Source organism: Actinoplanes sandaracinus (assembly GCF_030009775.1).
Lineage (GTDB): Bacteria > Actinomycetota > Actinomycetes > Mycobacteriales > Micromonosporaceae > Actinoplanes > Actinoplanes sandaracinus.
The window spans coordinates 1-57,513 of sequence record NZ_JASCTH010000031.1; the positions used below are offsets into that span (position 1 = coordinate 1).

Below are 57,513 nucleotides of genomic sequence, written 5' to 3' on the forward strand. Positions count from 1 at the left end.
CATCGTCGGCTGGAAGACCTCTGATCGGTGCGACACCGATCTGATCCTGGCCGCGCTCGAGTACGGCATCTGGTCGCGTGACGTCCGCGACGGCCAGTTGATCCACCACTCGGACAGGGGTTCGAACTATACGAGTTTCCGCTTCTCACAACGGCTGCAGGACAACGGAATCCGACCGTCCATGGGCTCGGTCGGCGACTCGTTCGACAACGCGCTGATGGAGAACTTCTGGTCGACGCTGAAGATCGAACTGGTCTACCGCACGAGCTGGCGAACCCGAGACGAAGCCGAGAACGCAATCTTCGGATACATCGACGGCTGGTACAACACCCGCCGCATCCAGAAGGAACTCGGCTACCTCAGCCCCGACGAATACGAGACCGCCTGGCACGCCCAGACCGAGCCAGATAACCTCACCCCTGCCCCCGCCGGAAGCAGGTAACCACCGCTCCGTCAAAACGGGGGGAACTCAAGCCTTGACCTGTCCCTGCAGCAACTGAGCTGGCAGGCGGTCAATGGCGCGACGGGACTGGTGAATCTCACCCTTGGGGCCGACGGCCAGCATCTACAGGGGACCATTGCGAGTACCTATGCAGGAATGGCCGTGTTCGCGCTCAGCCGCTGAAGACCCTGTCGCTGATCTTGTAACGGGTGAACCATGTCCATGATCAGCACGGCGCCCTCCGGCTTGATCAAGCGTTGCTGCGGCTGCTGGTCTGCCCGGATACGGTGCTGCGCTGGCATCGCGACCTGCACGCCCGCCGCCACGCACCGCAGAGCCAAAGGCTCCCGCGGCGGACGCCCACCCAAGTTCGACAAGATCTTCTACCGGATGCGGCACGCCGTCGAGAACGGCATCGCCCGACTCAAACGCCACCGCGGGGCGTCCACTCGCTACGACAAGTTGGCCGTCAGGTTCCAGGCCGTCCTGACCATCGCCGTCATCTGCGAGTGGCTCTGACCGGCTTATGAAACACGCTTAGAAGCCGATCAGCGCGTGCGGCCGGTACGGCGCCTCCAGGGCGGCGACGTCGTCCTCGGTCAGCCGCAGTCCGACGGCCGCCACCGCGTCGTCGATGTGGGACTGCTTCGACGCGCCGATGATCGGGGCGGTCACCGCGGGCTTCGACAGCAGCCACGCCAGCGCCACCCGGGCCGGGGGCACGTCGTGCGCCGCCGCCACCCGTGCCACCGCGTCGGCGACCGCGTAGTCGTCCTCGGTGGAGAGCCGGGCGACCAGCGGATCGGTCTTCGCCCGCTGCGACTCGGCGGCACGGCCACGGGCCAGCACACCCTTGGCGAGCGGGCTCCACGGGATGACACCCACGCCGGAGTCGAGGCAGAACGGCAGCATGTCCCGCTCCTCCTCCCGGTAGGCGAGGTTGTACTGCGGCTGCATCGAGACGAATGTGGTCCAGCCGTTGCTGCGGGCGGTGAACTGCGCCTTCGCGAACTGTCAGGCATGCATGGTGGAGGCGCCCAGGTAGCGCGCCTTGCCGGCACGGACCACGTCGTGCAGCGCCTCCATCGTCTCCTCGATCGGTGTCTCCGGGTCGAACCGGTGGATCTGGTAGAGGTCGACGTGGTCGGTGCCGAGGCGGCGCAGCGACGCGTCGAGCGAGGCCATGATGTGCTTGCGGGACAGTCCGCGGTCGTTGGGCCCGTCACCCATCGGGAAGAACACCTTGGTCGCCAGCACGTAGTCGTCGCGACTGGCGAAGTGCGAGTGCAGCAGCCGCCCGGTGATCTCCTCACTGCCGCCGACCGAATACATGTCGGCGGTGTCGAAGAAGGTGATGCCCTGCTCGACGGCCCGCCGCACGATCGACGTGGCGGCCTGCTCGTCGAGCACCCAGTCCCGCCAGTCGCGCGAGCCGTAGGTCATCATGCCGAGGCAGATCCGGGACACCTTCAGGCCGGTCCGGCCGAGACGCACGTATTCCATGCCGGACAACCTAGAGACGAGGCAGGAAGGTCCACGTCCAGGGTGATCTCATGCGTGCCCGGCTCCGGCCCGGCGGGACGGAGCGGGATCGCCGGCGTCCCGCGGCTGCGGCCCGGCCGGCCAGGTGCGCACCGGGCCCCTCACGCTGACCTGGACGGCGTCGCCGGTAGCCGGTACGGGGCCGTCGTTGAGCCGGCGGGACTGCACCTCGGTGCCGTCGGCGAGGCGCACCACGGTGAGTGTGTCGTGTCCGTGGAAGTCGTGGCGCAGCACTCGTCCGGTGACCTGGCCGGCGGTGGGTGTGCCGATCGGGGTGATCCGGACCTGCTCGGGGCGCAGCAGGACGGTGACCTCCCCGTCCGCGTCCGCATGCACCGGCGCCGCCCCGATCGCGGTGTGCGCGTGCCCTGCCCGTACGACACCGGTCAGCAGCACGGCGTCGCCCACGAACCGGGCGACCCAGTGATCGGTGGGTGTCGCGTAGACCTCGGTCGGCGGCCCGTCCTGCACCACGCGTCCGGCGCGCATGACGACCACGTGATCGGCGAGCGACAGCGCTTCTGCCTGGTCGTGGGTCACCAGGACCGCGGTGGCGCCGTCGCGGCGCAGCGCCTGCCGGACGTCCTGCCGGAGGCTGGCGCGCAGGCCCGCGTCCAGTGCGCTGAACGGCTCGTCCAGCAGGACCAGCCGGGGACGCGGCGCGAGTGCCCGGGCCAGAGCCACCCGTTGCTGCTGGCCGCCGGAGAGCTGATGCGGCATCCGCCGCTGGTATCCCTCCAGCCCGACGAGGACGAGGACCTCCTCGATCCGGCCGCTGCGGCGCTGCGCCCGGTCGAGCCCGTATCCCACGTTGTCGGCGACGGACAGGTGCGGGAACAGCGCTCCCTCCTGCGGCACCAGGGCGACCCGGCGGCGGTGGGCGGGCACGTGTGTGCCGGGGCCCTCGACCACCGAGTCCGCCACCCGGATCTGCCCCGCGTCGAGGCGTTCCAGGCCGGCGACGCAGCGCAGCAGGGTGGTCTTGCCGCATCCGGACGGCCCGAGGACGGCGGTGAGCGAGCCGGCCGCGACGGACAGGCCCACGTCGGTGAGGACCGGCACGGCACCGTAGGTCTTGCAGGCCGCGGTCACGGTGAGTGCGGTCATCGATTTCCTTCCGGACCGAGTGCGCCGCTGCGGGCGGCGAGGAACCAGGCGGGGACGGCGGACAGGAGCACCAGCAGGGCGGCGTACGGCGCGGCGGCGGCGTACGCGGCCACCCCGGTGTGGCCCCACAGTTCGGTGGCGAGGGTGTCCATGCCGGTGGGGCGCAGCAGCAGCGTGGCCGGCAGCTCTTTCATGCAGGTCAGGAACACCAGTGCGGCGCCGGCGGCGATACCGGGGGTGAGCAGCGGCGCCGTGATGGTGATGAAGACCCGCAGCGGCCGGCGGCCGAGACTGCGAGCCACGTCGTCCAGGGCCGGCGGGGCCTGCGCGGCGGCGGCGCTCACGGCCGCCACGGCGAGAGGCAGGAACAGCGCCGCGTACGCCAGCGTGAGCAGCCACCGGGTCTGGTAGAGCGGATAGGCGACGTGCACGCCGAAGAACACCAGGGACAGCCCGATCACGACGCCGGGCAGGGCGTGGGTGAGATAGCTGAGTCGTTCGACCACCGCCGCGAGAGGTCCTGACGCGCGTGCCACCAGCAGTCCGATGGGCAACGCCAGCAGCATGGTTAACACCGCGCCAGCGGCGGACACCGTCAACGAGTTCCCGGCCGCGGTAGCGATCTCGGTGAGGGAGCCCGGGCGCGACACCCCGGCGGCCAACCGGCGGGACAGGTTCAGCGCGGGCACGCCGAGGGCCAGTGCCGCGGCCACCATGAGCATCAGCGCCGCCGGCCACCGCCGGCCACCGAGCGGAATCCGCACATGGGGACGGCGTGCGCCGGCACCGAGGCGGGCGTACCGGGCGCCGCGCCGACGGGTCAGCGACTCGCCGATGAGCAGAACCGTGGTGAGGGCGACCAGGACGGTCGACAACAGCAGCGCCCCGGTGAGGTCGAAACCGAGATCGAAGGCGGTGAACACGGCCCGGGTGAAGGTGTCGGTGCGCAGCAGTGCCACGGCGCCGAAGTCGGAGAGCACGTACAGCGCCACGAGCAGGGCGCCGCCGGCGATCGCCGGCCGAAGCTGCGGCAGGGTCACCCCGCGGAAGGTCCGCCACGGGTGGTGGCCCAGCGATCGGGCGACGTCCTCCTGTGCCGGGTCGGCGCGGTGCAGGGCGGCGGCCACCGGCAGGAACACGTACGGGTAGCTGCACAGCGTCAGGACGAGGGCGGACGGCCAGAACCCGGTGAAGTCGTCCACCGCCGACACCCAGGCGAAGGCGGCGATGTAGGTGGGCACCGCCAGCGGCAGCGCGGCGAGCACGGCGAACAGGCGTGCTGCCGGCAGATCGGTGCGGGTCACCAGGAAGGCACTGCCCACACCGAGGACGGTGCAGGCGAGCGTCACGACCGCGGCCAGGGCCAGGCTGGTGGCGGCGAGCCGGCCGACGCGGGCGGTGAGCAGCTCGGCGGCGGCCCGGTCGAGTCCCGCCTCGGTCACCCGTATCAGCAGATAACCCAGCGGCAGAAGGGCGACGACGACCGCGATGCCCGCCGCGGCGGTCAGTACCGGGCGAGACACCGGGCGCCGCCGGGCCCGCCACCACGCCGGGACGGCGGACGCCGCGGTGCGCGTCCGCCGGTCGGCTCGGGTCCGGACGGTCAGGGCGTCAACCCCGCAGCCTTGATCAGGGCGATGCTCGCCTCGAGGGTGTCCAGGTCGTTGAGATCGATCGCCGGCACCTTGAGATCCGCCAGCGGCGGCACGTACGCCGGTGCGGGGGCTCCGGCGACCAGCGGGTACTCGAAGGTCCGCTGGGCGAAGTCGGTCTGCGCCTCGGCGCTCAACAGGAAGTCCACCAGGGCACGTACGTCCGGGTCGGTTCCGGAGCGGCGCAGCACGCCGATGCCGGAGACGTTGACCATGGCGCCGGTGTCGCCCGGGGCGAAGAAGTGCAGCTTCGCGTTGAGCTTGTCGGGCGTGGTGCCACGCTCCTTGGCGATCTCGCCGAGGTAGTAGTGGTTGACCAGGCCGACCGGCACCTTACCGGCGTCGACCGCCTCCACGATCGCGATGTTGTTCTCGAGGATCTGTACGTCGTTGGCCTTGAGGGCGGTGAAGAACTCCTTCGCCTTGGCTTCGCCGTGCTGCAGCCGGACCCCGGTGACGAAGGCCTGGAACGAGCCATTGGTCGGGGCGATCGCCACCTTGCCCTTCCACCGGGCGTCCGTGAGATCGAAGACCGAGGAGGGCAGCTCCTCAGCCTTGACGAGGGTGGGGTTGTGGACGAGCACCCGCGAGCGAGCGGTGACGCCCACCCAGTTGCCGTCCTGGGCGCGGTAGGTCGCCGGAACCTTCGCGCCCACCTCGGGCGGCAGCGGGGCCAGCAGCCCCTTCTTGTTGACAGCACCGAGAGCGCCGGCGTCCTGCGACAGGAACGCCTCGGCCGGGGAGCGGTCGCCCTCCTCGGCCAGTTGCGCCGCCATCTGGGCGGTCGTGCCGTACCGCGCCTCGATCTCGATGCCGGTCTGCTGCGTGAACTTGTCCAGCAGCGGCTTGATCAGGGCTTCGTTCCGGCCGCTGTACAGCATGACCTTCTTGTCGCCGGGCTCGCTGGCTGGTCCGTCGCCGCACGCGGCCATGCCTGAAAGCACTGCCGCGCTCAGCGCCGTGACCAGCGCGAGTCTTGTCCGGGAGGGACCCACGTGCGTTTCTCCTTCATTGATCGATCGAGGCCTGAAGCCGGCAGTGCCTCAGTCCGGTGGGTCGGAACGGCCGGCGGTCACCGGTTGCCGCCGCGGCAGCCACCTCGTGGCCCGGTCGACCGCCGCGCCGAAGGCCACACCGACGGCCAGGGCAGCCAGCAGGGCGGCCAGCTTGGAGTGGTCGTCCAGCAGCGGATACACCTGCCAGTGGGTGAGGTACGCGTACAGCGAACTGCCCGCCAGCGCTCCGGCCACCCGATTCACCAGCGCCGTGCTGGGAAGGTGCGGCAGCCAGACCAGCGCGGTGAACCCGATGATGATCACGGACTCGCGCAGCGGGGTGTCGAAGTAGCCGAGGACCGTCAGCGGTGCCAGCACGGTGAGCAGCAGCCGCCGTCGGACGGTTGTCGCCTTGCCGGCCGCCCAGCCCAACGCGAAGAACCAGAACAGCCGGGCCGGCGTGGCGAGATGGTCCCAGGGCGAGACCGGAATCACGTCGTACCGGACGGCGAGCCCCAGCGCCAGCAGGCCGAGCGGCAGCGCGAACGGCATCCGCCGCTCGAATCGGTCGACCATCGGCAGCGCGAGCAGCGCGAGCAACGCCAGCAGCGTGTACACCAGGTTCTCGATGAACCAGAAGTCCCGCTGCGGTCCCACCCGCGGACCCAGCGCCTCGTTGAGCAGCAGCACGTTCTGCCAGCTGTACGAGCTGTCGAGCAGCACCACCGGCACCAGGTACAGCATGCACGGTACGGCGATGCGGGCGATCGAGGAGGACACGTGCCGCAGCCGCCGGCGATGCGGCACGTCGGCGAGATGGAACCGGGCGAAGCCGAAGCCCGCCACCGCCAGCAGCAGGTGTGCGCCACCGCGGACGGTGAACAGCTGGATGTGCGTGCCGACGATGAGCACGATCGCCACCGCCCTCAGCGCCACCGTGGTGTCCAGCGTGCGGCGTCGCCGCGAACCCGCCGGCACCTCGGCCGCTCCGGCGCGCAACCGGGCGATCGGCATGGTGTGCCAGCCCACCGGCAGCGGTCCGAGGATCTGTTCCAGGCGGACCGACATCTCCACGTACGACAGCGAGTCCCCGCCCAGGCCGACGAACGTGCTGTCGTCGGTGACATCGGCACGGTCCAGGAGCTCGGCGTACACGGCGCGCAGGTCCACGCCGGCGGGGTCGGCCGGCGGGGCGGGCGTGGCCGGCGTCTCGCCTCGGGCCAGGGCGGTCACGGCTTGCAGGTCGACCTTGCCCGACGTCAGCACCGGCAGCTCGGGCAGCGCGATCACGCGGACGGCGCGGACGGGGACCCCGCAGCGGGAGGCGACGAGCCGCCGGACAGTCCCGGCTCGCGCGCCTTCCTCGACGGCCACCACCACCTGCTCGTCGGTGGCCACGCAGCAGGACCGCACACCGTCGGCCTCCAGACCGGCCTCCAGGCGCTGCAGATCGAGGCGCAGACCGAAGACCTTGGCGAAACGGCTGCGCCGGCCGACGATCTGGAACAGCCCGTCGTCGCGGCGCCGGGCGAGGTCGCCGGTGAACAACTCGTGGACGGTCCGGCCCAGACTCAGATCGGCCGGGCACTCGGCGTACCCGAGCATGACGTTGGGCCCGCGGTAGACCAGCTCGCCGATCTCGGGGTCGTCGCCGGTGTCCAGCGGTTCCAGCCTCAGGTCACCGCCCGGCACCGGCACGCCGATCGCCTCGGGACTCATCAGCGCGCGATCCGGCGGCAGGTACGCCATCCGTGCGGTCGCCTCCGTCTGCCCGTACATGACGAACAGGTCCCACCCACGGCGACGCCCGAGCTCGGCATATCGGCGTACCTGCTCGGGATTCATCCGCCCGCCGGCCTGCGTCACATAGCGCAGGCCGGGCAGATCCATCTCGGCGAAGCCCACCCGGTCCAGCAGCGCGAAGGTGTACGGCACTCCCGCGAGGCACGTGCCGCGAGCCCGGCGGAACAACTCCCAGAAGCATGCGTCGGCGACGGACAGCCCGGTCAGGACGACGCCGGCACCGCGCACCAGATGACTGTGCAGCACCGACAGGCCGTAGCAGTAGGACAACGGCAGAGTGGTCACGGCCCGGTCGGTCTCCCGGATGCCGAGGTACTCGGCGATCGCCTCGGCATTCGCGCGCAGGTTGTCGTACGACAGCCGCACCAGCTTGGGGGAACCGGTCGATCCGGACGTGCTGAGCAGCAGGCCGAGATCGGGATGCAGGACGGTGGCCGAGCCGGGGCGCCGCTGCGTCGTGCGCCACCGTCCACCCACCGGCCGGCACACCACGTCAGGGTCGTACGCCGCGGTCAGTGACGCGATCACCGCGTCGTCGTCGGGAACCAGCATGGGAACATGACCACCGGCAAGGACCGCCAGATAGGTCACGACCGCGTCGACGGAGTTCGCTCCCACCATGAGCACAAACCGGCGTCCGCCACCCAGTCCTCGCGCGGTCCGCGCGACCCTCAGGGACAGCTCCCGGTAAGAGATCTCCTCATCCGCGGTGACCAGGGCCGTTCGGTCCCCGAACGACGCCAGGCTACGGCCCAGGAGAGGGTGCGGCGCTGGTGTGTCCAGGTCCTGCGGCAACATGGCGCGACCATAAGCTAAGCCTTCCCTAACCGCCAGGGTTGCCACCCACTCGGCGCACCGGCTTACGCGCAAAGAGTCCCGGCGAGGTCGCCGACATCACACGGGGGACAGAACACCCTGAAGGTATATACGCGAGGTATACCCTCAGGGTACAGTTCCTCCATGAGCGTTCCCATGACCTTCCTGGGGCTGTTAGAGCGGCATCCCAGCCACGGCTACGACCTCAAACGCGACTACGACGTCTTCTTCGGCCGCGGCAAGCCCCTGCCGTTCGGACAGGTCTATTCCACCCTCAGCCGTCTGGCTCGCGACGGGAAGGTGGTGATCAGTGAGGTCGAGCCGGGTGCCGGCCCCGACCGTAAGCGCTACGTCATCACCGACCTCGGCGCGACCGAGGTCGAGCAGTGGCTGACCCAGCCCGTCGAGCCGGAGCCGAACTTGCAGAGCGTTCTCTTCAGCAAGGTCGTGCTGTCGCTGATGCTCGACCGGTCCGCCGAGGACTACCTGGACCTCCAGCGCCGTGCCCACCTGGAGCGGATGCGCGAGCTCACCGCCGTCAAGCGGGCCGGCGGCCTCGTCGACCTGCTCCTCGCCGACCACAGCCTCTACCACTTGGAGGCGGACCTGCGATGGATCGAGATGACCGCAGCACGGCTCGACGCCCTGAAAAAGGCGGTGCGGCCGTGACCGTCGCCCTCGAAGCACGCGACGTCGAGTATTCGTTCGGCTCCACCCCGGCGCTGCGCGGCGCCAGTGTCGCGGTCGAGGCCGGCGAGATCCTCGCCATCATGGGGCCCAGCGGCTCCGGCAAGTCGACCCTGCTGCACTGCCTGGCCGGCATCCTCGTGCCCAGCGCCGGCCAGATCCACCTCGGCGAGACCAGGCTCGACACGATGACCGAGACGCAGCGCAGCGTCCTGCGGCGGCAACGGTTCGGGTTCGTGTTCCAGTTCGGGCAACTCGTTCCGGAGCTCACCGCGGCGGAGAACGTCGCCCTGCCGCTGCTGCTCAACGGGGTCCGCCGGGCGCCGGCGATGCGCGAGGCGGACGGGTGGTTCGAGCGGCTCGACCTCGGCGGCCTGCAGTCACGCCGTTCCGGGGAGCTGTCCGGAGGTCAGGCGCAGCGAGTCGCGCTCGCCCGCGCCCTGGTCGCCAAACCGGAGATGCTGTTCGCCGACGAACCCACCGGGGCGCTGGACTCGCTCACCGGCGAGCACGTCATGGACCTGCTCGTCGACGCCGCGCGGGGGCAGGGCACCACGGTCATCCTGGTCACCCACGAGGCGCGGGTGGCGGCGTACGCCGACCGCGAGGCCATCGTCCGCGACGGGCGTGTCACTGTGCTGGACAGGATCCCGTCATGATCGGATTCGGGCTGCGCCTGGCCGTGGCCGGCGGCCGCGAGGCCCTCACCCGCCTGGTCGTCATCGCCGTCGCCGTCGCCGTGGGCACCGGCCTGCTGCTGACCACGCTAGCCGGGATCAACGCCGCCAACGCGCAGCTGCTCCGGTACGCGTCGCTGTACCCCACCAGCTCCACGGAGGGGAGCGGGGATCCGCTGTGGTGGGCGACCCGGGGCGACTACTTCCACGGCGAGCCGATCTCCCGCATCGACGTCGCCGCGACCGGGCCCGCCGCGCCGGATGTCCCCGGCATTGCGGATACCCCGGGTCCCGGGGAGTACTACGCCTCCCCGGCGATGCGCGAGCTGCTGGCCGCCAACCCCGCCGACCAGCTCGCCGCCCGCTACCCCGCCCGTGACCTCGGCGCGATCGCCCCGGCCGGGCTGGCGTCACCCGACTCGCTGCTCATCGTCGTCGGCGGGACCCCCGGCGAGGTCGCCGCACTGCCGAACGCCCGCCAGGTCACCGCGGTCGCCGTCACCTCCGCGGTGCCGGCGAGCGTCGTGAACATGATCATGGCGGTGATCGCCGCCGGGTTGCTGTTCCCGGTGCTCGTCTTCATCGGCACGGCTACCCGCCTGGGCGCCGCCCGGCGGGAGCAGCGGTTCGCCGCGATGCGTCTGGTCGGGGCGACGCCGCACCAGATCACGCTGTTCGCCGCGGTCGAGGCCGGTGCCGCGGCCGTCGCCGGCACCGCCGCCGGATTCGCCCTCTTCCGCATCCTCAGGGATACACTCGCCGCGATCCCGTTCACCGGCATGCCGTTCTTCCCCGGCGACATGTCGCTGAGCCCGGTGAACATTCTGCTCGTCGCGGTCGGTGTGCCGGCCGGGGCGGCGCTGGCGGCACAGCTCTCGCTGCGCCGGGTCCAGATCTCCGCGCTCGGGGTGACCCGGCGGGTCACCCCGAAGGCGCCACGGCCGTACCGGATCATCCCGGCCGTGTTCGGCGTCGGGATTCTGATCTTCGCGATCGAGTACCGGCCGTCGACGTCCAACGGTCAGATCATGCTGTTCCTGCCCGCCATCCTGCTGATCATGACGGGTCTGATCCTCGCCGGCCCGTGGCTCACCATGACCGTCGCACGACTGATGGCGCGCCACGCCGACCGGCCGGCCGCCCTCCTGGCCGCGAGGCGGCTCGCCGACAATCCGAGAGCCGGCTTCCGGGCCGTCAGCGGGATCATGCTCGCCCTCTTCGTGACCAGCGTGGCGATCGGTGTCATCACCACGATCGCCGCGGAACGCGGGCCGGCCCCCGTCGGCTCCGCCGAAGCCGGCACGTTGTCGGCCACCTTCGCCACGGAACCGCAGGCGGATCCCGGCCCGGTCCTGGACGATCTGCGCGCGATCCCCGGCGTACGCACCACGACCGTGATCCGGGCCAACCCCGTCACCGAACCGGGTCACCACGCCGGAGTGGTCGCCTGCGCGGACATTCCGCAGCCCTACGGCCGGTGCGCCGACGGCGTGAACGCGGCCGAGACGTCGACGGACTTCACACTCTGGCGTGAATCGGCCTCCGCCTCGACGATCTGGCCCGAGGCCCCGGTCCCGGTCACGGAACTGGCCCGGCTGCCGATGGCGTCGATCGTCGTCGGCACGGACGGCTCCGCCGCCGCGATCGAACGCGCCCGCACCGTGCTCGAGAGGGCCTACTCGGCGTCCTTCTGGACCGCCCCGAACGTGCCCGGCGACTTCGCGTCCCAGTTCACCAACCAGTTGCGTGGCTGGCAGCAACTGGCCGAGGTCATCATCGTCGCCAGCCTCGCGCTCGCCGGGTGCAGTCTCGCGGTCAGCGTCGCCGGCGGCCTCACCGAACGCAAGCGCCCGTTCAGCCTGCTGCGGCTCAGCGGGACGCCCGTACAGACGCTGCGCCGGGTCGTGGCCCTCGAGGCCACCGCACCGATGTTCGCCGTGACCGTCGTAGCCGTCGCCACCGGCCTGCTCGCCGCCCAGCTGTTCCTCCGGTCACAGATGGGCTACACACTCGTGGCCCCCGGCTGGGAGTTCTACGCGATCGTCACCGCCGGGATCGCCGCCTGCCTCGGTATCACCGCCGGCACCCTGCCGCTGCTGGAACGCATCACCGGCCCGCAGACCGCGCGCACCGAATAGCCGCACCCACCACCCGACGACCTTATGGAGGAACCATGCCGTCCACCTCGGCCATCCAACGGCGGATGACGCGTCGCCGCCTGCTCGCCGCCGCACTGACGACCGGCGCCGTCCTGCCGATCGGCCTGGCCGGCCCCGCCCGATCGGCGCCGGCCACCGGGCCGGCCCGGTTGACCCTGCCGCCACCCACCGGCCCGTACCCGATCGGTACGGTGCCGCTGCACCTGGTCGACCGCGGCCGCCCGAATCCGGTGGCCGGGCCAAGCCGCTACCGCGAACTGATGGTGAGCGTCTGGTACCCGGCCTGCGCCACCGGCCGGCACCCGCTGACGTCGTGGCTGCCCGACGCCCCGATGCGTGCACTCCTCGAGTCGGCCGGTTTCGACCCCGCCGTCGTGACCGCGCCGCGCACGGCCGGTCACCTGAGCGCCCCCGTCCGCCCGGCCAACGGACGGCTCCCGGTGGTCGTGTACTCGCACGGCGCGCACGATCACCGTTCCGACACCACCATCACGGTGCAGGAACTCGCCAGCCACGGGTACGCGGTGGTCACCGTGGACCACACCCACGACGCGTTCACCGAGTTCCCCGACGGGCGGGTCGGCGTCCCGCTGGACGACCCGGCACTGACGCCGTGGGACTTCGCCGCGGACATCCGGTTCGTGCTCGACCGCATCGCGGACCTCGCCGCGGGGCGCAACCCCGACATCGAGCAGCGGCCGCTGCCCGCCGGGCTGGGCACCGCCCTCGACACCGGCCGTATCGGCGTGTTCGGGTGGTCCAAAGGCGGCACGGCCACCGCCCTCGCGATGATCGGCGACGAACGGATCCGGGCCGGGTTGAGCATCGACGGCCCCATGCAGTCACAGCCACCGGTCAGCGGCGGCCTGGACCGGCCATTCATGATGATGACCGCGGAGTTCACCCGCGACGCCGAGCCGAGCGTCGCCGAGTTCTGGTCACAACTACGCGGCTGGCGGCTCAACATCCAGGCCGACGGGGCGATCCACTCGTCCTACTGCGACCAGCAGTGGCTGTTGCCCCAACTGGCGGACGTCATCGACATGCCCGCAGAGCGGCTCACTGAGTGGATCGGCACGCTCGCGCCGGCCCGGGCGGTCCGGATCCAGCAGGCGTACCCGCTGGCCTTCTTCGACCTGCACCTACGACGGCGCGGCCACCTGCTCGACAGGCCGAGCACAGCGTTCCCCGAGGTCCGCTTCCTCGCCTGACGCCCGGCATCTCCCGGAGATTCGCCGCATCGCCTTCAGGCCCGCCTCGCTCCTTGAAGGCCGCCCCGGTGCCTGAGGTCCGCCTTCTTCCTCGGAGTGGGAACCGAGACCGAGATCGCGGACCTCTGGCCCAGGCGGGCAGACGGGCGGGAAGTGCTCCAGATCGGCGGATGAGAAACCGGTCGCCCTCGCCACTCACAGATCTGACCAGCGGCGTCAATTCGTGAATGGGTTGTTGACGTCAACCTCAGTTGAGGTTGCAGTCTGGTCCGCATGGCACTTCCGATACTCGACGAGGTTTATGAGCGGGTTCGGCACACCGGTCCGGAGCGTGACGGCTGGTTGTCGAACCATGCTCCGATGGCGGCCGAGGCTCTGGTGCGTCATGGGCACGAACATGTGGTGCATCGCTGGCTGGACGGCTATGGGGATCGTCTGGAGGAGCGGCCTCGGGGGATCCGCTCCATCGCGGCCGCCGAGTGGCGGGACCCACTCGGCGATCCGGTCCGCACCGGTGACTGGCTGAACTTCTTCGAACGCGAGGTGGCCGATGATCCCTGGCGAGTGGTCCTCGCTCGCTGGTGGCCCCGTCTCCTACCCGGAATCGCCGCCGGCGCCACTCACGGAGTGATCCGGACCGGGCACGCGGTCCGGACTCTGCTCGACGAGGAAACCGACTCCCGCGTCGAAGAACTCGGCCAAGGACTGGCGTACTGGGCGGCACGCTGGCAGCCCTTGGCGCCGCCCGGCGCTGGGCCCTATGTGCGGAGCGACCCGAGGATCGCTCTCGACACGGTGCCACGAGTACCCGATCAGAGGTTCGGGATCCGCGCCCGTCTGGCTCAACTCGCCGACCTGGGCCCGTGGGCCGGCGCCGTCGGCGCGGTGCCCGGCGAACCGGATACCGACGCCACCGCCCGGCTGGCGGCGATCGTGGACGCGGCCGTGATTCAGCACAGCACGCATGGACACGCGAGCCCGGTCATGCTCGTGCACGCCGCCACTGCTCCCAACGCCGTACTGCGGGCGCTGCCAGCACTGCCGCAAACACTGTGGGAACCCAGTGTCGCCGCGGCCTGGGCCGCGGCGGCAGCCGTCACCGCCGCGTACGCGCCCAGCGAAGGGCTCGCCGCCGACCACGGCCCGGCCACGACTGATATCGATGACTTGCTGCACCGCGCCGTCGACTCCGGCGACGCCCATGCGATCAAGTTCGCCGACACCGCTATCGACACTTACGTTCACAGCGGCGATCAAGCCTTACTCGGCGGAATCGCTCATTCCCTCGAGCTGATCATCGCCGATCGCTGATCGATCGGTGCACTGCTGCTGGATACGCCCGGACAGCCGCCCACCTCCGCGGCCGGTCAGCACCACATCACGGGGTTGCCGGTCGTCATGGCGGCCCGGCACAACCGGCGTAACGGCTCCACGATGTAGCCGAACGCGGCCGGCGACTGGTGCCGCGTCCTCAGGCACAGCCGCTCGGGCGGCGTTCCCGTGCCCCCGACCGGCGACATCGCGATCCGAACGCTCTTCTCCTCGTCGCTGAACTGCACCTGCCCGCCGGGTAGTACCCGTTGCCGGAACCGGGTCGACCGAAACAGCGTGGCCGGCGGATCGGAGTCGGGGTCGAGGATGAAGAAGCCCTCCGGGTCCACCCCGGCCCGGTAGCCGGGGCCCAGCATCAGCACACCCTGGTACGCGGCGACGTACGTCAACGCCACCGCTTCGGTCGCCTCGTCGACCAACACGACCTCATCGTCGATGACTGCCCGCTGCTCGAAGTAGTCCAGCTCGTGGAGAACGCGGGCGGCTGCCTCGGCCGGCATCCGGCCGCCGTTGGCGCTGGGCAGTTCGGCTCGCAGGGTGGGGAAGTGCGACCACCCCGCCGCCCCCAGCGCCTGCTGGAACAGGCGGTATCCCGTCCAGTTGGCCAGGTGCTCGCCGGCCTGTTCCATCAGCTCGTGCGGGCAGGCGCTTGCTATCCAGCCGTCGAAGGCGGCATCCGCCTCGGTGTACTCATGCCCAGAAACCAGCAGGCTCAGATGGCCCTCCTCGTCGAAGCCGACGGGTCCCACCGGTGCCGGCGGTGTCCGGCCGTCCTGCCAGCACCGGCAGTAAACGAATGCATCGACTCCCACAGGGACACCGTAAGGAACGCGTCAACGCTGATTCCTCCCCGCGGGTCGCCGCGGTCACCAAGGACGCGCAGTGCCGACGTCTTCGCCGAAGTGGACGGCGAAGCGTAGGACTACGCGGTCGGGGCACTGATCGTCGAGGAGGCCGGCGGGGTGATCACCGACCACGACGGACGCACAGTCACGGCCCGGACCGCCCAGGTCGTCGTGGCGGCCAACCCTGCACGGCCAACTGCGCAAGGTGATCCACTGCCGGCGATACGCCAGAATTCCTGCTGCTTCACGGAGGCGATGTGTCTATCGGAACCACGGCGGGCCCCCAGACGCTGCACCGCGCGCGATGGGCGGTCGCCGCCGCCTTCTTCACCAACGGCGCCGCGTTCGCCAGCTGGGCGCCGCGCATCCCCTCCGTGCAACAGGCCCTGGAGCTCGACGCCACCACCCTCGGCCTCGCCCTGGCCGGCGGCGGCATCGGTGGCCTGATCTTCACCCTGCTGTCCGGAATGGTGGTCGACCGTTTCGGCAGCCGCCGGGCCCTGTTCGCGGCGATCGCCGCGCTGGCGGTGTGCCTGGTGCTGCCCGGCCTCGCCCCGGTCTGGTGGGGCCTGCTGCTGGCGCTGATCCTGCTCGGCGTCGTGGACGCGCTCATGGACGTCGCGATGAACGCCGCCGGTGCGCTCGTCGAGCAGCGCTCCGGGCGTTCGTTGCTCAGCGGCTTCCACGCCGCGTGGAGCATCGGTGCGGTCACCGGTGGCGTCCTCAGCGCCGCCGCCGCGGCACTGGGCGTCGCCGTGTGGCTGCACCTGCTGGTGGTCGGGGTCGTGCTGTGCGCGACCGCGCTCGTCCTGGGCCGCGGCCTGCTGCGGCACACCCCGCCCACCGCCCCGGCCGCGCCGGGAGAGAGGACCACCCGGGTGGCCCGCCCGACGCCGGTGCTGGTCCTGCTCGGCCTGCTCGTGCTGGCCGCCGCCTTCATCGAGGACGTCCCCCAGTCCTGGAGCGCGGTGTACCTGTCCACCGGGCTGGACGCCGCGCCGGGTGTGGCCGGGCTGGCGTTCGTCGCGTTCTCGGTGTTCATGGCCGCCGGCCGGCTGGTCGGTGACCGGCTGGTCGACCGCTTCGGGCCGACCCGGGTACTGCTGGCCGGCGCGCTGCTGACCGCGGTGGCCTTCGGGCTGAGCCTGCTCGTCGCCTCACCGGTCGCGGCGATCGCAGGCTTCGCCCTGGTCGGCCTCGGCGCCAGCCCGATCTTCCCGGTGGCGTTCAGCCTCGCCGGCCGTCTGTCCGGGGCGAGCGCGGGCGGCGGCATCGCGCTGGTGTCGCTGGTGTCGCGCGTCGGCTTCCTCATCGCCCCGCTGCTGGTCGGGGTCCTCGTCGATGCGACCGGTTTTCGGGCCGCGCTGTCCGTCGTCTCGGCGGCCGGCCTCATCGTCGCCCTGCTCGCCCGGCGTCTGCGCACGGAGATGGCGCGGACGCCGGCCGTCCCCTGAGAGAGGAGCGGCATCATGCGCATCGCCTGCAGGCCGTCCCGGCCACCGAGGGCGAGGTCGCGCCCTTCTCGATCGGCCGCGAATACGCGCGCTCAGCGGGAATGGCTTTCCAGCGCGTAGTCCACACCCGTGAGCTGTTCGGAGACCGCCCAGAGGTGGGCGGCGAGTCGTGGGTCGCGGGCGTCGGCTGACGGCGGGACGAGTTTCGGACTGCCGCGCAGTTTGCCCGGGCCGGACGGGCCGTAGAACTCGCCGCCGCGGACGGACGGGTCTGTCGCGGCGTACAGAATGGGAAGCGCGCCCTGCTCCGGGCCTTGAGCGATCAGCGGGGTGCTGATGCGCAGCATCATGCGGTTGAATCCGACGGTGGCGGCCTGCTGCAGACCGGTCCGGGCGAAGCCCGGGTGGGCGAGCACGCTGCGGATCGGGCTGCCGGCCGCCGTGAGGCGGCGCTGTAGCTCGATGCCGAAGACGGCGTTGGCGAGTTTGGACTGGTTGTAGGCGGTCATCGGCTGATAATCGGTGGCGCCGGTGAGGTCTTCGAAGCGCAGTTCGCCCTTGCGGTGCAGGTGTGATGAGACGGTGACGACGCGCGGGTCACGGCCGGCGGCGAGCATGTCGAGCAGCAGGCCGGTGAGCGCGAAGTGGCCCAGGTGGTTGACGCCGAACTGCATCTCGTGGCCCTGTGCTGTGAGCGTGCGCGGCATCCCCATCACGCCGGCGTTGTTGATCAGGAGGTCCAGCCGGCGGTGGTCGCTGCGCAAGCCGGTGGTGAAGGCGCGGACCGAGTCGAGGTCGGACAGGTCGAGGTGGCGGGCTTCGACGCCTGGCAGCAGGCGGGTGGCGCGTTCCGGGTCGCGGACCGCGGCGATGACCCGGTCGCCGCGGTCGAGGAGGACGCGGGCGGTGGCCAGGCCGAGCCCGCTGGTGGTGCCGGTGATCAGCGATACCGTCATATGCCATAGCATGCCGTCGATGGCACAGGGTGTCAATTGCGGCGCGTAGTATCGTGACGCGATGGCTAGCATGGCGCAACGCAAACGGCAGCTGGTTGCCGCCGAGATCACCGAGGCGGCGTTGCAGCTGTGCGCGGTCAAGGGCTTCGACACCACGACGGTCGACGAGATCGTGGAGGCGGCCGGCATCTCACGGCGCACGTTCTTCCGGTACTTCTCCTCCAAGGAGGACGTGGCCATCCAGCTGCTGGCCTCGCTCGGCACCGACATGCGCGACGAACTGCGGGCGCGGCCGGCGGGCGAGCCGCCGGCCACCGCGCTGCGCCACGCCGTCGGCATAGCCATCGACCACTGCGTCGACGAGCCGCTCAAATCGTTGCGGGTGGTTCAACTGATCCTGCGTACGCCGGTGCTGCACGCCCGCATGCTGGAGCGGCAGGCGCAGTGGCGCGAAGGGCTGACCATCGAGTTGGCCGTCCGCCTCGGCCGGGATCCCGCCACCGATATGTTCCCGGAGATGGCGGCCAGGATGGCGCTCGCCGCGTTCGAGGCGGCGATGCTGCACTGGAGTGTCAGCGACGGGGCGGCCGACCCGCACGTGCTGACCGACCGGGCCTTCGCGATGATCGGTCCGGCGCTCGATCAGGCCGGATAGCCAGCGGTCCGGCATCGCTGTCGAATGCGGAACGGCACACCGGCGAATAATCCGCAGCGACCGATCTCGGCTTCGTCGATCATGAGCAGGTGACGCGTACCGAGGGCTACCTGCCGGCGGGGTTCGTGGCCGGCTTCCGCTGGATGCCGGGCGGACAGGACTGGACCGCGGACCTACCGCGCGCCGTTCCCACTGTCAGCGACGGCCTCGCCGATTTCCTCCCGGCCGGCCAGGATACCGAGCCGTGGCAACAGCCTCTGTTCGAGCCCTGGCACCCATCCTTCCCGCAGGCGGCCGATGCCGTCAGGCATGCGCCTCCGGACACCCGCACCGCTCATGTGCTGAGCATGAGCTTGGCGGCCACCGCAACCACCGAGCTGGCGACCATGATGGAGGAGTGGATCGGCGACCTTCCGCATCCGATCCGGATGAACCTGGCGCGACCCGCGGCCGCCCCACCCGGCACGATTCACCGGTTCGAGGTGCTCGGCTTCGACACCGGCCGCTTTCACAGCGGGCGGCCTCGTCGATGTCGTGCTCGGTGACGAGCGCGGGAACCAGAGCCCGCCGATCCGCCGAGCACAAAGGGCCGAACGGCGGCCTGAGGCCCGCGGATCCGGCGCGACGACGCCACCCCCGGCGACCCGCTCGCGCGGCCCTCGTCCGTCCGGTGCGGCCGAGTCACGGGGGACCGGGCTGTTCGCCGGCACTCCACAGTGGACGTCGTGTTCCCACTGTCCGGGCAGGAGGTGCGCGCATGCGGGACGCCTGCCGAATGTTTACCGGCCGGGCAAGATCCGCTGAGCAGGACCGTCGATAAAGGATCTCGACAAAAGCGAAATATCCTCGCTGGTGCGGATCGCACCGCGACGCTAGGGTCTGTACGCACTCCGACGGCGCCGCAACCGGGCGCTGATCGGGGCTTCATGCTGCCCAGATTGGATGAACGTTGGCGCCCGTACCGGCCGACCCCGCGAGCACGCGAACCGATCCCCGCCTGGAATCGGCGTCGACCGCGAACCGTCCACAGAAGAGCCGACAGCAGTCGATCAAGCGACGCGTCGTACGCCTCGTCCTCGTCCCCAGTGTCGTCGCCCTGCTCCTGTGGTTCACCGCCTCCGGATACCTGGTCTTCCAGGGCTTCTACAACCGGACGGTGGCCATCACGGTGCGCGAGGTGTCGATCCCCGCGGTCACCGCGCTCTCCTCGATCCAGCAGGAGCGCCGGCTCAGCATCGCCTTCCTGGCCCGCCCCACGCCCGACCTGAAACCGCTGCTCGACCAGCGTCAGCAGACCGACGACGAGCTCGTGAAGCTCCGTGCGGTCGCCGACAGCGCGCTGTCCGCCGCACCGGACTCGATCCAGCAGCGATGGCGGACCCTGGCCGGCTTCCTCGACCAGCTGCCGAGCACCCGCACCGCGATCGACGCCCGCTCCACCACCGACGAGCAGGCGTACTCGTTCTACAACGAACTGCTCGACGCGGCGACGAGCCTCTTCGACGATCAGGCCCGCATCGTCCCGGACGCCGTCGCGGCGCAGGGCGGCATCACCGCCACCGAACTGTTCCGCGCGAGCGACCTGATGTCCCGGGCCGCGTCGATGATGGACGGCGCGTTCGCCGCGAACACCTTCGGCAACGCGGAGTACCTGGAGTTCGTCCGCCTGGTCAACGCCTACCACTACCAGATCGACATCAGCCGTCCGCAGATGGAGCCGCTGGTCCGCGACCGTCTGCAGACCCTCACGGCCACCAGCGACTGGCAGGCGCTGCTCGCCGCCGAGGACGCGATCGTCGCGAACGGCTCCTGGCGCAAGGGCGTGCCGGCCGCGCTCGGCGGCGCCCGCGGCCAGTGGTCGCAGGTGACCGCCGCCACCGCCGCGCAGCTGTCCGCGCTGACCATCGATGAGGCCGACCAGATCTCCGCCCTTACCCTGCGAACCGGCAACAACCAGCTTCTCAGTGCCCTGATCGGCAGCCTGGTGGCGCTGCTGGTGGCGGTCGGCGCGATCCTCTGGGCCCTGCGCCAGTCAGCCGTCCTCGTCGACCGGGCGCTCTCGGTCCGCCTGTCGAGGCTCGGCAGTGACGCCGATGCGCTGATCGACGAGCGTCTTCCGGCCGTCATGGACCGGCTGCGCCGGCGCGAACCGGTCGATCTGGCGGTCGAGTTCGCCCAGCGCGACTACGGCAGCGACGAGATCGGCCAGGTGGCTGGCGTGCTCAACCGGTCGGTGCGGGCGGCCGCCGAGGCCGCCGTCGACGAGGCGAAGGCCCGGGCCGCGGGCACCGCGATGCTAATGGGCGTCGCCCGGCGCCCGCAGCGCCCGCTGCGGCGCGGCCTGAAGGTCATCGAGGACCTGCAGGGACAGATCGGCGACGAGAAGCTGCTGAGCCACCTCTTCGACATCCATCACCAGCTCAACCAGACCAGGCGCTTCCTGGAGAACCTGGTCATCCTCGCCGGTGGGCAGATCGGCCGGCGCTTCTCCAAACCGATGCCGCTGCGCCGGGTGCTGCTGGCCTCCTTCGCCGAGGCCCACAACTACCAGCGGATCAGCCTGCGCAGCGCGACCGACGCGGACTTGGTCGGGTACGCGGTCGCCGAGGTCATCCATCTGCTGGCCGAACTGCTGGACAACGCGCTGGCGTTCTCCGCGCCCCGCACGACCGTCTGGGTGACGGCCGTCAAGGTCAATCACGGCGTCGCGATCGAGATCGAGGACGCCGGCGTGGGAATGAGCGCCGACGCCGTGGAGCGGGCGAATGTCCTGCTCTCCGCCGCGCCCACTCCCGAGGTCACCGAACTGAAGGACGGCGCGCAGGTAGGCCTCTACGTGGTGGCGGAACTCGCCAAGCGGGAGGGCGTGCAGGTGAGCCTGCGCCGGTCCGCCTACGGTGGCCTGCTCGCCATCGTGCTGCTGCCCGAGCGGCTGCTCGTCACCGGTGACCACACCACGGACGGCGACGAGCCGCACGCCGGCGCCGCGACGGCGGCCCGCGCCGCGGTGCCACCGGTCGACGGCGGCCCTCGCCGGCCGGACCGGGCTGTCGAGGCGGCGCCCGCCGCGACACGGTCCACGGTGGTCCTGCTGGAGCCCGAGGCCGGCACCGGCCCTCCGTCCGACGACACCGCGGGCGGCCCGATGAGCCCGCCAGCGCCGAGCGGCAGCGCCCGGACGCCCGAACCGGCCGAGGCCACGAGCGCCCCGGCCGCAACCAAGCCGCCGCTGCCGCACCGGCAGCCGCAGCAACACCTCGCGCCCGGCCTGCGGGACGGGGCCTCGGCCGAGGAGAGCACGCACGAGCTGACTGCGGCGCGTTCCCCGGAAGAGGCCCGCAGCCGCTTCGCGCAGTACCAGAGAGGGCGGGCCGCCGGGCGTACGGCCGACCGCCAAGAGACAGAAACCCGAGCTGAGCAAGGCAGGAACGCGTGACCAACTCGACCTCCTCCATCGAACTGCCCTGGATGCTCGACGAACTCGTCGAGCTGCCGCACGTCATCTCCGTGGTGGTGCTGTCCACCGATGGGCTGATCGTCCAGAAGTCGACCTCGATGGTGCAGGAGCTGGCGGAGATCCTCGCCGCCGGAGCCTCCTCGATGTACAGCGTGGCCGCCGGGACCGGCCGCCGGTTCGCCAGCGGGCCGGTACAGCAGGTCGTCATCGAATTCCACGAGCACACCCTGTTCATCGCGGCGGCCGGGCAGAACGCGCGCCTGGCGGTTCTCTGCGCCCAGGACGTCGACATGGGCATGGTGGCGTACGAGGTGAGCCGGCTGGTCACCCGCATCGGCGACTATCTGGGTGCGCCGGCCCGCTCGGCGCAGCCGGGCTCCGACGCCTCAGCAAGCCATGATTGAGGACTGGGACGGCGACGACGAGTCAGAGGCCGGACGATTCCTCCCGTTGTACATCCTGGTCAACGGGCGGACCACTCCACGCAACAGCAGTCTGGACCTCGCCACCCAGGTGATCGCGCTCGCGGCTGACGCCACCCGGCTCGAGCCCGAGTACCTGCAGATCCTGAACCGGTGCGGGAACTGGATCTCGATAGCCGAGATCGGCGCGTACCTGCACATCCCGCTGACGATCGTCAAGGTGATGGTCGACGTGCTGCTGGAACAGGGATATCTCGACAGCGGCTCCCCGGCGCAGCAGAGGGTCGTCGACCCGGCCCTGCTGGGTGCGGTCCTGGCCGGCCTTGAGCGGCTTTAGTCACGAGGACTGGGGAATGAAACGTACATCAGTCAAGATAGTCGTGGCCGGCGGTTTCGGTACCGGCAAGACCACCCTGGTGGGATCGGTGAGCGAGATCGCGCCACTGACCACTGAGGAGCTTCTCACCGAGGCCGGCGTCGGGGTGGACGACGTGACCGGCGTGGAGTCCAAGACCACCACGACCGTGGCGCTGGATTTCGGGCGGATCACCATCAGCCCGGACGTGGTGCTCTACCTGTTCGGCACGCCCGGGCAGGACCGCTTCTGGTTCATGTGGGACGAGCTGGCGCAGGGCGCGATCGGGGCGATCGTGCTGGTCGACACCCGGCGGCTGGACAGCAGCTTTCCCGCCGTCGACTATTTCGAGCGACGGGGGATCCCGTTCGTGGCGGCGGTCAACCGGTTCTTCGGTGAGTGCCCGTACACCGAGGAGGAGATCCGCGGCGCGCTGGAGCTGGGGGCGGACGTCCCTCTGGTGTGGCTCGACGCGCGGGACCGCGCGTCGAGCAAGCTGGCGCTGGTCTCCCTCGTCCGGCACGCGATGGCGCGCCTGCCGGTGGCTCGGGCCCACTGACGCTTTTCGGGTGCGAGTCACCCGGGTTTCAGGGTGTGAGTCACCCGGGGAAGGGCCCGCAAGCGGGCGCTGTCCCGCCGCCTGACGGCCGGCGGCGGGACCTCACGGTCGGCCCGGGGTCTCAGGCCAGCGGTTCGAGACGAACCTTGAAGTGGCGCAGCCGTGCCGGCGCCGAGGCGATCCGGTAGCCACGGATCCGCTCCGGGTCCTTCGCGATCCCGGCCAGTACCGCGGCGACGTACGCGAAATGCTCCTCGGTGTAGACCCGGCGTGGGATCGCCAGCCGGACCAACTCGAAGGGCGCCGGGCTGACCAGCCGGTTCTCGGCGTCGAGGGTGCCCAGGTACAGCGAACCCAGTTCGGCGGAGCGGATGCCGCCGTCGAGATAGAGCTGGCAGCCGAGCGAGTGGCCGGGGAACTGTGCGGGGGACAGGTGCGGGAGCAGCCGGCCGGCGTTGAGGTAGAGGGCGTGGATGCCGGCGGGCGCGACGGTGTCGACGCCGGCGTCGTTGATCATGCGGGCGAAACGGGCGGTCTGCTCGGCGCGGGCCGCCAGATAGGCCGGGTCCACCACCTCGCGCAGGCCCTGCGCGAGGCGCTCCAGATCGTGCCCGGCGAGCCCGCCATAGGTGGAGAAGCCCTCGGTGGCGATCAGGTTGGCCTCGCAGCGCTCGAAGAGGTCGGCGTCGCGCAGCCCGATCAGGCCGCCGATCGCGGTGAGACCGTCCTTCTTCAGGCTGATCAGGCAGCCGTCGGCGAGCTGGAAGGCCCGGGTGGCGATCTGCCGTGGGGTCCAGTCCTGGTAGCCCTCCTCGCGCTGCCGGACGAGCCAGGCGTTCTCGGCGAACCGCGCGGCGTCCAGGAAGAAGGGGATCCCGTGACGGCGGCAGATGGCCGCGGCCGCTTCCAGGTTGGCCATGGAGACCGGCTGAGCGCCGAGCCCGTTGTTGGTGATCGTCATGAGCACCAGGCCGACTCGGGGGCCGTCCGGGCCCGCCAGTGTCTGTTCCAGCGTGGTCAGGTCGATGTTGCCCTTGAAAGGCTCGGCGCTGTCCAGGTCGGCGGCCTCGGCGCAGGGCAGGTCCCGCGCTTCGGCGCCGGCCATCTCGACGTTGGCGTGAGTGGTGTCGAAATGGGTGTTGCTGAGACAGATCCGCCCGGGGCCCAGCAGGTTCGAGAACAGGATGCGCTCGCCGGCCCGGCCCTGGTGCACCGGCAGCAGATGGGGATAGCCGGTCAGGTCGGCGGCCTCGTCACGGAAACGGAACCAGGACCGGGCCCCGGCGTACGACTCGTCGCCGAGCGCCGCCGCGGCCTCCTGCGCGGTCGAGGTCGCCCCGGTGCCCGAATCCGAGAGCAGGTCCACGGTGATCTGGTCGGCACGCAGATGGAACGGGTTGTACCCGGCCGCGGCGATGGCCTCGCGCCGCTCCCGCGCGGAGAGGAAGGGAATGGCCTCCACCACCTTGATCCGGTACGGCGGTGGAAGCGGGATGTGATCGGGCAGCAAGAGGGCTCCTCAGACGGCGATGGACAGTGGCCGGGGCGGCATCACCTGGTACGCCTCGGAGGACAGATAGACCGTCATCCCCGGGCGTGGTGGGCCGAGGCGCAGCGAGACGTGGGCGAGCAGCCCGACACCGTCGTCGAGTGGCCGGTCGGTGACGGCGGCGATGGCCCGGTCGAGGAACGCGGGGTCGAACCCGTAGCGGTCGAGCAGCGGCAGCATCCGGTGGTGAGCCTGCCGGTCGTCGCCGACGTAGTCACGGATCGGCACATAGATGCTGTAGCCGACCGGGCGGCCGACGCCTTCGGTGATCGTGTAGCTGTCCACCAGAGGCCGGCCGTCGAACCGGGCGGCGCGGCCGCTGTCCACGCAGAAGGCGGCCACCTCGGCCGGATCGACGCCGTCGACCGCGGCGGCGGCGCGGGCCGCGTCCTCCGGCCCGGCGTCGTGGTGCGACAGGTAGAGCTTCACCCGGGCCTGCGGCCCGTCGTGCAGGTCGAGGGCGAAGAACGTCAGACGGTCGCGGCGGCCCAGCTCACCCGGGCGGACGGCGTGGTCGAGCATGCGCGCGTACGCGTCGCCGAGACCCAGACGGCGCAGAGCCTCCGCGACGATCTCCGGTGCGCGTTCGGCGCCCGTGACCTCGGGATTGAAGTAGACCTTGAACTCCGGTCGCCGTCCGGCGCGGAACACCAGGGAGATCCAGAGCCCGAAATCGCCTGTCGTACGGTCGCCGGCGAACAGATCGCGAACCATGTCGAGCCGGCGGGTGGACAGGCCGTACCGATCGGCGTGGCGGTGCAGGAACGCGTAGGTGGCCGCCATGTTCTCGGCCACTCCGGGAGCGGGTGCGAGCACTTCGGCGAGGATGCGCAGGGCCGGCGGTTCGGTCTCGTTGTAGGCGAGCGAGAACTCGATCGGGGTGTGATCGTCGGCGACGCCGGACGGCCAGGCCGGTGGCGCGGAGAGCGACCGTGACCCGTGCTCGCCGAGGACCCCGGACAGCAGGGCCACCGGGGCCGCCGGGTCTATGCCGACGACGCCGCAGAGCCGGCTGAGTTGACCACCGAGACGATCCATTACCGACACGTCCTGCATCAAGACCCCTGTCCCTGGCAGCCGTCGACTGCCCTGTCGCGCGGCTCCCTTCGATCGACCTGTCTGGTTTGCTCCGCACTCGCGGGGGTGCAGCCGCGGATCGCCCGTGCCCACCAATAGTCATGTGGATCATGAACTCAAGTCGAGGGCGACATAGATCACAGTCGACTGATCAATGCCGCTCAGTCACCGTCCGCAGTGGCCGTCCACTTCGCACCACGGCGCGAGGGGCATATGAGCAGGCCGGCGGGGATCCGGGATGGCGTGGGGGCAGCGCCGACATCCGGACAAGATCGAACAAAAGAGGATCATGGGGTACGGATGCATAAGCGAGAAATATTCGCTATGTACGCAGCGTGCCTCTTGGGCCGAAACCGCAGCCGTGTGGTCACGATCGTCGCCTCGACCAGTGATGATCCGCGCCGGCCGCGTCCGGGCGCGACCGGGAACGGACACGCCGATGATCTCGTTGCGGCTCTGCGGTTACTTTGGGCTACTGGCGGAGCACTTGCCGAGTGTGTAGCGTCAGGCACCCCTGAGTTCGCCTCATCGGGGCCGTCCCATGCTTTCCGCGCGGGCCGCCCCATGCTCTCTGCGCCTGGAATCGGACCATCGTGGAACACGTCATTCTCCTGAACGAATCCGGCGAGGCGCGAGGGCTGGCCGACAAGCGCACCGTGCACACCGATGCCACCCCCCTTCACCTCGCGTTCTCCTGCTACATCTTCGACGCCGCCGGCCGGTTCCTGATCTCTCAGCGCGCGCTCCACAAGAAGACGTGGCCGGGCATCTGGACCAACAGCGTTTGCGGGCACCCCCAGGAGGGCGAGCCGATCGTCGACGCCGTCCACCGCCGGGCCGCCTTCGAGCTGGGAATCACGCTGAAAACCGTCCGGCTCGTGCTGCCCGCGTTCCGATACCGGGCCGAACTGCACGGCGTCGTGGAGAACGAGATGTGCCCCGTCTTCCACGCGACCGCCGACAGCGACCCGCGGCCCCATCCCGACGAGGTCGCCGCCACCCGATGGCTGCCCTGGTCCGACTTCGTCCGCGACGTCAAGGCCGCACCGGACGCCTACTCGCCGTGGTGCGGTCAGCAGATCGAGCAGCTCACCGCCCTCGGCCCCACCCCCGACGGCTGGCCCTCGGGCGATCCCGCCCTTCTTCCGCCGGCCGCGCACACCGCGGTCCGCTGAGGACGCCGACCGAGACCGTCACGGGCGGCGGAAGCGGTCGGGCCACGACCGGTGAAGCCCACGTCTCAGGCCGACTCGCGCACGACGAATTCCGTGCTCAGCAGGACGGACCGTTCGATCCGCTCGCCGCGGGCCATCCGCATCACCTGCCGTGCCATGGTGCTGCCGATCTCGTGGACCGGCAGGCGCACCGTGGTCAGCGGAGGCTCCGCGTACCGGGCCGGCTCGGTGTCGTCGAACCCGATCACCGCGACGTCGGAGGGGACCTGCCGGCCGGAGAGCCGGAGAACCTGCATGGCCGCGTGGGCCATCAGGTCGGAGGCGACGAAGACGGCGTCGAGCCGCGGGTGGTCGGTGAGGAGCCGCCGCATCGCCGAACTGGCGGAGCTGTAGGTGAAGTCACCGACCGCGACGGCCGGCGGGAGCCGGGAGTGCCGCATCTCGGCGCGATAGCCGGTCAACCGGTCGATCGCGCCGGGGACGGTCTGCGGTCCGGCGATTGTGGCGATCCGGCGGCGGCCGGAGTCCACCAGGCGGCGCACCGCCGACCGGGCGGCGTCGACGTTCGCGACATCGACGTAGGGCACGGGCGACAGGCCCAGCGGTCGTCCGTTGACCACCACCGGAACGCCCTGCGCGGCGAGTGTGCCGGCCAGTTCCTCGGCGCCGCACATCGACACCACCATGACACCGTCGACGTGGCCGCTCAGAGCGGCGTCGCGAACCCGGTCCAGGCTCTGCTGCGAACTCGCCAGGTGCAGCACCAGTTCCTTGCCGGCCGCCGCCAGTTCGTGCGCTGCCCCGCTCACGAGGGTGGAGAAGAACGGATCCTCGGAGAAGATCCGTTCCGCCGACTCGGCGAGCACCAGCGCGTACGCGTCCATGCATTGCGTCACCAGGCCACGGGCGGCCCGGTTGGGCACGTATCCGAGAGTGCGCACGGCGCGCAGCACCGTGTCCCGCAGATCGGGCGATACCGACGTCGAGCCGTTGACCACCCGGGACACGGTCGCCCGGGACACCCCGGCCAGGTCGGCGACCGTCTCCAGGGTCGGCCGCATGTGCCCGGTCACCAGCGGTTTCCCGGCGCTGATCCGCCGACGTCGGCTATCGGTCATAGCGCCGGCATTTCGATCGATTCGGCGTGTTCACCGGAATGCGCGCCGAGAAACCGTCAAAATTGTCATCACCATGAAATATTTCGGTGATCGGCATGAGCTGGTGATCCTTTTTCTGAAGTCGGGGCGCGTTGCTGACGGCGCTCGTGTCACCGTACGCAATATGCGGTTGCGTGACAATCCGAGAGACGTGCGAACGTCGCCCGGCGATAGATTTCAGATTGCGCAGATAAGCGTGCACCGTCGTGTTTACGCTTCGGTCCATCTTTAGTCTCCGCAGGCCACGGTGCTCAGGGATGCGCTGAAATCATCCGGTCCGCCCGATAGAGCGTTTGCTGGAAGGTCGGCGAACCGGCCGGTGGAGCCGTGTTCGCCTTTCTGGGGCATTCTCGCGGTTGAGCTGCGATGGCGATCGTGGCGGGTCCGGTGGTGCGGCGGGATTGATGAAGGCCATGTTTACCGGGCGCGTCGGTGACGTTTCCGGCGGCTCTGTGGCACCAGTCACATGGTTTGCGGGTGGCGGCCTGGCGGCCCTACGGTTCTCGGGGCGGCCAATGGCGACCAAGTCAGTGGCAGGCATCAATGTGTAAGTGTCGGTGCGGCGGCGTGATCACCATTCGCGCAATGCCCCGACGTCCGTGGACGTTCCAACAATGCCGTCTGCTCGGCCCGTTCGACCGGGGCGGGTAACCACACCCGCCGGCCATGCGTCTCGCGGCCCAGATCTCCTGGCCATGCAACCACTGGGAGCAAACATGCCCTCCACCAGTCCGCAAGCCCGCCTGGCGGGTCCGTCCCCCCGCCAGGCGTGGCGGCCGTTGCAGCGGTCCACCCGAGTCGCCATCATCGGAGCGCTGCTCGCGACGGTGTTCTACCAGATCTTCCTGCTGGATCCGCAGTACCGCGGGCCGACCTGGCTGTGGGCCGCGATGCTGGTGGCCGAAGGCCTCATCGCGATCCATGCCATCGGGACGTGGTGGACCATCCTCGCCCACGACGACCGGAGCGAGCCGGCCAACGTCACCGTGTGGCGCAACCAGCTCCGCGCCGGCGCCGTGGTGCCGTCCATCGACGTCTTCATCACCGCCTACGGCGAAGCGCCCGAGCTGGTCCGCGCGACGTTGCGCGCGGCCCGGGACATGACGCTGGCCCACGAGACGTGGGTCCTCGACGACGGGGACAGCGACGTCCTGCGACAGATCTGCGCCGACGAGGGCGTCGGCTATCTGCGCCGCGACGGCGGACGGCACGCGAAAGCGGGCAACGTCAACGCCGCGCTCGGCCGGACCACCGGCGAGTACGTGGTGATCTTCGACGCCGACCACGTCCCGGAGCCGAACTTCCTGCTCCAGGTGCTTGCGCACTTCGACGACCCGGAGGTGGCGTTCGTGCAGTCTCCCCAGTCGTACGCCAACCAGACGAACCTCATCTCCACCGGCTCGTCGGAGGCTCAGCGCATCTTCTACGAGCTGGTGTGCCCGGGTAAGAACCACTTCAACGCCGCGTTCTGCGTCGGCACGAATGTGATGTTCCGGCGGGCGGCGCTGGACGAGATCGGCGGGATCGCCACCGGCAGCAACTCCGAGGACATCTGGACGTCGCTGGAGCTGCACCGGCGGGGCTGGAAGTCGATCTACGTGCCGCAGGTGCTGGCGCGCGGACTGGCGCCGGTGGACGTGACGTCGTACTTCAAGCAGCAGCTCCGCTGGGCGAGCGGCGGCTTCGAGGTGGTCCTGCGCGGCAGGCTGTTCCGCCGTGGCAGTGAACTGACGCTCGACCAGCGACTGCAGTACCTGTTCGTCGGCACGCACTACGTGTTGTCGCTCGCGATGCTCGTCTTCATGCTCTTTCCCGCCCTCTACCTGCTGTTCGCGCTGAGCCCGATCCGGGCCGACGGGCTCACCTGGGCGGCGCACTACCTGCCGTTCCAGGTGATGGTCCTGGTGGTCACCTGGCTGCAGTCCGGTGGGTTCCGGATGTCGGCGATCGTGGCCAGCATCGGCGCCGCCCCGGTGCACGCCCGGGCGTTCTGGGCGACGCTGCGCGACAAGCCGGCGCGATGGAGCGTGACGAACCAGGCCGGCGCCGGCTCGCGGTCCCTGTGGGTCGTCATGCCCCAGCTGGCGCTGGCCCTGCTCAACACGACCGGCATCGTCGTCGGCCTCGTGGTCATGGCCGATCCGGCGCCGACGTGGCTGTCGGTGGCCTGGGCGACCATGATCGTCCTCATCCTGGGCCGGATCATCGTCGAATCCGTCCGGCCGAGCCCCGGGGAGCCGCTTCCGGAGCCGCCGCCCGTCGGCGCCGGCCGGACCGCCGAGCCGCCCGTCGGCGCCGGCCGGACCGCCGAGCCGGCCGTCGGCGGCGGCCGGAACGCCGCGCCGGCCGCCGTGCGCTAGGCCCGGCCCGCCCTCGGAGCCGCAACCCCATCGCATCTGACCGTTCAAAGGGATATCGCCATGACCAGTGTGGTCGAACACGACACTTCCGATCAGTTCTCTCCGGCCACGTCCCCGGCGCCGGAGGCCACCTCCGAGCCGGCCGGCCGCGACGGTGACGGGCGCGCCGCCCGGTCCCGGGTGCCGGCCCTGCGGACCTTCCTCGCCACCGCCGCGCTCGTGGCCTGCGCGGCCGCGGGTGGCACCTATGTGGTGACTCAGCGGCTCGCCGACGCCGCGTTCGTCTCGCTGGAGGACGCCGTGCTCACCGCGGACGCCCTGCCGGTCGGATCCACCGGAGCCGGGGTGGTCACCGAGGTCCTGGTGACCGAACAGGCCCGGGTCGCCGCGGGCCAGGAGCTCGCGCGGGTGAGACTGGCCGAGGACCCCGCGCAGGCCACGCGGGGCCCTCGCACGGAGACGCTGAAGGCCCCGATGCCCGGCACGGTGTCCAGGATCGACATCGCGGTCGGAGGGGTGGCGGGCGCCGGTGAACCGATCATCACGATGTACGACCACACCGAGTTGAGCTTCGAGGCGAAGGCCACCGAGGAGCAACTGCGCGATCTGCGGCTCGGCATGGCCGCCCGCGTCACCGGCCCCGGTCTCGGCCGTCCGGTGTCGGCCACGCTGGATCACGTGAAACCGCGGGTCGGCGCCGACCCCCTCCTGGACGCTCCGCTCACCGAGGAACAGAAGGTGGCGCATGAGCGGCTCACCGTCGTGCTGGTGCCGGGCACCGGCGACGTGGATGCCGTGAGCGCGCTGGTGCCGGGCCTGCGGTACACGGCCGAGGTGGACACCAGGACCGCGGTCGGCCGGATCCCCGCCGTCAACAGCGCCGGATGAGGGCCGGTCTTCGGCGGATCGTGACCGCCGCATGTCTGTTGTCCACGGTCGTGCTCACCGCGAGCTGCACAGAGGGGCCGGAACCGGACGTGCGCGACCCGGAGCGAGCCGCGCCGGCGGCCGGTGTGCTGAGCGAGGGCGACGCCACGACATCGGTGCGGCGCCCGGCCACGGAGGGCAAGGCCGGCCTGGCCGACACCCTGCCCGCCACCGCGAGCCCGAAGCAGCGTCCGGCGCGAGCCGGGCAGTCGCTGGCCGGGCAGGCGCTGCCGACGAACCAGTGGTGGACCTCCGTCCTGACCGGCGCCCCGGATCAGCCGATCTGGGCCCGGCCCCTGGCGATCAAGAGGACCGACGCGGGGCTCGCTGTCAGCTCGGCCACCGCGACCGCATCCGCGAAAGCGGTCGTCACGCCGTTCGCGCCGGCCCTCGTCGCGGCCGGGCCGATGACCGTGCCGGAAGTCGTCGGGTACGGCGCCTTCCACGTCGTCCTGCGCGCCGGACTTCGCGGCGGAGGAACCGTGGAGCTCACCGTCGTGCAGGGCAGTCCGTTGCTGTACCTCGACTTCCGCGACGCCAAGCCGGCGCTCACCGCGACCGGTCCGCTGCACCGCGGCGACGGCGGCGGTCCGCTCGCCCGGCTCACCATCGCCGGGCAGCGCTGGGACGTGCAGGCTCAGGACGGCGCCGAATGGCGTCAGGACGGCGACCGGCTCACCGTGGACCGGCCCGGCCGCACCGCGATCGTGGTGGCTCGGGTGCCCGACCAGGTGGACGACGCCGCGTGGACGGACGCCATCGCGGCCGCGGCCGGCGACCCGGTGATCCGCACGACGTCGCACATGGCCTACGACGGCGCCGCGGGCACGGTGACGCAGACCCTCACGGCGGAGCGGCGGTCGGGCCGGCCCGGCGTGTGGGCGCTGCTGCCGCACCAGCAGAAGGGGCTCGTCCGCGACGACGGCGTCCCGCAGCCGCTGGCCGGAACGTACTCCGATGCCCTCGGACCGCTCTCGGTGGTCCGCGGCCCCGCCGTCCGCGTCCGGGTGCCGATGCCCGGCCTGATCACCGAGGTGCCGGCGGTCACGCTGTCCGATCCGGCGCGTGCCGCGGTGCTGGACGACCTCCAGCGGGATCTCGCCGACGAGCCGCCCACCGCCGACGGCGGCAGCTACTTCGGGCTCAAGGAACTGGGCAGGCTGGCCACCCTGGCGGAGGTCGCCAAGGGGATCGGCGCGCGGCCCCAGCAGGACGCGGCGCTGCAACGGCTGCGTGCCGGGCTGGTGGACTGGCTGACCTACGGAGGCGCCGGCGACACCCGGTACTTCGTGTACGACCAGACGTGGGGCGGGCTCATCGCGGTGCCCGCCGAGTTCGGCAGCAACGACTACAACGACCATCACTTCCAGTACGGGTATCTGGTGCGTGCGGCGGCGGTGCTCGCCGAGGCGGACCCGGCCTTCCTCCGGGACTACGGCGCGGCCGTCAGTCTGGTGGCACGCGACTACAGCGGCACGCTGTCGGGCAGCGGGGCGGACGGCTTCCCGGCGTTCCGCGCGTTCAACGCCTATCTGGGACACTCGGCGGCGTCCGGCTTCGCCCCGTTCGCCGACGGCAACAACCAGGAGTCGTCGGGCGAGGCGGTCGCGGCGTGGGAGGCGGTCGCCCGGTGGGGCCTCGTCACCGGCGACGCGGACCTGACGGCGTACGGCGTCACCCACTACGCGCTGGAAGCGGCGACCGCGCGGATGTACTGGCTGGGGGAGGGCCTGCAGCGGCCGGCCGGATACGAGCACACCGTGGCCGGGATCGTGTGGGATGCCAAGATCGATTACGCGACCTGGTTCGACCCGAAACCGGAGTCGATCGTCGGCATCCAGCTGTTGCCCCTCACCTTCGGCTCGCTGTATCGCGGCGACGCCGGGCCGGCCGCCGCCCGTTCCACCCAGCTCGGCAAGGAGGTGGGTGGCATGCCACGGGTCTGGGGCGATCTGTTCGCCGCCGATCTCGCGATCGCCGATCCGGCGCAGGCGCGGGCCCGGCTCGGCCCGCAACTGCCCCGGGAGGAGAGCACCAGCCGTGCCATGGTGCGGTACTGGGTGGAGATGCTCGCCGCCTATGGATCGCCGCAGCCGGCCGTCGTGGCCGACGGTCCGTTCGGGATGGCGTTCGGCAGCGCCGAACACCCGCGGCTCCTCGCCGTCAACCCGACGGCCGCGCAGGTGACCGTGACGTTCCGGCGCCAGGGCGCGATCGCCGCGACGGTCGTCGTCGATCCCGGCCAGAGCGTCGTCCGCAGGCTGTGACGGCGCCGGCGGGCGGGCTCAGGGGAGCCCGGCCGCCGGTGTCCCGGTCACGACCGCGACCGCTGACCAGGACCCCGCCGTGGAACGGCGGGCCCTGGTCAGCGGGCGTTCAGTGAGATGACCTTGCCGATCAGGCCGCCGCCGGGGAAGTCGAGCATCAGCATGCCGGTGCGGGTCACCGGGGTGTGCACCTCCGGGCCCTCGTGGAGATAGGTGAGCAGGAACGGGTTGACGCCGCGCACCCCGAACGCCCCGCCGGCCACCTGCCGCGGCTGGGCGAACAGGCTGGCGCCGCTGGCGAAGTTGACGTACATCGTGGCCGGGTCGCCGGCGCTGGTGGCGTCGAGGAACCGGCGTACCTGGTCGCGTTTGGTCGCGATGGCGCCCACGTTGGGCACGTGGTACTCGTCCTGCACATAGGTGGAGGAGCCGTCGTCCCAGCCGGCGAACTGCGCGAGCCCGTAGCGCCCGATCGGGCCGCCGCGCGGTCCGTTCAGGACGGCCAGGACGACCCGGCCGCGGACGGCGCCGAGCGACGGCGTCGGCGCGCCGGCCGTGCGGGTCACCGACGGCTGCCAGAACAGGTTCGGGTAGCGGGCCGCGTACGCGTCGAAGATGTCGGCGAAGCTCCGCTGGCCCGGCACGTCGGTGCAGGAGCCGAACTCGCCGGTGCACTCCTGCTTGAGCCGCATCACCACGGTCTCGCCCGGATGCCCGGCGAGAAACGCGCCGAGCCGGGTGAGCACGTCGTCGAAGTTGGCGTTCTGGTAGATCGCCCCGTGGTGGATGGTGAAGGTGTCGCCGGTGTTCACCCGCGCCCGGATGTCGATCATCCGGATGCCCGCGGTCAGCTGGCGGGCGAGCGTGCCGCCGCTGTCGCCGAAGTCCTCCTGCGTCTGGGTGAGGATGCCACCGCGCGTCGACATGGTCTCGTGGGTGCCCGGAATGGAGAGCGCGGCGAGGCTGGTCGAGCCGGCCAGCGGCGCCATCCAGTCGGGATTGCTCGCGGTGCCGAGCGAGCGGTAGGACGCGTCGGCGGCGAGGGCGGGCTGCGGCGTGACGAGGAGGACGGCGAGAACACCGAGGACGACGGCGAGAGGACGCTTCATGCCAGCGATTGTCGTCGATGCCGGGCTTCCGTAGAAGGGCGAGCGCCGCCTGGGCCCATGAAGATCATCTACACGGTCCGTGGCCGGGCGCCCGGCTCTGGCCACCCCGGGACATTTGTCACCGCCGACCGCGTATCCGTGGCTCTGCTCGCATCCTCCTCCCGTCCCTAGCGTGGACGGCATGGAAGCTCCCGCAGTACGTCTGTCCGGAATCACCCGGCGCTTCGGCGCCGTCCGTGCCGTCGACGACCTCGACCTCACGATCGAGACAGGCGCCGTCGTCGCCCTGCTCGGCCCCAACGGGGCGGGCAAGAGCACCACCATCTCGATCATGCTGGGTCTCGTCCCGCCCGGCACGGGCACCGTGGCCCTGTTCGGTGAGCCGGCCGCCGACGCCGTCCGCGCCGGCCGAGTCGCCGCGATGCTGCAGGACGCCGGATTCGTGCCCGGCGCCACCGTCCGCGACGTCGTCGAGTTGGCCCGCGCGTTGTATCCGCGGCCGCTCGGCACCGACCGGATCCTCGCGACCGCCGGTGTCACCGACTTCGCGAACCGGCGCGTCGACCGGCTCTCCGCCGGTGAGACGCAACGCGCCCGGTTCGCGTTCGCGCTCGCCGGCGATCCCCGTCTGCTCGTGCTCGACGAGCCCACCACAGCCATGGACGTCGCCGCCCGCCAGCAGTTCTGGACCGCCATCCGCGCCTACGCGGCCGACGGCCACACCGTGCTGTTCAGCACCCACCAGCTACACGAGGCCGACGACGTCGCCGACCGCATCGTGGTGCTCGCCGCCGGCCGCATCGTCGCCGACGGCCCGCCCGCGCGGATCCGGGCCATGGCCGGCGTCGGCACGTCGGCCCGGCTGGACACCGCGTTCCTCGCCCTGACCACCGACGGGCCGGACACCGACGGGCCGGACACCAAGACCATCGAAACGGAGCACTGATGCGCGCCTATCTGCGATTCGAACTGCGCCGGCTGGTCCGCGACCCGCGTCTGATGTTCTTCTCCATCATCGGACCGGTCGCCACGTACCTGATCTTCTCGGGCTGGTCCGCCGGTGAACGCCTCGAAGGACTCGCCGCGCCGGTCGCCGTCATGATCGGCCTGGCCGGGTACGGCGCCGTGGCCGGCGTGCTCATGGTCGGATCGGCGGTCTCCCAGGAGCGCGCCGTCGGCTGGCTGCGCCAACTGCGCGTCACCCCGCTCACCTCCGGGCAGGTCGTCGCGGTGAAAACCCTGATCGGATCGATCACCGCCATCCCACCGGTGATCGCGGTAGGCATCGTCGCGTCGATCCAGCACCACGTCGAGCTCAGCGCCGGCCGATGGCTCGCGTTGTTGCTGCTGATGTGGACCGGCACCGTGCCGTTCGCCCTGCTCGGGCTCGCCATCGGCTACGGCGTGTCCCCGCACGTCGCCGTCCCGGTCAACTTCCTGGTCTTCCTGGCCCTGTCGGTGCTCGGCGGCCTGCTCGTGCCCGCCGCCTACTTCCCGGACGACCTGCGGCACCTGGCACACGCGCTGCCGACGTACCGATACGCCGAACTGGGGTGGCGCTCCGCCGCGGGGCAGCCGCCCACCGCGACCGGGCTGGCCGTCCTCGCGGCATGGACCCTGCTGTTCGCCGCGGTCGCTGCCGGGGCCTACCGGCGCTCCACCGCGCGCCGCTGACAGCGGATACGGTGGCGATCATGTCCGGTTCCATCCCCGAGCTGATCGATCGCGGCCGGCGGCGCCGTGGATTCGTGCTCGTGGCCGCCCACACCGCATGGCTGTGGCTCCTGCTGCCGGCCGCCACCACGGTCGCGGACGGCCGAGCGCGCCCGGCCCTGCCCTCCGCCGCCGGACTGATCGTCTTCGTGCTGCTCTACCTCGCGCTCGTGGCCGTACCCGTCACGAAGCTGCCCGTCCCACCGGCGCTGCACCACGCCGGGCTGGCGCTGCTCGCCCTGCTCGGCATCGGCCTCGCCGCCGTGCACGCCGCGGACTCCGACGGCTGGCTGACCCTGCTGCTGTACGTGTGCTCCGCCGGCGCGATGGGCCTCACCAGGCCGGCCTGGGCATTCGCCTGGGCCGGCGGCAGCGTCGCCGCCGTGCTGCTGATCGCCGCCGCCTACCGGCTCCCCGCCGGCGACATCACCCCGACCGCACTGATCACCGCCCTTGCCGGCGCCTCGGCCATCGCGTTCGTGCACTTCGTGAGGCTTGTCGACGAACTCCGTCACGCCCAGCGCGAACTCGCCAGAACAGTCGTGGAACGCGAACGGCTCCGCTTCGCTCAGGACCTGCACGATCTGCTCGGCCACACCCTGTCGCTGATCGTGGTGAAGGCCGAGGTCGTACGCCGGCTCACTCTGACCGATCCGCGGCGTGCCGCCGCCGAGGCCGCCGACATCGAAGGCATCGGCCGCACCGCCCTCACCGAGGTCCGCGAAGCCGTCACCGGCTACCGCGGTCACGACTTCCGCCGCGAGCTGGCCAACGCCCGGACCGTCCTGGCCGATGTCGGCATCGACGTCACGGTGACGGAGAACGGACACCCTCTCGGCGCCGGAGCCGACGACGCGTTCCGCTGGGTGCTACGCGAAGCGGTGACCAACGTCCTGCGCCACAGCCGGGCCACCCGCTGCGACATCACGGTCAGCACCGACGTCAGCGGCTCGACGCTGACCATCAGCGACAACGGCGTGGGCGGCGAGCCGACGCCGGGCACCGGCCTGCGCGGACTCACCGAACGGCTCGAACAGGCCGGCGGCACCCTGAACATCGGCGCGGCGCCCGGCGGCGGCCTGCGATTCACCGCCCGCATTCCCGCCGCCCGGCTGGAGGCGGTGACCCGATGATCCGGCTGCTGCTCGCCGAGGACCAGGGCATGATGCGCAACGCCCTGGCCCTGCTGCTCAACCTGGAACCCGACATCGACGTGGTCGCCGAGGCCGGCACCACCGCCGAGGCCCTCGACGCCGCCCTGCGCGCCCGCCCCGACGTAGCCCTGCTCGACATCGAGATGCCCGACGGCAGCGGCCTCGACACCGCGGCGACGCTGCGCGACGAGTTGCCCGGTTGCCGGGTGCTGATCCTCACCACCTTCGGCCGGCCCGGCTACCTGCGCCGGGCCATGGAAGCCGGCGCCACCGGCTTCCTGGTCAAGGACGGGCCGGTCGAGCACCTGGCCGCGGCGATCCGCCGGGTCCTGGCCGGCGAACGAGTGATCGACCCGGCGCTGGCGGCGGCAGCCCTGTCAGCCGGCCCCAACCCCCTCAGCGACCGTGAGCGCGACGTCCTGCACGGCGCGGTGGACGGCGCCACGGTCGCGGACATCGCCGCCCGCCTGCACCTGTCCGAGAGCACGGTCCGTAACTACCTCTCCGCCGCGATCGGCAAGACCAACACGCGTAACCGCATCGAGGCGGCACACCGCGCCAGATCGAACGGCTGGATCTGAGCGGCGGTGTCCGCCGGTGCGGCTGGAGGGGCGCCGCCTGAGAGGTCCGGTCGGCGTTGTCGGCGCGGTGAAGATGATTTCATGAGCATCAATGTGCTGACCTGGACTTTTAGGTAAACTTTCAGATTCGCGGACGAAAGTTAGTCTATATAAGTCTTTACTTTTATTGAGGTCGTCCATAGATTCGGGTCATCAGGTAACTGCTGAGATCACCGGGCCGATAACGCGACAACGCCTCCGAGCGTGGCGTCAGGCCATCCACGTCTTTAAATCTTGGGTGCTCTGTCGCGTCCTGCCGCCCGGGTGGAACGGAGACGCATGGACGATACCGCCGGTGGGACCGGACTCACGTTCTCCCGACGTTCGCTGATCGCCGCGGGGACGCTGGGTGCTGCCGTGCCCGCGATCGGCGGCGCCGTGGCGGCGCTACCGAGCGCTCCCGCACGCGCCTCCCTCGCCGCCACCAGACGAGTGACGATCTACGCCGAGGCGCTGCCGGGTGGCCTCGTCGGCTACGGGCTGCAGCGCGGGCAGGCCACCGTACCCGGCCCGATCCTGGAGATGTACGAGGGTGACACGCTGGAGATCACCCTGGTCAACACCACGAACCAGCGCCTGTCGATCCATCCGCACGGGGTGGACTACAGCACCGGCTCCGACGGCAGCCCGCTGAACGACTCGTACAACGACCCGGGCGAGACCCGTACCTACGTGTGGCGTTCGCGGGAGATGTTCGCGGCCGCCGGGCGGCGCTTCATGCCGGGCAGCGCCGGCTACTGGCACTACCACGACCACGCCATGGGCACCGACCACGGCACCGCGGGCGTGGCCAAAGGCCTCTACGGCGCGCTGATCGTGCGCCGGCGCGGCGACATCCTGCCGGACAAGCAGTTCACCGTGGTCTTCCACGACATGACGATCAACAACAGGATGGCGCCGAACACCCCGATGTTCGAGGCGAACCTCGGGCAGCGGGTGGAGTGGATCGCCATCGGGCACGGCAACCTGTTCCACACCTTTCACCTGCACGCGCATCGCTGGGCCGACAACCGCACCGGCATGTTGGAGAGCCTGGGCGACCCCAGCCCGGTGATCGACAACAAAGACCTCAACCCGGGCAGCTCGTTCGGGTTCCAGGTGCTGGCCGGTGAGGGCGTCGGCCCGGGAGCCTGGATGTACCACTGCCACGTGCAGAACCATTCCGACGGCGGCATGGCCGGCATCTTCCTGGTGCGCAACGCCGACGGCAGCATGCCGCCCGGCGCCGAGGAGGCCATCCACCGGTTCCAGGGACACACCCACGGCACTTCGGGAAGCCACACCGATCATCAGGGGGCCCACGGATGAGAGCAGGGGTACGACGAGGGCTGTCCGTCATCGCGGCGGCAGCCCTGGTGGTGAGCGGGACACCGGCCATCGGGAGCGCCGCGCCGGCGCCGGTGGCCGCGGTGGCGCAGACGTCGGTGATCGTCTTCCACGGCCCGGCAGCGGAGCAGGAGGACCCGGTCGTCACCGCGGCGCAGACGGTCCGGCAACTGGGACAGGCCGCCGGCATCGCGGTCGACGTCACGTCCGACCCGGCCGTGTTCACGGCCGCCGAGTTGGCCAGGCACCGGGCGGTGGTGTTCCTGTCGGCGGGCGCCGCGGCGCTCTCCCGCGATCAGGAGAGTGCTCTCACCGCGTACATGAAAGGGGGTGGAGGTTTCGTCGGCATCGCCGACGCGGCCAAGGCCCAGCTCGACTCGACCTGGTTCACCGGCCTGATCGGCACCCGCCCCGCCGGCGCCGTCCCGGCGGCCGAACCCGTCGCCACGGTGACCGCCAGCGGCGAGAACGCGCCGAACGAGACCAAGGAGAAGCTCACCGACGGCGACGCGAACACCAAGTGGCTGGTCCGCACCCCGACCGGCTGGGTGACCTATGAGCTGGCGGCGCCGAAGACGATCACCGGGTACGCGCTGACCTCGGCCAACGACTTCGCGGGCCGGGACCCGAAGGACTGGTCGTTGCAGACCTCGCCGGACGGGCAGGCCTGGACCGACGTGGACAACCGCGCCGGGCAGACGTTCACCGACCGCTTCCAGACCCGCCGTTTCGACCTGGCCGCCCCGCAGAACGCCCGGTTCTTCCGGCTGAACATCACCGCCAACGCCGGCGAGCCGCTCATCCAGCTCGCCGACCTGCGGCTGTTCACCGCCGACAGCGTTCCCCCGGCCTCGCCGGCGGTCAACCGTTCCGTGGTGGATGTCCTCGACCGGCAGCACCCGGCCACCGAAGGGCTGCCGGCCACGGTCACCCGGTCGGACCGCTGGTACAACTGGGACCCGAACCCGCTCGGCACCGTGCACACGCTCGCCCAGGTCGAGGAGCGCCACTACAACCCGGGGCCGGCTGCCAACGGGCCGTTCCATCCGGTGTCGTGGTGCCGCGACTACGACGGCGGGCGGTCCTTCTACACCGGCATGGGCCACACCGCGGAAAGCTACGGCGAAGCAGGCTTCCGCCGGCACCTCACCGGCGCGCTGAGCTGGGCGACAGGCATCCAGCGCGGCGACTGCCAGGCCACCATCGCGGCCAACTACAAGACCGAGCGGCTGACCGCGGCGAACCAGACCGGGCAGCTCGACCAGATCGGCGAGCCGCACGGGCTGACCATCGCCGGTGACGGCACCGTCTTCTACGTCGGCAAGGCGGCCTGCCCGAGCGGGCCGGTCGTCAGCTGGGACGACCCGTTGGTCGGTCTGGGCTGCGGCACCATCCACTCCTGGAACCCGCGCACCAAAAAGGTCAAACAGCTGACCACGCTGCCGGTGATGGGCAACCGGGGCAGCGGCTCCGAGCTGGTGAAGAACGAGGAGGGTCTGCTCGGCATCGTGCCGGACCCGAAGTTCGCCGAGAACGGCTGGCTCTACGTCTACTGGATGCCGCACGACTCGATCGACCGGGTCAAACGCGTCGGGCAGCGCACCGTCAGCCGGTTCACCTACGACCGTGACACGCAGAGCATCGATCAGGCCACCCGCAAGGACCTGCTGCGATTCCCGGTCCAGATTCACAGCTGCTGCCACGCCGGCGGCGGCATGGCGTTCGACAAGCAGGGCAACCTGTACGTCGGGTCCGGCGACAACAACTCGTCCGAGGGCTCGCAGGGCTATTCCGGGAACAACTGGACCCAGGAGTACGCCGGGATCTCGTTCCAGGACGCGCGGCGCACCTCCGGCAGCACCGACGACCTGGCCGGGAAGATCATCCGGATCCATCCGGAACCGGACGGCACCTACACCATCCCTGAGGGCAACCTCTTCCCGCCCGGCACCGGCAAGACCCGGCCGGAGATCTACGTGATGGGCGTACGCAACATCGCGCGCCTGCAGATCGACCCGGAGCACAACTGGCTGACCGCGGGCTGGGTCGGCCCGGACGCCGCGCAGCCGAACCCGAATCTGGGGCCGGCGAAGTACGAGACGGCCACCATCATCACCTCGGCCGGCAACCAGGGCTGGCCGTACTGCATGGGCAACCGGCAGCCGTACCGCGACCGCAGCACCACCGACGCCACCGTGCTGACCGGCTGGTACGACTGCGACAACCTGAAGAACACCTCACCGCGCAACACCGGCCTGGTCGACATCCCGCCGGCCCGGGACAACATGATCTGGTACGCCCCGGGTGGCGGCGGCCCGGTCTTCCCGCCCCGCGCCGACGGCAGCGGCATCCCCACCTACCACGCCGCCGACGCCGTCTACACCCAGCCGTACCTGCGCGGCGGCGGCCAGGCGATCATGTCCGGTCCGATCTACCACCACGATCGGGCCGCCCCGGACAGCGCGGTGAAGTGGCCGGCGTACTGGGATGACAAGTGGTTCATCGGTGACCAGTCGAACGCCGCCAACCGGGTGGCGATCACGGTCGACCCGGCCGGGGTGCCGCAGCAGAAGCCGCCACTGTTCGGTGAGACGCTGCGCGCCATCCTGCCCGGCGGCAACGCCGACAACCGCCTGATGAGCTGGATGGACGCCAAGTTCGGCCCGGACGGGGCGCTCTACCTGCTCGACTACGGCGGCGGCTTCTTCAGCCTGCACCCGGCACAGAAGCTGCTGCGGGTGGTCTACACCGGCGGGGCGCCCACTCCGGCTCCGCAGGCGGCCTCGGTCGCGGTGCAGAACAAGCCGCTGACGCACGCCTTCACCGGCTCGCGATCCGGCGGAGTCGCCCACCTGTGGGAGTTCGGCGACGGGACCAGCTCCACCCTCGCCGACCCGCGGCACGTCTACGACGATCCCGGCGCCTACACCGCCCGGCACACCGTGACCTACGCCGACGGCGAGAAGGTCGTCGTGACCGTCCACGTCGACGTGGGCTGCGCCGTACCGGACAGCCGGGCCACCGTGCGCCTGGCCGACACCGACACCGGTGTGCCGAACAAGACGGCCGGCGGCGGCTGCACGATCAACGACCTGATCGACGACGAGAGCACCTGGGCCGACCACGACGGCTTCGTGCGCCACGTCACCGCGGTGGCCCGTGAGCTGCAGGACGACCGTGTCCTCACCGCCCGGCAGGCCGGCACCCTGATCAGAGCGGCGGCGGCCGCACCGGTCGGGCGGCCCGGTCACACCGGCTACGAGCCGCTCTTCGACGGCACCGCACCGTCGCTGCGGGACTGGGTCCAGGCGCCCTCGGGGTCGTTCGGCATTCAGGCGGACGGAGCGCTGCGCCCCTCCGGTGGCCTGGGGATGCTCTGGCACACCAGGGAGGTCGCGGACTTCTCGTTGCGGCTGCAGTTCCGCGACGTCGCACCGGGCACGACACGCGGCAACAGCGGGGTGTTCGCCCGGTTCCCGGACCCGCGGATCCCGCTGGACCGGCGGCCACCGGGCAGCTGCGGCACGCAAGGTTCGGCCCGCACCTCACCGGCCTGGGTGGCCATCTACTGCGGGCATGAGGTGCAGATCTACGACGGCGAGAGCGGGGAGCCGCAGAAGACCGGCTCGATCTACAACTTCGATCCGGTGACCCTGGCCGAGGCCCGCGTCACGCCGAAGAACGTGTGGAACGACTACGAGATCCGCGTCGTCGGGCAGCACTACACGATCACCCGCAACGGCGTGGTGATCAACGAGTTCGACAACACGCCCGGCAAGACGTCGTCACGGCCGTCGGATCCGGGCACCGACCTGCGGCAGTTCCTGCGTGGGCACCTCGGGCTGCAGAACCACGGCGACAACGACCTGATCGAGTTCCGCAACATCCGCGTCCGCAACCTCTGAGCCGGGGGGGCCGGCCCGCCCCCCCGCCGGGCCCCCCCCCCCGGCCAGGCCCCACACCCGCGCCGCGGGCGCCCCCGCCGCCCCCCCCGCGGCCCCCCCCCCACCGGGAAAGGCGTCAACTCGTGCGAACGTCCCTGACCCGCCGCGCGGGTGCGGCGATGATCGGCATGCTCCTCGCGGTGCTGTCGATCTCCGTGCCGCCCGCGGTGGCCGCAGCACAGACCTTGACCTGGACCGCCGACGACGACATCACCGCATACCGCAGCGCACCGGCCACCGCGGTAGCCGGTGCGACCACCGTCGTGTTCGAGAACAGCGCGGCCACCGGCAACACCACCGGGATGCCGCACACCCTGACCTTCGACACCACCACCGCGGGCTACAACCACGACGTCACTCTCAACATCCTGGCCAGCCCGTTCGACGTGAACGACGGCCGGCACGAGGCCACCGTCACGCTCACACCGGGCAAGTACCGCTACTTCTGCACCATTCCGGGACACAGCACCATGGTGGGCGAACTGACCGTCACCGCGGGCGGCGGCGAGGACACCACCGCGCCGACGGTCACCGGCACGGTCACCGGCAACCGCAACGCCGACGGTCACTATGTCGGCTCCGCCACCGTCACCGTGGCCGCCGCCGACACCGGATCCGGCGTGAAGACGGTGGAGTACCAGGTCGACGACACGAGCTGGCAGACCTACACGACCCCGGCTGTGATCACCGCGATCGGTGACCACGCGGTGCAGTTCCGGGCCACCGACCACGCCGGCAACGTCTCCACCACCGGCTCGGTGTCCTTCCGCGTCGTGGGCGCGCCGGGTGACACCACCGCTCCGACGGTGACCGCCGCCCTGACCGGAGAGCAGGACGCCGCCGGGAACTACCTCGGCCGGGCGACCGCCACGATCACCGCGACCGACGCCGGCTCGGGCGTGGAACGGACGGAATACCAGCTCGACAGCGGCGCCTGGACCGCCTACACCACACCGATCGTGGTGAGCGCCCCCGGCATGCACATGCTGCACTCCCGGGCCACCGACAAGGCCGGCAACACCTCCGCCGTCCAGATGACGCACTTCACCGTTGTGGAGCGCCCCGTCGAGGACACCACACCGCCGGCCGTCACCGCCGTCGTGACCGGCGCACGCGACACCGGCGGTGCCTACCTCGGTACGGCGACCGTCACGATCACCGCCACCGACGCCGAGTCCGGCGTGGACACCGTGGAGTACCGGCTCGACTCCGGCGCCTGGACGGCGTACACGTCCCCGGTGGCCGTGAGCGCGGCCGGCGCGCACACCGTCGGTTACCGGGCAGCGGACAACGCGGGCAACACCGCCGCCGAGAGAGCGGTGTCCTTCACCGTGGTCGCACCGGGCACGGACGCCTGCCCGGACTCCGACACACGAGACACCGTGATCATCGACGGCATCGACACCCGGGTCCCCAACGCCGACACGGGCAACGGCTGCACCGTCAACGACCTGATCGCCGAACGGGACACGTACCCCACCCACGCCGCTTTCGTCCGGCACGTCGAGAGCGTCACCGCGAGCCTCGTCACCGCCGGCCGGCTGACCCCGCGGCAGGCCGGAACCATCGTCCGCGCGGCCGCGCGATCGGACGTCGGCTCATGACCATCGCCCGAACCCTCCCGACCAGGAGCGCCACCATGCGACGTACCGCCACCCTCGCCGCCCTCACCGCCGCCGTCGTCACCGGTTCCCTGCTCACCTCGCCGTCCGCCGCCACCGCCGGCCTGGTGACGCACTGCATCGGTACGGGCGGTCCGGTGACCGTGCCCAACGACCTGCACGTTCCCGCCGGCGAGTCCTGCGCGCTGACCGGCACCGTCGTCACCGGCAACATCACCGTCGCGGCCGGCGCGAACCTCGTGATCGACGGCGGGCGCACCGACGGCACGATACGCATCTCCGCGGACGGCTACCTCGACGCCCGCGGCACCACGATCGGCGGCACCGTGGTTCTGGCGTCCGGCGGCTACGGTGTGTTCCTCAAGAACGCGGCCAGCGGAGCGGTCACCGTGCGCCCCAAGGGCGCCGCCGGAGTCGACGGCTTCCTCTTCACCGAAGGCGCGCGCATCACCGGCACGGTCACCGCCCAGGGCGGCGAGGTGCGCCTCGGCGAGGGCACCGAGGTCACCGGCAACCTCAACAGCTCCGGCACCTACTACACCGACCTGCACGACTCCTTCGTCGACGGCACGTTGTCGGTGCTCAACAGCGGCACGGGAACCGTCGTCTGCGGGAGCGCCGTGCGCGGCAGATCGACGTTCGCCGGCAACGTCGGCGGCGTCCAGCTGGGCCCGAACGGCGCCCTGGACAGCTGCGCCTCCGGCGGCTACTTCGGCGCCGATGTCGGCATCACCAACAGCACCGGCGCGGTGACCGTCGACGACAACATCATCGACGGCGCGCTGACCGCGCACAGCAACGCCCCGGCCGCCGTGATCGCGGCGAGCAACCGCATCCGCGGCGGGGTGATCGGGGCCCAGCCCGCGCCGGCGGCGAGCACCGAGAAGCGGGCTACGGCGGCGGCCGCTCCCCGGCAGGAGGCGGTCCAGGAGCGCGCGGGCGCGCGCCGGTCCACGGCCGTGCAGGAGGCGGCCGCGGCCGGCGAGGCAGACCTGTGACGACCACCCGGCCGGCGGCGCCATCGAGGGCAGGGGCCGCCGGCCGGGTGGTGACGCCTGGTGTGGTGTCACGCCTGCGAGGCGTGCCGCGCACCCATGACGGCGGAGGTGCCGAGGTCGCTCTTGGACAGCGGCCGTCCGGCTGAAGCCGCGTCGGACCAGGTCATGGTGTCCGCGACGGCGGCGAAGTTCGAGTTGAGCAACGTCAGCAGGGTGGTGTGGAGCGTCTTCGCGTCGACGAAGCCGGCCTCGTTGGCGATGTTGATCGTGCCGGTGGCGTCGGAGAGCACCTCGGCGGTCAGGCCGTGGGTCTCCGCCTCCGCGGCGGAGGCGAGCACGCAGTTGTTGGTCATGTAACCGACGAGGGTGATGGTGTCGATCTCCCGCTCGCGCAGCCAGGCGACCAGGTCCGTGCCGGCGAACACGGTGCCGTACCGCTTGACGACGGACTTCCACCCGTCCGTGCGGCGGCTCTCGATTTCCGGGTGCAGCCGGAAGCCCGGCTGGGTGGGATCGAAGACCGGCGCGCCCTCGCCGGCCGTGTGCTGGACGGCGACGACGGGGATGCCGGCGGCGGTGGCCAGGTCGATGGCGCGCGCGATCTGCGGGAGCGACGCGGCGTGCGGCGGGTACTGGATCTCCAGCGGACCGCTGAAGTACTCCTGCTGGACGTCGATGACGATCAGTGCGCGGCGCGGGGTGGTCATGGCTGGCGTGCTCCTCGGCTCGTTGTTGCTGCCTTCAGGGGACACACCGAGTCTGCGGGCGGCGGGACCCTCAGACCATTGGCACGCGTGCAACGCTACGATGGATTCGTGCCAACCTTGGAAGCCGTGCGCATCGCCGTCTACGCCTTCGACGGCGTCACGATGTTCCATCTCTCGGTGCCGCAGATGGTCTTCGACGAGGTGGCACGGCAGGGCCTGGGCGACTGGGAGACGGTGCTGTTCTCCGATCGCGCCGAGTCGATCCGCACCGCCGAGGGCTACACACTCGGCGGCCTGCGGGGACTCGCGGCGGCCGAGGAGGCCGACATCGTGGTCGTCCCCTCCTGGTTCGACGACGGCCGTGCCGCCGGGCCGACACTTCAGCGAACCCTGACGGGGGCGCACAGCCGCGGAGCGACGGTCGCCGGGCTGTGTCTGGGGGCGGTCGCCGTCGCCGACGCGGGCCTGCTGTCCCGGCGCACGGCCGTGACGCACTGGCAGGCCGTCGACATGCTGGCCACACGCCACCCCGACATCGCGGTCGACGCCTCCGTGCTCTACATCGACCACGGCGACGTGCTGACCTCCGCCGGGACCGCGTCGGCGATCGACGCGTGCCTGCACCTCGTCCGTCGCAGGCTCGGCGCGGCGGCGGCCAACCGGGTGGCGCGCAGTCTCGTGGTGGCCCCGCACCGCGAGGGCGGGCAGGCGCAGTACATCGAACGACCGCTTCCCGCGCATGCCTCCGACGAGCCGATCGCCGCAACGCTCGAGTGGGCTCTGCGGCACCTGGCGGAGCCCCTCACCATCGAGCGGCTGGCCGCCGTCGCGCACATGAGCCGGCGTACCTTCATCCGGGCGTTCCAGGCCTCGACCGGCGTCACCCCCGCACTCTGGGTCAAGCGTCAGCGCCTCGACGAGGCCCGTCGTCTGCTCGAATCGACGGACCTGCCGATCGACCAGGTCGCCGCCGTCTGCGGGTTCGGCAGCGGTGTCACGCTCCGGCAGAGCTTCGCCGCGGCGTTCGCCACCTCGCCCTCGGAGTACCGCCGGCGTTTCGACGCCCGTACCACGGACAGCCGTACCGGACAGCGGCCGGCGACCCGCGGTTGAGGGCTCCGCCTCGCGACCGGGTCGTCGTGGCGAGCGGAGAAATCTCACATCGGCGCGCGTCGGAGTGCGAAACGCCGCCCTCGCGTCCGCAGGCGCGGGCAACATCCTCGAACATGGCTGCACAGGCGGGTGCCGGACCGGACGGCGAGCAGGCGGACCGGTCCGCCTGGGCGATCAGCATCTACGGCACGATCAGCGTGGCGGTCATCGTGGCCGAGTACGCGTCGTCGAGCCCGGGCCGGCTCGCCGTGCTCCTCATGGGCTACGGCGTCTCGCTCTGGCTCGCACACGGCTACGCGAGCGTCGTCAGCGGGGCGTACCGCACCTGGCCGTCCTCGCTGCGGCATGCCTGGCCGGTGGCGGAGGCGGCCCTGCCGGCGCTGGCCGTCGCCGGGCTCGCGTTCCTCCTGGGCTGGAGCAACCGGGTCGCCGTGCCGCTTGCTCTCGGCGCATGTCTGATCAACCTGGTCGCGGTGCAGATCGCCGTGCTCCGCCGAGCCGGTCGCCGCTCCCCGGCACGGGTGGCCGCCACCGTCGCGCTGGACCTGGTCGCCGGGGCGGTGGTGCTCCTCACCCTGACGCTGCTGCGCTGACTCGCCGTCGGCCGGGCGGGTTCGCCGTCATCGCCGACCGGGCCCTGACCCGCGGGGCGCGGCGTAGCGTCACGGGTGTGACCGTCGACGTGGCGACCGACATCGTGATCGACCGGCCGTGTGCGGTGGTCGCCGCATATGCCGGTGACCCGTCGCATGCGACGCACTGGTACGCGAACATCGACTCGGTCGAGTGGCGTTCCGAGCCGCCGCTGCGGGTGGGATCCACGCTGGACTTCGTGGCACGGTTCCTGGGGCGCCGGCTCGCCTACACGTACGAGGTGATCGAGTTCCTGCCCGGCGAGCGGCTGGTGATGCGCACCGCCCAGGGGCCGTTCCCGATGGAGACGAGTTACCTGTGGCAGCCGGCCGGCGAGGGGCGGACCAGGATGACGCTGCGCAACCGGGGGGAGCCGGCCGGGTTCGGCAGGATCGCCGCGCCCGTGATGGCGGCGGCGATGCGCCGGGAGAATCGCAAAGACCTGGCCAGGCTCAAACGCGTCCTGGAGGCGTAGCGCTCGGACGGCACACGGGCGGTTGCCCGGCCGTTGTGAGAGTTCGAGCGGGATGAGGCTACATCCCCAGGCAATAGCAACACAGGCATCCGTCACTTTCGAAACAGACGATCCTGCGGTTGGGAAGCATCCTTTGCGGCCCGCCCGAGGGCGTGGGCCGAAGTTTCCGCAGCACTTCCTCGTTCGGGGTGAACAGGCGCACCGGCGGCCCGAACCGGCTGTTCGACTTCGCCTCCGCTCCGAAGCTGATGGTCCTTATCCCGGCGACGCTCAGTCCCAGGAGCCGGTGCAGTTCGATCTGCTCCTTCACCAGTTCCTCGAGCAAATCCCGGCGAACCTCGTCCGGGAGCAGAGATTTGTCCGAGGAGCCGTGGCTGAGGTCCTCGAACACGGAGTCGTCGGCCTCTACCTCGATGGCCCGGAAGGAATCCTCCCAGCGAGCCAATATCACCGTCTTGAACATGCCGTCACCTTCTATCGGTGTTGGACAGCCCTGAGTGAGACAACGGGAAAGCGCGCTGCTGTCGCGGACTAAGGACCATCCACAGGGGAGCCGCGATGGCGGCATCAAGACACCGCACATGGCCTGATCCTCGTCGGTGCCCGTTCCGCGGCTTGCGATCCATCGCATCACCGGCGGCAGCCTCATGCCGAGTCTCTCAGATTCCGGCCCCGAAGGCCTGTCGCCGTTCGGACATCAGCAACCGCCATGCTTCGGCGCGCGGTGTTCCGCCAGGCTCATCCGGCTCCGGCTCCGGCTCCGGCCACGGTGGCGGGTGAGCGATGTCCGCCGTCGGCGCGCAGGTGGCCGTGCAGCCGCTACAGCTGACCGGCGTCACCAACATCGCCGAAGCCCTACGCCGAAACAGCGGCAACCCCCACCGACCGCCGCGACTCCTCGGAATAGCATGAAACGGTCGATCCGCTACCTTGCAGAGACCGTGGCCGGGCCCCCACCGCAGTGACGACGCCCGAAACGGCTGTGGCCCGTGCGATCCTGTTTTGCGATAACGGCGATAGGGCGCGGCGGATCGTCTGATCGCCGATCCGCCGCTTTTCAAGGAAAGGACCCAGCCGATGGCGTACGACCGTGAACTCGCAGATCGGATCCGCGAGGCCCTCTCCGGCCTCGCCGTGCGGGAAGTGAGTATGTTCGGCGGCCTCACTTTCATGGTCAACGACAAGATAACCGCCACCGCCAATACGCAGGGCGATCTCATGGTCCGCTGCGACCCGGCCCGGGTGGGCGATCTGCTGGAGCGCGACGGGGCGGAATGGCCCGTCATGCGGGGCCGAAAGATGAGCAAGGGGTGGATCGTCGTCAATGCCGGGTGTGTCGAGTCCGACGAGGTCCTCACCTCCTGGATTCGGGAGGCCCTCGACTACAACGGGAAGGTGACCGGACGTGGCAAGTAAGCAGGGAACCGCCCGGTTCACCGGGTTCCCCCGTGAACCGTTCACCCTCCTGGAGGGTCTGGAGAGCGACAACTCCAAACCCTACTGGGATGCCAACAAAGGCGAGGACTGGAAGGCACGGACGGCCGATGACGGTCAGACCGCGATCAGCTCCGTCAGGTGGCCGGGAGCAGGTCGGCGAGCAGCACCTCGATGCGGGCCTTGATCTCGTCGCGGATCGGGCGGACCGAGTCGACGCCCTTGCCGGCCGGGTCTTCGAGTTTCCAGTCCTCGTAACGTTTGCCGGGGAAGACGGGGCAGGCGTCGCCGCAGCCCATGGTGATGATGGCGTCGGACTCCTTGGCGGCGTCCCAGGTGAGTTTGGTGGGGGTCTGGTCGGTGATGTCGATGCCGACCTCCCTCATCGCCTCGACCGCGGCCGGGTTGATCGTCTCGGCGGGGGCGGAGCCGGCGGACCGGACTTCGACCTTGTCGCCGGCGAGGTGGCGCAGCCAGCCGGCGGCCATCTGCGAGCGGCCGGCGTTGTGGACGCAGACGAACAGGACGGTGGGCTTGGTGTCGCTCATGAGCGGTGGCTTCCTTGAGGGTTGGTAGTGAGCGGGCTGAACAGGGTCTGAACCCGGATGTCGATCTCGGCCGGTGTGGCGGTGGCCGTCGCGAGGATGTCGGTGCTCAGGTGCGGCGGGCCGGGTCGGCGTGGTCGTGCGGGACCACGACGGCGTCGGCGTTGTCGCCGGCGTGCGGGTACAGCGCGACCACCAGAGCCACGCCGATGAGCAGGCCGACGAGTTGTGCGACGACGAAGCCGGGCACCGAGGCCGGGGCGATGCCGGCGAAGGTGTCGGTGAAGGCGCGGCCGATGGTGACCGACGGGTTGGCGAAGCTGGTGGACGAGGTGAACCAGTAGGCGGCGCCGATGTACGCGCCGACCGCGGCCGGTGCGACCGAGGCGCGGCCGGATCTGCCGAGGGCGAAGATCAGCAGGAGCAGGCCGACGACGGCGACGATCTCACCGAGCCACAGGTTGCCGGCGGCGCGTTCCTTCGTCGACATCGTGACGGGCGCCAGGTCGAACATGAGGTTCGCCAGGATCGATCCGGCGATGGCTCCCAGGGTCTGCGCTACGGCGTACCCCCCGAGGTCCTTGATCGTCAGGCCGGTGCCGGAGCGGCGGCCGAGGAACCAGTCGGCCGCCGACACCACCGGGTTGAAGTGGGCGCCGGAGACCGGCCCGAAGGTGAGGATGAGCGCGCCGAGGGCGAACGCGGTGGCGACCGAGTTCTCCAGCAACTGCAGGCCGACGTCGTTCGGCGAGAGCTCGACCGCCATGATGCCGGAGCCGACGACGGCGGTGACCAGCAGCGCGGTGCCGAGGAACTCGGCGAGCAGCCGCCGCCACAGAGTGATCTGGTGCATGAGAGTGGTGTGACTCCGAGTCGTATCGGTGGAGGTGGGTTCAGCCGGCGAGGACGGCGAGCTGATCGAGCAGGCGCCGGGCGCGGCGTCGACGGACAGCTCGCGCGGGATCGGGATGGATCAGGTCAGCCATGGTCGGCTCCCGGATCGAGGGCGGGCGCGATCCGGTCGATGCGGCCGGCGAGGTCGGTGTAGGCGGCTTCGAACGCCTCGTCGGTGTCGACGCGGGCGGGGTCGGGCACGGACCAGTGCAGCCGGGGCCGGATCGGACCGGTGAGGTCTTCGTGGGCGTTGTCGCAGACCGCGATGATCAGGTCGCCGTCACCGACCACGTCGTCGACGTGGTTGGTGCCGGCCGGGTCCAGGGCGAGGCCGTGGGAGTGGGCGACCCGGACCGCCCGGGGGTGCACGCGCGGGGCCGGGAGTGTGCCGGCGGAGGCGACCTGGCCGCCGATGCGGTCGCGCCACAGGGCGGCGGCGAGCTGGGAGCGGGCGGAGTTGTGGGTGCAGACGAACACGACCCGCTCCGCGCTGTCCAGCCGTGGTGCGGTGAGCGACGACAGCACGCCCGGCACCAGTCGCAGGTAGGTGCGGCGGCGGTCGCCCTCGGATCGGGTGCGCACCAGCAGGCCCGCCTCCTGCAGGACCTTGACGTGGTGGGCGACCAGGTTGGTGGGCATGCCGAACTCGGCGGCGATCTCGCCGGGGGAGGCGTCGCCGAGGGTGAGCGCGTCGACGATGGCGAGGCGGGCGGGGTCGCCGAGGGCGGCGTGCACCCGGGCCCGCGCCGTCAGCGACGAAGTGTCAGCGTTCATTGAGTCAATGATTACTGAGCTTCCTCGCCGACGCAAGCGGATCGCCGTGGGCCGGGAGAAAGTGGTGTGGGTTCTCGGTGAATCCGAGCCGGGCGGTCTCGGAACCGCACCACACCCGCCCGATCCGCTACGCCGCACCCACACGGCGGGCCTTCTCGGCGAGGCGTACGGGGCGGCAGGGCTCGGCCCACCGCCAGGCCCACTGCCGGCAGCACGGGAAGACCTCCCGCGCCGGCGGGCACTCCGGGGCGAGGCCGGCAAGGGCAAGCAGCGCCGCGGCCCACCGCCGGCCGGCCAGCCGCGCGGCGGCCTCCCGGACCACCGGCGCGTACGTCTGCGGGTCGGCGGCGACCAGCGCCTCGAGCGCGGCGACGGCTCGGGCCCGGACCGGTTCGACCGGGTCGACGGTGCGTTCGGCGAGGAACCAGGCGTACGCCGGGGACGGCTCGGCGGCCATCGCGGCGACGGCCGCCTCCCGGGCATACCCATCACGGTCCACGGAGGCCAGCGCGGCCGCCAAGCCGAACTCCGGTCGGGGGCGCCGCCAGGGAAGCCGGTGGCCCCGGCCGGACGCGGCAGCGGTCACGACGTCCACGAACGGCCGCAGCTCGGCGGCGAGGCCACCGAGACGGCCGTGGTAGCTCAGCCCGTCCAGCAGGCCCGGGCAGCGTCTCAACTCGGCGAGCGCGACCGACCCGACGACCCCCGGATCGGCCAGCGCCCGCAGCAACTCGCGCAGGCCGTCGCCCTCGTAACGGCCGGCACGGGCGGCATACTTCCGGATCAGCACCCAAGACGCCCTCTCCCGGCCGGCCTGCCACCGCTGTTTCCGAGCGCGGAAATGTTCCACGCCGGCCGGAAGGCAGAAAATCCCGAACACCACGCCCGGCAAACCCAGGGAGAGGTGCTCGAAGAAGCCGAACCCGTGCCCGAAGCCGTCGACGGCCAGCACGACGCCCCCGCCGCCGACGAGGATCCCGCTGCCGAGCAGGATGAGCCCCCTGGCGACGTCCTCCGGAACCCAGGACGGCCGGAGCCCGGGCCGGTTCAACGCCGACCTGTCCTGCCGCGGACGGCGCTGCCGGCGGGCGCGGGCACCGAACCGGTACGCCAGCGACACGACGGCGACGACGGCGACGACGGCCAGGTATCCGGCGATGAATCGCGGCGCCTCGACGGCGATCTCGACGAATCGGACGGCCATCCGCACGATGCCGACCGCGACCACGACGAGTGCCACTCCTGACACCGTCCGGGTGACGACGCCGGTCACGCTCCACCGCGGCAGTTTCTGGCTCATCCGCGCACCGTACCGATGCCGATGGTGAAGTCGGTGAGCCCGCCCGCCCCGAAACCGGTGCCGGCGGCGTGCCCCACGCCGAGCCCCGGCGGCTACTCGACCGAGGCGGCCCGCTCATCCGCGCCGGGGCGTGACCTAGCTCGGCGCGTCCGCGGCGAGCAGGCCCGCCAACTGCCGCAGGATCGTCGCGCGGGCGCGGTAGTACACCCACGTGCCGCGCCGCTCGGAGTCGACCAGGCCGGCCTCGCGCAGCGTCTTCAGGTGGTGCGAGATCGTCGGCCCGGACAGTTCGAACGCCGGCGTCAGGTCGCACACGCACGCCTCGCCGCCCGGCGCGGACGCGATCATCGACATGAGCTGCAGCCGCACCGGATCGCCGAGCGCCTTGAACGCCGGCGCCAGCACGGCGGCGGTCTCCGCGGGGAGGGGTTGCTGAGCCAGGGGCGGGCAGCACGGCGTCGCGGTGTCGAGGTCGATGAGGGTGAGCGCGCCGGACTGTTTCGTCATGCGTCTAGGTTGACATCTATCAAAACAACGTGCAACTCTCTGTTTCGACAAGCGTCTACTTCAACGGATGTCGAGGCAACATGAAAGACTCACCACGTTCCGCTTCCTCGCTCGCCGCGTCCGCCGCCTGCTGCGGCGACCAGCCGCCGGCCGACCTCACCGGGCCTGACCTCACCGGGCCTGACCTCTCCGCGCCTGACCTCTCCGCGCCTGACCTCTCCGGGCTCGGCGAGGCAGCCGGGACCGCCGCCCCATGCTGCGGCACCACCGCCGAGGCCCGGCAGGCGGGCTCCTGCTGCGGTCCGGGCGCGAAGAAGGAGGCGGTCGCCTCCGGACAGGGCTGCTGCGGATGACCAGCCCGGACGTCACCACCTTCTCGCCTCGATCCGTCTCACGACAGGAGCTCCCCTCATGACCAGCAACTTCCCGGACCTGCCCGTCGTCGTCATCGGCGCCGGCCCGGTCGGTCTCGCCGCCGCCGCCCAGCTCACCGAGCGCGGCCTGCCCTTCCTCGTGGTCGAATCCGGCGACGGCCCGGCCGCCGCCGTCCGCGAGTGGGGCCACGTGCGGCTGTTCTCGCCGTGGCGGTTCAACATCGACCCGGCCGCCGCCCGCTTGCTGTCCGACGCCGGCTGGGTCCGGCCCGACGACGACAAGCTGCCGACCGGCGCCCAGCTCGCCGCCGACTACCTGCAGCCCCTGGCCGACCTGCCGGCGATCAAGCCGAACATCCGCTACGGGGCCCGGGTCGCCGCGGTCACCCGGTTCGGCCTCGACCGGGTGCGCAGCCTGGGCCGCGACGCCACGCCCTACCTGGTCCGGCTCGCCGCCGGCGAGGACATCCTCGCCCAGGCCGTCATCGACGCCTCCGGCACCTGGGGCACCCCCAGTGTGCTCGGCGCCTCCGGCATCGCCGCGCACGGCGAGACAGAGGCTGCGGCGTACGTCGACAGCGCTCTGCCGGACGTCCTGGACCGCGACCGGGACCGCTTCGCCGGAAAGCGCACCCTGGTCGTCGGCGCCGGTCATTCGGCCGCGAACACGCTGCTGGCCCTGGCCGAGCTCGCCAAGCAGGCGCCCGGCACGACGGTGACCTGGGCGATCCGCGCGAGCAGCCCGGCGCGCACCTACGGCGGTGGGGGAGCCGACGCGCTGCCGGCCCGCGGCGCTCTCGGTTCCCGGCTGCGCGAACACGTGGAGAACGGCACCATCACCCTGTTCACCGGCTTCTCCGTCGAGAGGGTCACGCCGGCCGGCGACGCGGTGCGGGTGTCCGACGGTGAACGGCTGGTCACCGTGGACCGGATCGTGTCCGCGACCGGGTTCCGCCCGAACCACGCGATCACCGGTGAGCTGCGCCTCGACCTGGACCCGATCCTCGGCTCCACCCGGGCGCTGGCTCCGCTGATCGACCCGAACGAGCACTCCTGCGGCACCGTCCCGCCGCACGGCATCGACGAGCTGACCCATCCGGAGCCGGGCTACTTCGCCATCGGCGTCAAGAGCTACGGCCGGGCGCCGACGTTCCTGCTCGCCACCGGTTACGAGCAGGCCCGCTCGGTGGTCGCGGCGCTGGCCGGCGACTGGGACGCGGCCCGTGACGTGCGGCTCGACCTGCCCGAGACCGGCGTCTGCAACAGCAACCCGGTCGAGGGCGACGACGCCGTCGCCACCGGTGACGGCTGCTGCGGGGGCTCCGCGCCGGCCGCCGTCGAGCAGCCGGCCGGGCGCGGGCTGGCCACCGGCATCGCCGGTGGGCTGCTCACCGCCCCGTCGAACCTGATCACCCTCGGCGACAAGCCCGCCGAGGGACAGCCCGGCTCCTGCTGCTGACCTCGTGAACACCGTCATCCCGCCGGCCGCTGCCGGCCGGCGGGTGTTCCACGGCTGGTGGCTGGTCGCCACCTTCGCCATCACACAGACCATCGGGTACGGCACCCTCTACTACACCTTCGCCGTGCTGTTGCACCCGATCGCCGCCGACCTGAACGCCTCGCCGGCGGCCGTGACCGGCGCCCTCACCGTCGCGATCCTGGTCCAGGCGGCCGTATCCGTACCGGTCGGCCGCCGGCTGGACCGGCACGGCGGCCGTGCCCTGATGACCGCCGGCGCGGCCCTCGGCGCCGGCATGCTCGTCGCCTGGTCGCAGGCGACGGCGGTGTGGCACCTGTACCCGGTCTTCGCCGGGCTCGGCGTGGCGATGGCGATGGCGCTGTACGAACCGGCCACCGCCGTCCTCGTCTCGTGGTTCGACGCCGCCCGGCGCCCGAAGGCGATCCTCGGCATGATCGTCGTCGCGGGATTCGCCAGCACCGTCTTCATGCCACTGGCCGGGCTGCTCACCGACCGGCACGGCTGGCGCACCACCTTGCTGATGCTCGCGGCCCTCTACGGCGCGATCGCCGTACCGCTGCATCTGCTCGTCGTGCGCCGCCCACCGGAGCCGGCCGTCGCCGCCCGGCGCGTCACCGCCGCCCACCGCCGTGACCGGAGGAGGGCCGCGCTCCGGGACCGCCGGTTCTGGTGGCTCGCCGCCGCGTTCGTCGCCCACAGCGCCGCGATGGGCACCATGACCGTCCACCTCGTCGGTTTCCTCACCAGCCGGGGCCACCCCGCCACCTTCGCCGCCACCATCGCCGGGCTCCTCGGCATCCTGTCCGTCACCGGCCGGCTCCTGCTCACCGCCGCCGGCCGGCGGCTGCGCCTGCACCGGATCGTCGCCGCCATCTTCGCCCTGCAGGCCGCCGCCGCGTTCACCCTGCCCGCCGTCGCGAGCAACCGTCTCGGCGCGATCCTCACCGTCACCGCGTTCGGGCTCGGCTTCGGCATCGCCAGTCTCGCCACCCCACAGTTGCTCGCCGACCGTTACGGCACCACCGCCTACGCCGGCATCGCCGGCGTCCTCGCGGCTCTCGTCACCCTCGCCAAAGCCGCCGCGCCACTGGCCGCCGCGGCGCTGCTCACCGCACCCGGCGGATACCGGACCGTCCTGCTCGCCATCGGCAGC

General features: G+C 71.1%; 50 protein-coding genes and 2 pseudogenes (1 of these 52 only partly in view). 33 read left to right on the forward strand and 19 right to left on the reverse strand.

Annotation, left to right across the window (positions count from 1 at the left end; translation table 11 throughout):
* The coding region (locus QLQ12_RS36790) for an IS3 family transposase (protein ID WP_282764327.1) at positions 1-442 on the forward strand (442 nt) is incomplete at its 5' end.
* Positions 443-739: 297 nt separating this feature from the next.
* Positions 740-961: pseudogene (locus tag QLQ12_RS36795) on the forward strand (IS5 family transposase); the annotation flags it as partial.
* An 18-nt stretch (positions 962-979) separates the two neighbouring features.
* Here QLQ12_RS36795 and QLQ12_RS36800 read toward each other — a convergent pair.
* The 5 genes and pseudogenes from QLQ12_RS36800 to QLQ12_RS36820 form a co-directional block, all read right to left on the reverse strand.
* Positions 980-1,945 (reverse strand): annotated as a pseudogene (locus QLQ12_RS36800) (aldo/keto reductase).
* 48 nt (positions 1,946-1,993) lie between these two features.
* Positions 1,994-3,091, reverse strand: coding sequence for an ABC transporter ATP-binding protein (locus QLQ12_RS36805; RefSeq protein ID WP_328518336.1), 1,098 nt, complete (start codon positions 3,089-3,091; stop codon positions 1,994-1,996).
* Entirely contained in the window at positions 3,088-4,614 is a 1,527-nt protein-coding gene (locus QLQ12_RS36810) for an ABC transporter permease (protein WP_282765477.1), read from the reverse strand. The genes QLQ12_RS36805 and QLQ12_RS36810 overlap by 4 nt, the downstream gene beginning before the upstream one ends.
* 80 nt (positions 4,615-4,694) lie before the next feature.
* Complete coding sequence (locus QLQ12_RS36815) at positions 4,695-5,675, reverse strand: iron ABC transporter substrate-binding protein (protein ID WP_282765623.1); 981 nt, start codon at positions 5,673-5,675, stop codon at positions 4,695-4,697.
* Between the two features lie 111 nt (positions 5,676-5,786).
* Entirely contained in the window at positions 5,787-8,339 is a 2,553-nt protein-coding gene (locus QLQ12_RS36820; protein ID WP_282765478.1) for an AMP-binding protein, read from the reverse strand.
* Positions 8,340-8,501: 162 nt separating this feature from the next.
* Between QLQ12_RS36820 and QLQ12_RS36825 the strand changes: the two genes are divergently transcribed.
* The 5 genes from QLQ12_RS36825 to QLQ12_RS36845 all read left to right on the forward strand — a co-directional run bounded on the left by QLQ12_RS36825 (position 8,502) and on the right by QLQ12_RS36845 (position 14,402).
* Positions 8,502-9,026 carry a PadR family transcriptional regulator gene (locus tag QLQ12_RS36825; RefSeq protein WP_282765479.1) on the forward strand — a complete coding sequence of 175 codons (525 nt, stop codon included), beginning with the start codon at positions 8,502-8,504 and terminating at the stop codon, positions 9,024-9,026.
* Positions 9,023-9,703, forward strand: coding sequence for an ABC transporter ATP-binding protein (locus QLQ12_RS36830; protein ID WP_282765480.1), 681 nt, complete (start codon positions 9,023-9,025; stop codon positions 9,701-9,703). The genes QLQ12_RS36825 and QLQ12_RS36830 overlap by 4 nt, the downstream gene beginning before the upstream one ends.
* The gene (locus tag QLQ12_RS36835) at positions 9,700-11,859 is read left to right on the forward strand and encodes an FtsX-like permease family protein (protein ID WP_282765481.1); all 2,160 of its coding nucleotides are present in this window, start codon (positions 9,700-9,702) and stop codon (positions 11,857-11,859) included. Before QLQ12_RS36830 ends, QLQ12_RS36835 begins: the two co-directional genes overlap by 4 nt.
* Positions 11,860-11,894: 35 nt before the next feature.
* On the forward strand, positions 11,895-13,091 hold the full coding sequence (locus tag QLQ12_RS36840) for an alpha/beta hydrolase family protein (protein ID WP_282765482.1): 1,197 nt from the start codon (positions 11,895-11,897) through the stop codon (positions 13,089-13,091).
* Positions 13,092-13,364: 273 nt separating this feature from the next.
* Positions 13,365-14,402, forward strand: coding sequence for a questin oxidase family protein (locus tag QLQ12_RS36845; protein WP_282765483.1), 1,038 nt, complete (start codon positions 13,365-13,367; stop codon positions 14,400-14,402).
* Between the two features lie 56 nt (positions 14,403-14,458).
* On the opposite strand, the gene QLQ12_RS36850 is transcribed toward QLQ12_RS36845, so the two are convergent.
* Positions 14,459-15,235, reverse strand: coding sequence for a hypothetical protein (locus QLQ12_RS36850; protein WP_282765484.1), 777 nt, complete (start codon positions 15,233-15,235; stop codon positions 14,459-14,461).
* Between the two features lie 290 nt (positions 15,236-15,525).
* Between QLQ12_RS36850 and QLQ12_RS36855 the strand changes: the two genes are divergently transcribed.
* Positions 15,526-16,722, forward strand: coding sequence for an MFS transporter (locus QLQ12_RS36855; protein ID WP_282765486.1), 1,197 nt, complete (start codon positions 15,526-15,528; stop codon positions 16,720-16,722).
* Between the two features lie 92 nt (positions 16,723-16,814).
* Here QLQ12_RS36855 and QLQ12_RS36860 read toward each other — a convergent pair whose 3' ends face one another.
* Positions 16,815-17,678, reverse strand: coding sequence for an oxidoreductase (locus tag QLQ12_RS36860; RefSeq protein WP_282765487.1), 864 nt, complete (start codon positions 17,676-17,678; stop codon positions 16,815-16,817).
* A gap of 61 nt (positions 17,679-17,739) precedes the next feature.
* On the opposite strand from QLQ12_RS36860, the gene QLQ12_RS36865 reads away from it, so the two are divergent.
* The 6 genes from QLQ12_RS36865 to QLQ12_RS36890 all read left to right on the forward strand — a co-directional run bounded on the left by QLQ12_RS36865 (position 17,740) and on the right by QLQ12_RS36890 (position 23,126).
* Positions 17,740-18,333 (forward strand): TetR family transcriptional regulator, encoded by a 594-nt coding sequence (locus QLQ12_RS36865; protein WP_282765488.1) that lies wholly within the window; start codon positions 17,740-17,742, stop codon positions 18,331-18,333.
* A 125-nt stretch (positions 18,334-18,458) separates the two neighbouring features.
* The gene (locus QLQ12_RS36870; RefSeq protein ID WP_282765489.1) at positions 18,459-18,878 is read left to right on the forward strand and encodes a hypothetical protein; all 420 of its coding nucleotides are present in this window, start codon (positions 18,459-18,461) and stop codon (positions 18,876-18,878) included.
* A 404-nt stretch (positions 18,879-19,282) separates the two neighbouring features.
* Complete coding sequence (locus QLQ12_RS36875) at positions 19,283-21,769, forward strand: nitrate- and nitrite sensing domain-containing protein (protein ID WP_282765490.1); 2,487 nt, start codon at positions 19,283-19,285, stop codon at positions 21,767-21,769.
* On the forward strand, positions 21,766-22,194 hold the full coding sequence (locus tag QLQ12_RS36880; protein WP_282765491.1) for a roadblock/LC7 domain-containing protein: 429 nt from the start codon (positions 21,766-21,768) through the stop codon (positions 22,192-22,194). The genes QLQ12_RS36875 and QLQ12_RS36880 overlap by 4 nt, the downstream gene beginning before the upstream one ends.
* Positions 22,187-22,549 (forward strand): DUF742 domain-containing protein, encoded by a 363-nt coding sequence (locus QLQ12_RS36885; protein WP_282765492.1) that lies wholly within the window; start codon positions 22,187-22,189, stop codon positions 22,547-22,549. Before QLQ12_RS36880 ends, QLQ12_RS36885 begins: the two co-directional genes overlap by 8 nt.
* A 16-nt stretch (positions 22,550-22,565) precedes the next feature.
* The gene (locus QLQ12_RS36890) at positions 22,566-23,126 is read left to right on the forward strand and encodes a GTP-binding protein (RefSeq protein WP_282765493.1); all 561 of its coding nucleotides are present in this window, start codon (positions 22,566-22,568) and stop codon (positions 23,124-23,126) included.
* A gap of 121 nt (positions 23,127-23,247) precedes the next feature.
* Here the strand turns inward: QLQ12_RS36890 and QLQ12_RS36895 are convergent, their stop codons facing one another.
* A complete protein-coding gene (locus tag QLQ12_RS36895) occupies positions 23,248-24,636 on the reverse strand; it encodes a tryptophanase (protein WP_282765494.1) in 1,389 nt (462 codons plus the stop codon).
* Between the two features lie 9 nt (positions 24,637-24,645).
* On the reverse strand, positions 24,646-25,713 hold the full coding sequence (locus QLQ12_RS36900; RefSeq protein ID WP_282765495.1) for a tryptophan dimethylallyltransferase family protein: 1,068 nt from the start codon (positions 25,711-25,713) through the stop codon (positions 24,646-24,648).
* Positions 25,714-26,345: 632 nt separating this feature from the next.
* On the opposite strand from QLQ12_RS36900, the gene idi reads away from it, so the two are divergent.
* Positions 26,346-26,927: an isopentenyl-diphosphate Delta-isomerase gene (idi, locus tag QLQ12_RS36905; RefSeq protein WP_282765496.1), complete on the forward strand. Its 582-nt coding sequence runs from the start codon at positions 26,346-26,348 to the stop codon at positions 26,925-26,927.
* 65 nt (positions 26,928-26,992) lie between these two features.
* On the opposite strand, the gene QLQ12_RS36910 is transcribed toward idi, so the two are convergent.
* Complete coding sequence (locus tag QLQ12_RS36910; protein ID WP_282765624.1) at positions 26,993-28,000, reverse strand: LacI family DNA-binding transcriptional regulator; 1,008 nt, start codon at positions 27,998-28,000, stop codon at positions 26,993-26,995.
* A gap of 34 nt (positions 28,001-28,034) precedes the next feature.
* Positions 28,035-28,310, reverse strand: coding sequence for a hypothetical protein (locus tag QLQ12_RS36915; RefSeq protein ID WP_282765497.1), 276 nt, complete (start codon positions 28,308-28,310; stop codon positions 28,035-28,037).
* A 490-nt stretch (positions 28,311-28,800) separates the two neighbouring features.
* Here QLQ12_RS36915 and QLQ12_RS36920 point away from each other — a divergent pair, with 490 nt between their 5' ends.
* The 3 genes from QLQ12_RS36920 to QLQ12_RS36930 are packed head-to-tail and all read left to right on the forward strand — an operon-like array spanning position 28,801 to position 33,638.
* Positions 28,801-30,444 (forward strand): glycosyltransferase family 2 protein, encoded by a 1,644-nt coding sequence (locus tag QLQ12_RS36920; RefSeq protein WP_282765498.1) that lies wholly within the window; start codon positions 28,801-28,803, stop codon positions 30,442-30,444.
* Between the two features lie 60 nt (positions 30,445-30,504).
* Entirely contained in the window at positions 30,505-31,332 is an 828-nt protein-coding gene (locus QLQ12_RS36925) for an HlyD family efflux transporter periplasmic adaptor subunit (protein ID WP_282765499.1), read from the forward strand.
* Positions 31,329-33,638, forward strand: a complete 2,310-nt coding sequence (locus QLQ12_RS36930; RefSeq protein ID WP_282765500.1) for a glycosyl hydrolase — start codon at positions 31,329-31,331, stop codon at positions 33,636-33,638. Before QLQ12_RS36925 ends, QLQ12_RS36930 begins: the two co-directional genes overlap by 4 nt.
* A gap of 98 nt (positions 33,639-33,736) precedes the next feature.
* On the opposite strand, the gene QLQ12_RS36935 is transcribed toward QLQ12_RS36930, so the two are convergent.
* The gene (locus QLQ12_RS36935) at positions 33,737-34,747 is read right to left on the reverse strand and encodes a phosphatidylinositol-specific phospholipase C (protein WP_282765501.1); all 1,011 of its coding nucleotides are present in this window, start codon (positions 34,745-34,747) and stop codon (positions 33,737-33,739) included.
* A 181-nt stretch (positions 34,748-34,928) separates the two neighbouring features.
* On the opposite strand from QLQ12_RS36935, the gene QLQ12_RS36940 reads away from it, so the two are divergent.
* From QLQ12_RS36940 to QLQ12_RS36975, 8 genes are all read left to right on the forward strand, one after another.
* The gene (locus QLQ12_RS36940) at positions 34,929-35,693 is read left to right on the forward strand and encodes an ABC transporter ATP-binding protein (protein ID WP_282765502.1); all 765 of its coding nucleotides are present in this window, start codon (positions 34,929-34,931) and stop codon (positions 35,691-35,693) included.
* Positions 35,693-36,421 carry an ABC transporter permease gene (locus QLQ12_RS36945; protein ID WP_282765503.1) on the forward strand — a complete coding sequence of 243 codons (729 nt, stop codon included), beginning with the start codon at positions 35,693-35,695 and terminating at the stop codon, positions 36,419-36,421. The genes QLQ12_RS36940 and QLQ12_RS36945 overlap by 1 nt, the downstream gene beginning before the upstream one ends.
* A gap of 20 nt (positions 36,422-36,441) precedes the next feature.
* Positions 36,442-37,593, forward strand: coding sequence for a sensor histidine kinase (locus tag QLQ12_RS36950; protein ID WP_282765504.1), 1,152 nt, complete (start codon positions 36,442-36,444; stop codon positions 37,591-37,593).
* Positions 37,590-38,195: a response regulator transcription factor gene (locus QLQ12_RS36955; protein WP_282765505.1), complete on the forward strand. Its 606-nt coding sequence runs from the start codon at positions 37,590-37,592 to the stop codon at positions 38,193-38,195. The genes QLQ12_RS36950 and QLQ12_RS36955 overlap by 4 nt, the downstream gene beginning before the upstream one ends.
* Before the next feature lie 318 nt (positions 38,196-38,513).
* On the forward strand, positions 38,514-39,542 hold the full coding sequence (locus QLQ12_RS36960; RefSeq protein WP_282765506.1) for a multicopper oxidase domain-containing protein: 1,029 nt from the start codon (positions 38,514-38,516) through the stop codon (positions 39,540-39,542).
* Positions 39,539-43,465, forward strand: a complete 3,927-nt coding sequence (locus QLQ12_RS36965) for a ThuA domain-containing protein (protein ID WP_282765507.1) — start codon at positions 39,539-39,541, stop codon at positions 43,463-43,465. The genes QLQ12_RS36960 and QLQ12_RS36965 overlap by 4 nt, the downstream gene beginning before the upstream one ends.
* A 122-nt stretch (positions 43,466-43,587) precedes the next feature.
* Positions 43,588-45,108, forward strand: coding sequence for a cupredoxin domain-containing protein (locus QLQ12_RS36970; protein WP_282765508.1), 1,521 nt, complete (start codon positions 43,588-43,590; stop codon positions 45,106-45,108).
* A gap of 35 nt (positions 45,109-45,143) precedes the next feature.
* Positions 45,144-46,124: a hypothetical protein gene (locus QLQ12_RS36975; protein ID WP_282765509.1), complete on the forward strand. Its 981-nt coding sequence runs from the start codon at positions 45,144-45,146 to the stop codon at positions 46,122-46,124.
* Between the two features lie 68 nt (positions 46,125-46,192).
* Here QLQ12_RS36975 and QLQ12_RS36980 read toward each other — a convergent pair whose 3' ends face one another.
* A complete protein-coding gene (locus tag QLQ12_RS36980) occupies positions 46,193-46,831 on the reverse strand; it encodes an isochorismatase family protein (protein ID WP_282765510.1) in 639 nt (212 codons plus the stop codon).
* Positions 46,832-46,939: 108 nt separating this feature from the next.
* On the opposite strand from QLQ12_RS36980, the gene QLQ12_RS36985 reads away from it, so the two are divergent.
* The 3 genes from QLQ12_RS36985 to QLQ12_RS36995 all read left to right on the forward strand — a co-directional run bounded on the left by QLQ12_RS36985 (position 46,940) and on the right by QLQ12_RS36995 (position 49,052).
* Positions 46,940-47,944: a GlxA family transcriptional regulator gene (locus QLQ12_RS36985; protein ID WP_282765511.1), complete on the forward strand. Its 1,005-nt coding sequence runs from the start codon at positions 46,940-46,942 to the stop codon at positions 47,942-47,944.
* A 113-nt stretch (positions 47,945-48,057) separates the two neighbouring features.
* Entirely contained in the window at positions 48,058-48,537 is a 480-nt protein-coding gene (locus QLQ12_RS36990; protein WP_282765512.1) for a hypothetical protein, read from the forward strand.
* 77 nt (positions 48,538-48,614) lie between these two features.
* Positions 48,615-49,052, forward strand: a complete 438-nt coding sequence (locus QLQ12_RS36995; protein WP_282765513.1) for an SRPBCC family protein — start codon at positions 48,615-48,617, stop codon at positions 49,050-49,052.
* A 58-nt stretch (positions 49,053-49,110) separates the two neighbouring features.
* Here QLQ12_RS36995 and QLQ12_RS37000 read toward each other — a convergent pair whose 3' ends face one another.
* Positions 49,111-49,515 carry a hypothetical protein gene (locus tag QLQ12_RS37000; RefSeq protein WP_282765514.1) on the reverse strand — a complete coding sequence of 135 codons (405 nt, stop codon included), beginning with the start codon at positions 49,513-49,515 and terminating at the stop codon, positions 49,111-49,113.
* Positions 49,516-50,129: 614 nt separating this feature from the next.
* On the opposite strand from QLQ12_RS37000, the gene QLQ12_RS37005 reads away from it, so the two are divergent.
* Positions 50,130-50,468, forward strand: coding sequence for a TfoX/Sxy family protein (locus QLQ12_RS37005; protein ID WP_282765515.1), 339 nt, complete (start codon positions 50,130-50,132; stop codon positions 50,466-50,468).
* A 155-nt stretch (positions 50,469-50,623) separates the two neighbouring features.
* Here QLQ12_RS37005 and QLQ12_RS37010 read toward each other — a convergent pair whose 3' ends face one another.
* The 5 genes from QLQ12_RS37010 to QLQ12_RS37030 form a co-directional block, all read right to left on the reverse strand.
* Entirely contained in the window at positions 50,624-51,034 is a 411-nt protein-coding gene (locus QLQ12_RS37010; RefSeq protein WP_282765516.1) for an arsenate reductase ArsC, read from the reverse strand.
* Positions 51,035-51,140: 106 nt separating this feature from the next.
* Positions 51,141-51,884 (reverse strand): aquaporin, encoded by a 744-nt coding sequence (locus tag QLQ12_RS37015; RefSeq protein WP_282765518.1) that lies wholly within the window; start codon positions 51,882-51,884, stop codon positions 51,141-51,143.
* 125 nt (positions 51,885-52,009) lie between these two features.
* Entirely contained in the window at positions 52,010-52,699 is a 690-nt protein-coding gene (locus tag QLQ12_RS37020) for an arsenate reductase/protein-tyrosine-phosphatase family protein (RefSeq protein WP_282765519.1), read from the reverse strand.
* 127 nt (positions 52,700-52,826) lie between these two features.
* Positions 52,827-53,999, reverse strand: coding sequence for a hypothetical protein (locus QLQ12_RS37025; protein ID WP_282765521.1), 1,173 nt, complete (start codon positions 53,997-53,999; stop codon positions 52,827-52,829).
* 135 nt (positions 54,000-54,134) lie between these two features.
* The gene (locus tag QLQ12_RS37030) at positions 54,135-54,506 is read right to left on the reverse strand and encodes an ArsR/SmtB family transcription factor (RefSeq protein WP_282765523.1); all 372 of its coding nucleotides are present in this window, start codon (positions 54,504-54,506) and stop codon (positions 54,135-54,137) included.
* An 80-nt stretch (positions 54,507-54,586) separates the two neighbouring features.
* Here QLQ12_RS37030 and QLQ12_RS37035 point away from each other — a divergent pair, with 80 nt between their 5' ends.
* The 3 genes in view from QLQ12_RS37035 to QLQ12_RS37045 are tightly spaced (at most 58 nt apart) and all read left to right on the forward strand, a layout consistent with a single transcriptional unit that may run on beyond the window.
* Positions 54,587-54,859 (forward strand): hypothetical protein, encoded by a 273-nt coding sequence (locus tag QLQ12_RS37035; RefSeq protein WP_282765524.1) that lies wholly within the window; start codon positions 54,587-54,589, stop codon positions 54,857-54,859.
* Between the two features lie 58 nt (positions 54,860-54,917).
* Positions 54,918-56,339 (forward strand): NAD(P)-binding domain-containing protein, encoded by a 1,422-nt coding sequence (locus tag QLQ12_RS37040; RefSeq protein WP_282765526.1) that lies wholly within the window; start codon positions 54,918-54,920, stop codon positions 56,337-56,339.
* Positions 56,340-56,343: 4 nt separating this feature from the next.
* Positions 56,344-57,513, forward strand: partial view of an MFS transporter gene (locus QLQ12_RS37045; protein WP_282765528.1) — the 5' portion only. The gene runs 153 nt beyond the window's last position; the window shows 1,170 of its 1,323 coding nt (coding positions 1-1,170); the start codon lies at positions 56,344-56,346; its stop codon lies off the right edge, out of view.

Bases quoted from the DNA above. Each gene is read 5' to 3' on its own strand.
- QLQ12_RS36965 (WP_282765507.1), top strand. From the start codon at position 39,539: ATGAGAGCAGGGGTACGACGAGGGCTGTCCGTCATCGCGGCGGCAGCC.
- QLQ12_RS36935 (WP_282765501.1), bottom strand. From the start codon at position 34,747: ATGAAGCGTCCTCTCGCCGTCGTCCTCGGTGTTCTCGCCGTCCTCCTC.
- QLQ12_RS37030 (WP_282765523.1), bottom strand. From the start codon at position 54,506: ATGACGAAACAGTCCGGCGCGCTCACCCTCATCGACCTCGACACCGCG.
- QLQ12_RS36980 (WP_282765510.1), bottom strand. From the start codon at position 46,831: ATGACCACCCCGCGCCGCGCACTGATCGTCATCGACGTCCAGCAGGAG.
- QLQ12_RS36920 (WP_282765498.1), top strand. From the start codon at position 28,801: ATGCCCTCCACCAGTCCGCAAGCCCGCCTGGCGGGTCCGTCCCCCCGC.
- QLQ12_RS37035 (WP_282765524.1), top strand. From the start codon at position 54,587: ATGAAAGACTCACCACGTTCCGCTTCCTCGCTCGCCGCGTCCGCCGCC.
- QLQ12_RS37015 (WP_282765518.1), bottom strand. From the start codon at position 51,884: ATGCACCAGATCACTCTGTGGCGGCGGCTGCTCGCCGAGTTCCTCGGC.
- QLQ12_RS36975 (WP_282765509.1), top strand. From the start codon at position 45,144: ATGCGACGTACCGCCACCCTCGCCGCCCTCACCGCCGCCGTCGTCACC.
- QLQ12_RS36815 (WP_282765623.1), bottom strand. From the start codon at position 5,675: ATGGCCGCGTGCGGCGACGGACCAGCCAGCGAGCCCGGCGACAAGAAG.
- QLQ12_RS36865 (WP_282765488.1), top strand. From the start codon at position 17,740: ATGGCTAGCATGGCGCAACGCAAACGGCAGCTGGTTGCCGCCGAGATC.
- QLQ12_RS36900 (WP_282765495.1), bottom strand. From the start codon at position 25,713: ATGGATCGTCTCGGTGGTCAACTCAGCCGGCTCTGCGGCGTCGTCGGC.
- QLQ12_RS37040 (WP_282765526.1), top strand. From the start codon at position 54,918: ATGACCAGCAACTTCCCGGACCTGCCCGTCGTCGTCATCGGCGCCGGC.
- QLQ12_RS36835 (WP_282765481.1), top strand. From the start codon at position 9,700: ATGATCGGATTCGGGCTGCGCCTGGCCGTGGCCGGCGGCCGCGAGGCC.
- QLQ12_RS37010 (WP_282765516.1), bottom strand. From the start codon at position 51,034: ATGAGCGACACCAAGCCCACCGTCCTGTTCGTCTGCGTCCACAACGCC.
- QLQ12_RS36820 (WP_282765478.1), bottom strand. From the start codon at position 8,339: ATGTTGCCGCAGGACCTGGACACACCAGCGCCGCACCCTCTCCTGGGC.
- QLQ12_RS36945 (WP_282765503.1), top strand. From the start codon at position 35,693: ATGCGCGCCTATCTGCGATTCGAACTGCGCCGGCTGGTCCGCGACCCG.
- QLQ12_RS36860 (WP_282765487.1), bottom strand. From the start codon at position 17,678: ATGACGGTATCGCTGATCACCGGCACCACCAGCGGGCTCGGCCTGGCC.
- QLQ12_RS37025 (WP_282765521.1), bottom strand. From the start codon at position 53,999: ATGAGCCAGAAACTGCCGCGGTGGAGCGTGACCGGCGTCGTCACCCGG.
- QLQ12_RS36890 (WP_282765493.1), top strand. From the start codon at position 22,566: ATGAAACGTACATCAGTCAAGATAGTCGTGGCCGGCGGTTTCGGTACC.
- QLQ12_RS36845 (WP_282765483.1), top strand. From the start codon at position 13,365: ATGGCACTTCCGATACTCGACGAGGTTTATGAGCGGGTTCGGCACACC.
- QLQ12_RS36840 (WP_282765482.1), top strand. From the start codon at position 11,895: ATGCCGTCCACCTCGGCCATCCAACGGCGGATGACGCGTCGCCGCCTG.
- QLQ12_RS36960 (WP_282765506.1), top strand. From the start codon at position 38,514: ATGGACGATACCGCCGGTGGGACCGGACTCACGTTCTCCCGACGTTCG.
- QLQ12_RS36930 (WP_282765500.1), top strand. From the start codon at position 31,329: ATGAGGGCCGGTCTTCGGCGGATCGTGACCGCCGCATGTCTGTTGTCC.
- QLQ12_RS36915 (WP_282765497.1), bottom strand. From the start codon at position 28,310: ATGGACCGAAGCGTAAACACGACGGTGCACGCTTATCTGCGCAATCTG.
- QLQ12_RS36825 (WP_282765479.1), top strand. From the start codon at position 8,502: ATGAGCGTTCCCATGACCTTCCTGGGGCTGTTAGAGCGGCATCCCAGC.
- QLQ12_RS36955 (WP_282765505.1), top strand. From the start codon at position 37,590: ATGATCCGGCTGCTGCTCGCCGAGGACCAGGGCATGATGCGCAACGCC.
- QLQ12_RS37005 (WP_282765515.1), top strand. From the start codon at position 50,130: ATGGCGTACGACCGTGAACTCGCAGATCGGATCCGCGAGGCCCTCTCC.
- QLQ12_RS36885 (WP_282765492.1), top strand. From the start codon at position 22,187: ATGATTGAGGACTGGGACGGCGACGACGAGTCAGAGGCCGGACGATTC.
- QLQ12_RS37000 (WP_282765514.1), bottom strand. From the start codon at position 49,515: ATGTTCAAGACGGTGATATTGGCTCGCTGGGAGGATTCCTTCCGGGCC.
- QLQ12_RS36990 (WP_282765512.1), top strand. From the start codon at position 48,058: ATGGCTGCACAGGCGGGTGCCGGACCGGACGGCGAGCAGGCGGACCGG.
- QLQ12_RS36805 (WP_328518336.1), bottom strand. From the start codon at position 3,091: ATGACCGCACTCACCGTGACCGCGGCCTGCAAGACCTACGGTGCCGTG.
- QLQ12_RS37020 (WP_282765519.1), bottom strand. From the start codon at position 52,699: ATGAACGCTGACACTTCGTCGCTGACGGCGCGGGCCCGGGTGCACGCC.
- QLQ12_RS36940 (WP_282765502.1), top strand. From the start codon at position 34,929: ATGGAAGCTCCCGCAGTACGTCTGTCCGGAATCACCCGGCGCTTCGGC.
- QLQ12_RS36950 (WP_282765504.1), top strand. From the start codon at position 36,442: ATGTCCGGTTCCATCCCCGAGCTGATCGATCGCGGCCGGCGGCGCCGT.
- QLQ12_RS36925 (WP_282765499.1), top strand. From the start codon at position 30,505: ATGACCAGTGTGGTCGAACACGACACTTCCGATCAGTTCTCTCCGGCC.